49 protein-coding genes (2 of these 49 cut by a window edge) are annotated in these 56,429 nt (G+C 74.9%); 23 read left to right on the top strand and 26 right to left on the bottom strand.

From position 1 onward, the window contains the following. The 5 genes in view from nirB to NFS20_RS12600 are tightly spaced (at most 41 nt apart) and all read left to right on the top strand, a layout consistent with a single transcriptional unit that may run on beyond the window. Window positions 1–262, top strand: partial view of a nitrite reductase large subunit NirB gene (gene nirB, locus NFS20_RS12580; RefSeq protein ID WP_251152285.1) — the 3' portion only. The gene continues 2,411 nt to the left of window position 1, outside the view; 262 of the gene's 2,673 nt are visible here — the last part of the coding sequence; its start codon lies off the left edge, out of view; it ends in the stop codon at window positions 260–262. Further along, window positions 259–663: a nitrite reductase small subunit NirD gene (gene nirD, locus NFS20_RS12585; protein ID WP_251152126.1), complete on the top strand. Its 405-nt coding sequence runs from the start codon at window positions 259–261 to the stop codon at window positions 661–663. Before nirB ends, nirD begins: the two co-directional genes overlap by 4 nt. Next, a complete protein-coding gene (gene cobA / locus NFS20_RS12590; RefSeq protein WP_251152127.1) occupies window positions 660–1,991 on the top strand; it encodes a uroporphyrinogen-III C-methyltransferase in 1,332 nt (443 codons plus the stop codon). The genes nirD and cobA overlap by 4 nt, the downstream gene beginning before the upstream one ends. 41 nt (window positions 1,992–2,032) lie before the next feature. Continuing rightward, window positions 2,033–3,124 (top strand): uroporphyrinogen-III synthase, encoded by a 1,092-nt coding sequence (locus NFS20_RS12595; protein WP_251152286.1) that lies wholly within the window; start codon window positions 2,033–2,035, stop codon window positions 3,122–3,124. Next, window positions 3,121–3,969, top strand: coding sequence for a sirohydrochlorin chelatase (locus NFS20_RS12600; protein ID WP_251152128.1), 849 nt, complete (start codon window positions 3,121–3,123; stop codon window positions 3,967–3,969). The genes NFS20_RS12595 and NFS20_RS12600 overlap by 4 nt, the downstream gene beginning before the upstream one ends. An 87-nt stretch (window positions 3,970–4,056) precedes the next feature. Here NFS20_RS12600 and NFS20_RS12605 read toward each other — a convergent pair whose 3' ends face one another. Continuing rightward, on the bottom strand, window positions 4,057–4,941 hold the full coding sequence (locus NFS20_RS12605; protein WP_251152129.1) for an alpha/beta fold hydrolase: 885 nt from the start codon (window positions 4,939–4,941) through the stop codon (window positions 4,057–4,059). 57 nt (window positions 4,942–4,998) lie between these two features. On the opposite strand from NFS20_RS12605, the gene NFS20_RS12610 reads away from it, so the two are divergent. Further along, window positions 4,999–5,553 carry a TetR/AcrR family transcriptional regulator gene (locus NFS20_RS12610; RefSeq protein WP_251152130.1) on the top strand — a complete coding sequence of 185 codons (555 nt, stop codon included), beginning with the start codon at window positions 4,999–5,001 and terminating at the stop codon, window positions 5,551–5,553. Between the two features lie 83 nt (window positions 5,554–5,636). Here the strand turns inward: NFS20_RS12610 and NFS20_RS12615 are convergent, their stop codons facing one another. Further along, window positions 5,637–7,157 (bottom strand): MFS transporter, encoded by a 1,521-nt coding sequence (locus tag NFS20_RS12615; RefSeq protein WP_251152131.1) that lies wholly within the window; start codon window positions 7,155–7,157, stop codon window positions 5,637–5,639. Then, window positions 7,154–8,305 carry an alcohol dehydrogenase catalytic domain-containing protein gene (locus NFS20_RS12620; RefSeq protein WP_251152132.1) on the bottom strand — a complete coding sequence of 384 codons (1,152 nt, stop codon included), beginning with the start codon at window positions 8,303–8,305 and terminating at the stop codon, window positions 7,154–7,156. The genes NFS20_RS12615 and NFS20_RS12620 overlap by 4 nt, the downstream gene beginning before the upstream one ends. A 68-nt stretch (window positions 8,306–8,373) precedes the next feature. Between NFS20_RS12620 and soxR the strand changes: the two genes are divergently transcribed. Then, the gene (gene soxR / locus NFS20_RS12625) at window positions 8,374–8,889 is read left to right on the top strand and encodes a redox-sensitive transcriptional activator SoxR (RefSeq protein WP_463103778.1); all 516 of its coding nucleotides are present in this window, start codon (window positions 8,374–8,376) and stop codon (window positions 8,887–8,889) included. Between the two features lie 31 nt (window positions 8,890–8,920). Here soxR and NFS20_RS12630 read toward each other — a convergent pair whose 3' ends face one another. Genes NFS20_RS12630 through NFS20_RS12655 form a run of 6 tightly spaced genes read right to left on the bottom strand, consistent with a single transcriptional unit; the run spans window position 8,921 to window position 14,595 of the window. Beyond that, window positions 8,921–10,015, bottom strand: coding sequence for a hypothetical protein (locus tag NFS20_RS12630; protein ID WP_251152134.1), 1,095 nt, complete (start codon window positions 10,013–10,015; stop codon window positions 8,921–8,923). Beyond that, window positions 10,012–11,088 (bottom strand): vWA domain-containing protein, encoded by a 1,077-nt coding sequence (locus tag NFS20_RS12635; RefSeq protein ID WP_251152135.1) that lies wholly within the window; start codon window positions 11,086–11,088, stop codon window positions 10,012–10,014. The genes NFS20_RS12630 and NFS20_RS12635 overlap by 4 nt, the downstream gene beginning before the upstream one ends. 28 nt (window positions 11,089–11,116) lie before the next feature. After that, window positions 11,117–12,178, bottom strand: coding sequence for a vWA domain-containing protein (locus tag NFS20_RS12640; protein ID WP_251152136.1), 1,062 nt, complete (start codon window positions 12,176–12,178; stop codon window positions 11,117–11,119). Next, window positions 12,175–12,678, bottom strand: a complete 504-nt coding sequence (locus NFS20_RS12645; protein WP_251152137.1) for a hypothetical protein — start codon at window positions 12,676–12,678, stop codon at window positions 12,175–12,177. The genes NFS20_RS12640 and NFS20_RS12645 overlap by 4 nt, the downstream gene beginning before the upstream one ends. Next, window positions 12,665–13,567 carry a DUF58 domain-containing protein gene (locus NFS20_RS12650; RefSeq protein ID WP_251152138.1) on the bottom strand — a complete coding sequence of 301 codons (903 nt, stop codon included), beginning with the start codon at window positions 13,565–13,567 and terminating at the stop codon, window positions 12,665–12,667. Before NFS20_RS12650 ends, NFS20_RS12645 begins: the two co-directional genes overlap by 14 nt. 29 nt (window positions 13,568–13,596) lie before the next feature. Next, complete coding sequence (locus NFS20_RS12655) at window positions 13,597–14,595, bottom strand: AAA family ATPase (RefSeq protein ID WP_251152139.1); 999 nt, start codon at window positions 14,593–14,595, stop codon at window positions 13,597–13,599. A 253-nt stretch (window positions 14,596–14,848) separates the two neighbouring features. On the opposite strand from NFS20_RS12655, the gene NFS20_RS12660 reads away from it, so the two are divergent. Together NFS20_RS12660 and NFS20_RS12665 are read left to right on the top strand one after the other, a co-directional pair. Next, a complete protein-coding gene (locus tag NFS20_RS12660) occupies window positions 14,849–15,313 on the top strand; it encodes a PPOX class F420-dependent oxidoreductase (RefSeq protein WP_251152140.1) in 465 nt (154 codons plus the stop codon). A 90-nt stretch (window positions 15,314–15,403) separates the two neighbouring features. Continuing rightward, complete coding sequence (locus tag NFS20_RS12665) at window positions 15,404–17,575, top strand: bifunctional copper resistance protein CopD/cytochrome c oxidase assembly protein (RefSeq protein ID WP_251152141.1); 2,172 nt, start codon at window positions 15,404–15,406, stop codon at window positions 17,573–17,575. Between the two features lie 34 nt (window positions 17,576–17,609). Here NFS20_RS12665 and NFS20_RS12670 read toward each other — a convergent pair whose 3' ends face one another. Continuing rightward, complete coding sequence (locus NFS20_RS12670) at window positions 17,610–18,617, bottom strand: putative endonuclease domain-containing protein (RefSeq protein WP_251152142.1); 1,008 nt, start codon at window positions 18,615–18,617, stop codon at window positions 17,610–17,612. A gap of 315 nt (window positions 18,618–18,932) precedes the next feature. Between NFS20_RS12670 and NFS20_RS12675 the strand changes: the two genes are divergently transcribed. Further along, the gene (locus NFS20_RS12675) at window positions 18,933–21,287 is read left to right on the top strand and encodes a S9 family peptidase (RefSeq protein ID WP_502800816.1); all 2,355 of its coding nucleotides are present in this window, start codon (window positions 18,933–18,935) and stop codon (window positions 21,285–21,287) included. 158 nt (window positions 21,288–21,445) lie between these two features. Here the strand turns inward: NFS20_RS12675 and NFS20_RS12680 are convergent, their stop codons facing one another. Together NFS20_RS12680 and NFS20_RS12685 are read right to left on the bottom strand one after the other, a co-directional pair. Next, window positions 21,446–21,652: a hypothetical protein gene (locus NFS20_RS12680; protein WP_251152143.1), complete on the bottom strand. Its 207-nt coding sequence runs from the start codon at window positions 21,650–21,652 to the stop codon at window positions 21,446–21,448. Between the two features lie 104 nt (window positions 21,653–21,756). Further along, window positions 21,757–22,533 carry an alpha/beta fold hydrolase gene (locus tag NFS20_RS12685; RefSeq protein WP_251152144.1) on the bottom strand — a complete coding sequence of 259 codons (777 nt, stop codon included), beginning with the start codon at window positions 22,531–22,533 and terminating at the stop codon, window positions 21,757–21,759. 81 nt (window positions 22,534–22,614) lie between these two features. Between NFS20_RS12685 and NFS20_RS12690 the strand changes: the two genes are divergently transcribed. Next, the gene (locus NFS20_RS12690; protein ID WP_251152145.1) at window positions 22,615–23,457 is read left to right on the top strand and encodes a helix-turn-helix transcriptional regulator; all 843 of its coding nucleotides are present in this window, start codon (window positions 22,615–22,617) and stop codon (window positions 23,455–23,457) included. On the opposite strand, the gene NFS20_RS12695 is transcribed toward NFS20_RS12690, so the two are convergent. The 4 genes from NFS20_RS12695 to NFS20_RS12710 form a co-directional block, all read right to left on the bottom strand. Next, window positions 23,376–24,677 (bottom strand): MFS transporter, encoded by a 1,302-nt coding sequence (locus NFS20_RS12695; protein WP_251152146.1) that lies wholly within the window; start codon window positions 24,675–24,677, stop codon window positions 23,376–23,378. The two genes, NFS20_RS12690 and NFS20_RS12695, sit on opposite strands and share 82 nt — an antisense overlap. After that, window positions 24,665–25,708 (bottom strand): glycosyltransferase family 2 protein, encoded by a 1,044-nt coding sequence (locus tag NFS20_RS12700; RefSeq protein ID WP_251152147.1) that lies wholly within the window; start codon window positions 25,706–25,708, stop codon window positions 24,665–24,667. Before NFS20_RS12700 ends, NFS20_RS12695 begins: the two co-directional genes overlap by 13 nt. Further along, window positions 25,705–26,934 carry a glycosyltransferase gene (locus NFS20_RS12705; protein ID WP_251152148.1) on the bottom strand — a complete coding sequence of 410 codons (1,230 nt, stop codon included), beginning with the start codon at window positions 26,932–26,934 and terminating at the stop codon, window positions 25,705–25,707. Before NFS20_RS12705 ends, NFS20_RS12700 begins: the two co-directional genes overlap by 4 nt. A 67-nt stretch (window positions 26,935–27,001) precedes the next feature. After that, window positions 27,002–28,090, bottom strand: a complete 1,089-nt coding sequence (locus NFS20_RS12710; protein ID WP_251152149.1) for a hypothetical protein — start codon at window positions 28,088–28,090, stop codon at window positions 27,002–27,004. Window positions 28,091–28,301: 211 nt separating this feature from the next. Here NFS20_RS12710 and NFS20_RS12715 point away from each other — a divergent pair, with 211 nt between their 5' ends. From NFS20_RS12715 to NFS20_RS12730, 4 genes are all read left to right on the top strand, one after another. Beyond that, the gene (locus NFS20_RS12715) at window positions 28,302–31,214 is read left to right on the top strand and encodes an MMPL family transporter (RefSeq protein WP_251152150.1); all 2,913 of its coding nucleotides are present in this window, start codon (window positions 28,302–28,304) and stop codon (window positions 31,212–31,214) included. Then, window positions 31,211–33,340 (top strand): YhgE/Pip family protein, encoded by a 2,130-nt coding sequence (locus tag NFS20_RS12720; protein ID WP_251152151.1) that lies wholly within the window; start codon window positions 31,211–31,213, stop codon window positions 33,338–33,340. The genes NFS20_RS12715 and NFS20_RS12720 overlap by 4 nt, the downstream gene beginning before the upstream one ends. A 77-nt stretch (window positions 33,341–33,417) precedes the next feature. Beyond that, window positions 33,418–34,476, top strand: a complete 1,059-nt coding sequence (locus NFS20_RS12725) for a chymotrypsin family serine protease (protein ID WP_251152152.1) — start codon at window positions 33,418–33,420, stop codon at window positions 34,474–34,476. 78 nt (window positions 34,477–34,554) lie between these two features. Continuing rightward, window positions 34,555–34,821, top strand: a complete 267-nt coding sequence (locus tag NFS20_RS12730) for a hypothetical protein (RefSeq protein WP_251152153.1) — start codon at window positions 34,555–34,557, stop codon at window positions 34,819–34,821. A gap of 20 nt (window positions 34,822–34,841) precedes the next feature. On the opposite strand, the gene NFS20_RS12735 is transcribed toward NFS20_RS12730, so the two are convergent. Further along, window positions 34,842–36,068, bottom strand: coding sequence for an alpha/beta hydrolase family protein (locus NFS20_RS12735; RefSeq protein WP_251152154.1), 1,227 nt, complete (start codon window positions 36,066–36,068; stop codon window positions 34,842–34,844). A 78-nt stretch (window positions 36,069–36,146) separates the two neighbouring features. Between NFS20_RS12735 and NFS20_RS12740 the strand changes: the two genes are divergently transcribed. Then, the gene (locus NFS20_RS12740; protein WP_251152155.1) at window positions 36,147–38,336 is read left to right on the top strand and encodes an NHL domain-containing thioredoxin family protein; all 2,190 of its coding nucleotides are present in this window, start codon (window positions 36,147–36,149) and stop codon (window positions 38,334–38,336) included. Here NFS20_RS12740 and NFS20_RS12745 read toward each other — a convergent pair. After that, window positions 38,314–40,863: a DUF6493 family protein gene (locus NFS20_RS12745; RefSeq protein WP_285821133.1), complete on the bottom strand. Its 2,550-nt coding sequence runs from the start codon at window positions 40,861–40,863 to the stop codon at window positions 38,314–38,316. The genes NFS20_RS12740 and NFS20_RS12745 overlap by 23 nt on opposite strands. 143 nt (window positions 40,864–41,006) lie before the next feature. Between NFS20_RS12745 and NFS20_RS12750 the strand changes: the two genes are divergently transcribed. Together NFS20_RS12750 and NFS20_RS12755 are read left to right on the top strand one after the other, a co-directional pair. Further along, window positions 41,007–42,395: an SWIM zinc finger family protein gene (locus NFS20_RS12750; RefSeq protein WP_251152157.1), complete on the top strand. Its 1,389-nt coding sequence runs from the start codon at window positions 41,007–41,009 to the stop codon at window positions 42,393–42,395. Continuing rightward, a complete protein-coding gene (locus tag NFS20_RS12755) occupies window positions 42,392–44,905 on the top strand; it encodes a DUF6493 family protein (protein ID WP_251152158.1) in 2,514 nt (837 codons plus the stop codon). Before NFS20_RS12750 ends, NFS20_RS12755 begins: the two co-directional genes overlap by 4 nt. On the opposite strand, the gene NFS20_RS12760 is transcribed toward NFS20_RS12755, so the two are convergent. The 4 genes from NFS20_RS12760 to NFS20_RS12775 all read right to left on the bottom strand — a co-directional run bounded on the left by NFS20_RS12760 (window position 44,892) and on the right by NFS20_RS12775 (window position 46,737). Beyond that, window positions 44,892–45,356, bottom strand: a complete 465-nt coding sequence (locus tag NFS20_RS12760) for a PTS sugar transporter subunit IIA (RefSeq protein WP_251152159.1) — start codon at window positions 45,354–45,356, stop codon at window positions 44,892–44,894. The genes NFS20_RS12755 and NFS20_RS12760 overlap by 14 nt on opposite strands. Beyond that, window positions 45,356–45,586 carry a PTS sugar transporter subunit IIB gene (locus NFS20_RS12765; protein ID WP_251152160.1) on the bottom strand — a complete coding sequence of 77 codons (231 nt, stop codon included), beginning with the start codon at window positions 45,584–45,586 and terminating at the stop codon, window positions 45,356–45,358. The genes NFS20_RS12760 and NFS20_RS12765 overlap by 1 nt, the downstream gene beginning before the upstream one ends. 77 nt (window positions 45,587–45,663) lie before the next feature. Then, window positions 45,664–45,909 (bottom strand): PTS sugar transporter subunit IIB, encoded by a 246-nt coding sequence (locus NFS20_RS12770; RefSeq protein WP_251152161.1) that lies wholly within the window; start codon window positions 45,907–45,909, stop codon window positions 45,664–45,666. 12 nt (window positions 45,910–45,921) lie between these two features. Further along, window positions 45,922–46,737 (bottom strand): GntR family transcriptional regulator, encoded by an 816-nt coding sequence (locus NFS20_RS12775; RefSeq protein WP_251152162.1) that lies wholly within the window; start codon window positions 46,735–46,737, stop codon window positions 45,922–45,924. Window positions 46,738–47,004: 267 nt separating this feature from the next. Here NFS20_RS12775 and NFS20_RS12780 point away from each other — a divergent pair, with 267 nt between their 5' ends. Both NFS20_RS12780 and ptsP read left to right on the top strand, forming a co-directional pair. Beyond that, on the top strand, window positions 47,005–48,438 hold the full coding sequence (locus NFS20_RS12780; protein ID WP_251152163.1) for a PTS transporter subunit EIIC: 1,434 nt from the start codon (window positions 47,005–47,007) through the stop codon (window positions 48,436–48,438). Continuing rightward, the gene (gene ptsP / locus NFS20_RS12785; protein WP_285821132.1) at window positions 48,435–50,141 is read left to right on the top strand and encodes a phosphoenolpyruvate--protein phosphotransferase; all 1,707 of its coding nucleotides are present in this window, start codon (window positions 48,435–48,437) and stop codon (window positions 50,139–50,141) included. The genes NFS20_RS12780 and ptsP overlap by 4 nt, the downstream gene beginning before the upstream one ends. A 1-nt stretch (window position 50,142) precedes the next feature. On the opposite strand, the gene NFS20_RS12790 is transcribed toward ptsP, so the two are convergent. Further along, a complete protein-coding gene (locus tag NFS20_RS12790; protein ID WP_251152164.1) occupies window positions 50,143–50,412 on the bottom strand; it encodes an HPr family phosphocarrier protein in 270 nt (89 codons plus the stop codon). A 111-nt stretch (window positions 50,413–50,523) separates the two neighbouring features. On the opposite strand from NFS20_RS12790, the gene NFS20_RS12795 reads away from it, so the two are divergent. Beyond that, complete coding sequence (locus tag NFS20_RS12795) at window positions 50,524–51,408, top strand: sugar phosphate isomerase/epimerase family protein (RefSeq protein WP_251152165.1); 885 nt, start codon at window positions 50,524–50,526, stop codon at window positions 51,406–51,408. A 130-nt stretch (window positions 51,409–51,538) separates the two neighbouring features. On the opposite strand, the gene NFS20_RS12800 is transcribed toward NFS20_RS12795, so the two are convergent. Continuing rightward, a complete protein-coding gene (locus NFS20_RS12800) occupies window positions 51,539–53,005 on the bottom strand; it encodes a ThuA domain-containing protein (protein WP_251152166.1) in 1,467 nt (488 codons plus the stop codon). A gap of 193 nt (window positions 53,006–53,198) precedes the next feature. Next, window positions 53,199–53,921 carry a class I SAM-dependent methyltransferase gene (locus tag NFS20_RS12805; RefSeq protein WP_251152167.1) on the bottom strand — a complete coding sequence of 241 codons (723 nt, stop codon included), beginning with the start codon at window positions 53,919–53,921 and terminating at the stop codon, window positions 53,199–53,201. 74 nt (window positions 53,922–53,995) lie between these two features. Between NFS20_RS12805 and NFS20_RS12810 the strand changes: the two genes are divergently transcribed. Beyond that, the gene (locus tag NFS20_RS12810) at window positions 53,996–55,396 is read left to right on the top strand and encodes an MFS transporter (RefSeq protein WP_251152168.1); all 1,401 of its coding nucleotides are present in this window, start codon (window positions 53,996–53,998) and stop codon (window positions 55,394–55,396) included. 53 nt (window positions 55,397–55,449) lie between these two features. On the opposite strand, the gene NFS20_RS12815 is transcribed toward NFS20_RS12810, so the two are convergent. Continuing rightward, window positions 55,450–55,860 (bottom strand): winged helix-turn-helix transcriptional regulator, encoded by a 411-nt coding sequence (locus tag NFS20_RS12815; RefSeq protein ID WP_251152169.1) that lies wholly within the window; start codon window positions 55,858–55,860, stop codon window positions 55,450–55,452. Window positions 55,861–56,085: 225 nt separating this feature from the next. Between NFS20_RS12815 and NFS20_RS12820 the strand changes: the two genes are divergently transcribed. Then, on the top strand, window positions 56,086–56,429 hold the 5' portion of the coding sequence (locus NFS20_RS12820) for an NAD(P)-dependent oxidoreductase (protein ID WP_251152170.1). Its footprint extends 598 nt past the window's final position; only the first 344 of its 942 coding nucleotides appear in the window; it begins with the start codon at window positions 56,086–56,088; its stop codon lies beyond the right edge, outside the window.

Consider the following 56,429-nt stretch of genomic DNA (forward strand, 5'->3'; position numbering starts at 1 on the left):
GCACGTCGGGGACTACGAGGACGAGTGGCGGGCGGTCCTGGAGGACCCGGAGAAGCTGCGCCGCTTCGGCTCGTTCGTCAACGCGCCCGCCGAGCCCGACCCGGACCTCGCCTACGTCACCGAGCGCGGCCAGATCCGCCCCGCGACGGCCGCCGAGCGCGCCGCCGCCCTGGAGGCCGCCCGCGCCGCGGGCGACACCGACCCCGCAGTCCTGACCGGCCCCGTCGTGATCGCCGGCGCCACCCTGGAGGTCCGTCGATGAGCGTCGTCTCGCAGCCCGTCCCCGCCCCGGCCGAGGTCTCCGCCGAGCCCGGCGCCTGGGAGCGCGTGTGCCTCGTGCGCGACCTGCTCGTCGAGCGCGGCGCGGCCGCCCTCGTCAGCGGGGTCCAGGTGGCCCTGTTCCGCCTCCCGGACGACACGGTCCGGGCCGTCCAGCAGCGCGACCCGTTCTCCGGCGCGAACGTCATGTCGCGCGGGATCGTCGGGACGCGCGGCGGCGTACCGACCGTTGCCGGCCCGATGTACAAGCAGGTGTTCGACCTCGCGACCGGCCGCTGCCTCGACAAGGTCGGCTTCGAGCCGGTCGACGGCCTCGCCGAGGACCTGGTGACCTGGCCGGTCGACGTGCGCGACGGCGTCGTCCTCGTGGGGACCCGGCCGTGACCACGCTGCTCGGCCTCGACGTCACGGGGCGCACCGTGCTCGTGGCGGGCGGCGGGCCGGTCGCGGCCCGCCGCGCCCGCGCGCTGGCCGACGACGGCGCGCACGTCCGCGTCGTCGCGCCGCAGGTCTGCGAGGACCTCCGCGACCTCGTCGTCGCCTCGCTGAGCGCAGGGCACGTGTCGTCGATCCGACCCGACGACGACCCGTCTCCCGTGCTCGGCGTGCAGGTCGGGACGGTCACCTGGGTCCCGCGCGAGGTGCGCGAGAGCGACCTCGACGACACGTGGCTCGTGCTCACCGCGACCGACGACTCCGCGGTCAACCGCGCGGTCGCGGAGTGGGCCTCGCAGCGCCGCACGTGGTGCGTCAACGCGGGTGCGGCGCACGAGGGGAGCGCGCGCACGCCCGCGACGACCCGCAGCGGCGACGTGCTCGTCGGCGTCGTGAGCGACGTGACCTCCCCCCTGGTCGCGGGGACGACGGGAGGGCCCCGCGCCGCCGACCCACGACGGGTCCGCGCCGTCCGCGACGCGGTCGCCGAGCACCTGCGGGCCGGCGGCGCCGACCAGCGCCGGCACCGCCCCGCTCCGGGCGGGCTCGGCCGGGTCACTCTCGTGGGCGGTGGGCCGGGCGCCGTCGACCTGCTGACGGTGCGCGGGCGCCGCGCGCTCGCCGAGGCGGACGTCGTCGTCGCGGACCGGCTCGGCCCGGTCGACGTGCTCGAGGAGCTCGCGCCGGGCGTCGAGGTGATCGACGTCGGCAAGACCCCCGGGCACCACCCGGTCCCGCAGCACGAGATCAACGCGATCCTCGTCGAGCAGGCGCAGCGCGGGCGCGTCGTCGTCCGTCTCAAGGGCGGCGACCCGTTCGTCTACGGGCGGGGCGGCGAGGAGGTCGTGGCGTGCCGGGAGGCCGGTGTGCCCGTCGAGGTGGTCCCCGGGATCTCGAGCGCGCTGAGCGTGCCGGCGCTCGCCGGCATCCCCGTGACGCACCGCGGTACGGTCGCCGCGTTCCACGTCGTGAGCGGTCACGAGGGCCTCGACGAGGCCTCGCTCGTCTGTGTCCGCGACCGCGCGGCTACGCTGGTGGTCCTCATGGGTGTCTCGCAGCTCTCCCGCATCACGGCCCAGGCGCTCGACGCCGGGGCCGACCCGGGCCTGCCCGTCGCGATCGTCGAGAACGGCTCGACGCCGCGCCAGCGCGTCACGCGCGCGGCGCTGGGCGACGTCGTGGAGCGCGCCGCCCAGGTCGGGGTCCGGGCCCCGGCGATCATCGTGGTCGGGGACGTGGCCGCCGAGGGACGGCTCGACCCGGCGACGGTCGCGTGAGCGGCGAGGTCCTCCCGGCCGAGCGCGCCCTCGGGCAGGTCATGGCCGGCTGCACGGTGCTGGTCACGGCCGACCGCCGCAAGAGCGAGCTCGCGGCCGCGCTCCAGCGCCGCGGCGCCGAGGTGCGCCACGCGCCGGCGCTGAGCATGATCCCGCACGTCGACGACGAGCAGCTCCTCGCCGGGACGCGCGCCCTCATCGAGAGACCTCCGGACGCCGTCGTCGTGACCACGGGCATCGGCTTCCGCTCGTGGGTCGAGGCCGCCGACGCGCACGGCCTCGCCGACCGGCTGCTCGAGGTGCTCGCCGACGCGCGTCTCGTCGCACGCGGCCCCAAGGCCCGGGGCGCGATCCAGGCCGCCGGGCTGACCGCCGACTGGGTCGCGGAGTCCGAGACGTCCGCGGAGATCGCCGACGTGCTGCTCGGCGAGGGCGTCGCGGGGCTGCGCATCGCCGTCCAGCACCACGGTGCGGGCGCCGACGGGCTCGACGTCGTGTTCGCCGAGGCCGGTGCCGAGGTCGCGAGCCTCGTCGTGTACCGGTGGGGCCCGTCGCCCGACCCGGAGGCCGTGCGCGCGTCCGTCGAGGCCGCGGCCGTCGGCGAGATCGACGCCGTCGTCTTCACGTCGGCACCGGGCGCCGAGGCCTGGCTGAGCGCCGCGGAGGAGCACGGCGTCGGCAGGCTCGTCGTGTCGCGGTTCCGCGACGGGTCGATGGTGGCGGCCGCCGTCGGGCCCGTCACGGCGAAGCCGCTCGAGCACCGCGGCGTCAGCCCGCTCCAGCCCGAGCGGGGGCGCCTCGGCGCACTCGTGCGCACCCTCGTCGCGCACTACGAGCACGCCGAGACCCTCGCCCTCACGACCGTCGCGGGCGTCCTGCAGATCCGCTCGCGCGTCGCGGTGCTCGACGGCGAGGTGCTGCCGCTGTCGCCCAGCACGCTCGAGGTGCTGCGCCTCCTCGCGTCGCGTCGCGGGGAGGTCGTCACGCGCGACGACGTGCTCGACGTGCTGCCCGGCGACTCGCGCGACCCCCACGCCGCCGAGGTCGCCGTCGCGCGGCTGCGCGAGGCCACCGGCCGTCGCGACCTCGTGAAGACCGTCGTCAAGCGCGGATACCGATTGGAGCTCGCATGAGCGTGGAGATCCTGGCCTTTCCCTCCGGTGCGTCGGCGGAGCGTTCCGCGCCCGGTGGCGCCGGCGGGCCGGGGGACCGGGTGCTGCCGGTGCTCGTCGGGTGCTCGCACGGGACGAGCGACCTCACCGGCCGCGAGGTGGTCCGGGCGCTGCTCGACGACGTCCGTGCAGCCCGCCCCGACCTCGACGTGCGCGAGGCGTTCGTCGACGTGCAGCAGCCGGAGGTCGCGGACGTCGTGACGTCGGTCGTCGCGCCGGAGCACGACCTCCCGCGCGACGCGGTGGTGGTGCCGCTGCTGCTCTCGGGCGGGTTCCACGTGGGCGTCGACATCGCCGAGTCGGTCGCTGACCGGGGCCCCGGGGCCGGTCACGCCGCGGCGGGGACGCCGCTCGGCCCGGACGAGCGGCTCGTGGACCTGCTGGCCGACCGGCTCGCCGAGGCCGGGGTGCGCTCGGACGACGCGGTCGTGATCGCCGCGGCGGGGTCGAGCCGGCCGGGGGCTGCCCGCGACGTCGAGCAGCTCGCCGCGGGCCTCCGGGAGCGGCACGCCGGCCCGGTGACCGTCGGCTACGGCGCGATGGCGACGCCGTCGGTCCCCGACGCGGTCGCCGCCGCGCACGCGTCCCTCGCCGTGAGCGCGGGAGCGCCCGAGGCGTCGGGCGCGGGGCCGGAGGAGGCGCCGCGCGTCGTCGTCGCGGCATACCTCCTGGCGCCGGGCTTCTTCTACGACCGCGTGCTCGAGGCAGGTGCGGACGTCGTGACGGCACCGCTCGCGCCCGACGCCCGGCTCACCGAGATCGTCCTCGACCGCTACGCCGAGGCCGCCGCGACCCTGGCGAGGTAGTACGCGGGTAGCGCGAGGTAGCACCCCGGTAGCGCGAGGTAGTACGCGGGTAGCGCGAGGTGGTACCCCCGGTCGACGACGCGGCGTCTACCTCGCGGCCCGGTCGAACCAGTCGAGCGAGAGATCGGCGACCGCGGCCGGGGCGTCATCGGTGATGAAGTGCGCCGCGTCGTCCACGTAGGCGAACTCGACGTGGTCGGCGTACCGCTCGGGGTCGCGGCAGATGCGCCCCATGAGCTCCTCGGTCGTGGGGTGGTCGCGGCGGCCGAACACGACGAGGGTCGGCACGGTGAGCCTGCGACTGCGGTAGGCGCCACGCATGATGCGCAGGGCCTCGGGCAGGACCATGCCACGGGCGAGCGGACGCACTGCGGCGTCGACCTCGGGCCGCTGCATCGGGGCGAGATGGGCCTCGATGGTCGCCTCCGACATCGGGCGGGCCACGTACCGCTCGGAGAAGTCTCCGCGCAACGGGGCGCCCGGGCGGTGCCAGACGTACTTGGGCAGGTGCTGGAAGGCCGGGACCAGCCTCGGGTGGAACCTCACGAAGCCCGGCCACACGGCGAGCTGGACGGCGGTCCGAACGCGTTCGGGGTGGTCGTAGGTGAGCTGCATCGCGGTGATGACGCCCATGTCGTGGGAGAGGAGGTGGGCGCGCTCGACGTCGAGGGCATCGAGGAGGGCGAGCAGGTCGCGGAGCCGGGTCTCCCGTCCGATCCGCGGATCGTCGGCCACGGTCCAGCCGGCCCCGCGCAGGTCGGGGCAGTAGACGCGGTATCCGTGTGCGGCGATCACCGGAGCGATGGCGTGCCACTGCCACCAGTGCTGGGGGCATCCGTGCAGCAGCACGACCGGGTCGCCCTCGCCGATCGTGGCGAGGTGCGACCGCAGGCCGGGCGTCTCGACGACGAGATGCTCGAAGCCCGGGGCCTCGGGGAGCGGCGGTGCCCAGGTCGAGGCGAGCGTGGCCATGGTGGCCTCCTTGGGGAACTACTATGTTCATAGTAAACCTGCTCGAAGGGGGTGTCCATGCCGGTGACCACCCGAGTGCGTGCACTCGAGGCGGCGGTGGAGCTGCTCGGCGCGCAAGGGGTGCGCGCGTTGAGCCACGCGCGGGTCGACGCCCGGGCAGGTCTGCCCGCCGGATCGACGTCGAACTGGTTCCGCACGCGCCGGGCGCTGCTCGCCGGCGTGGTGGACTGGATCGCCGAGAGCGAGCGGGCCGATCTCGATCCAGCCGCGCTGCCGGCGGTCACGCGGGTCGACGAGCTGATCGAGGGCCTGTGCGCCATGGTCGAGCTCCAGGCCGGGCCGTTCGCGGCGCGGACCCGCGCACGGTACGCGCTCTTCCTCGAGCTCGCGGGCGACCCGGAGCTGGGCGAGCCGTTGCGGCGGCAGCGCCTCGAGTTCGAGCGGTGGACCGAGCGGATCGTGATCGCCGTCGGCATCGCCGACCCCGTGCCGGCGACCCGGGCCCTCATGGCGTGCTGCGACGGCCTGCTCCTGCACCGGCTCACCGTCGACCCCGCTCTCGACGTGCGCCCCGCCGTCGAGCGCGAGGTGCGTGCCCTCGCACGGCCGTGACCGTTGCTCGGCCTCGGCGAGAGAGGCCGCGACGGCGGCGTCAGCGACAGCGACAGCGAGCGATCGGCGGCGAGCGTGGAGCGCTACCGCGCGCCGACGTGCGGGCGGGTGCGCGGGGCGAGCAGCGCGACGCCGACGGCGAGCAGCACCGTCACGCCGAAGCACACGACGTACGCCGCGAGACCGAGCGTCGGGTGGAGCGCCCACAGCAGCGACCCGGTGACGGCGAGCGCGGTGGCCGCGGCGACGGCGTCGGACACCTGCAGCGCGGAGCTGTTCGCACCCTGCTCCGCGACGGGCGACAGCTCGAGCGTCAGCACCGACAGGGTCGGGTGGGTCATGCCCATGCCCAGGCCGGCGAGGGTCCACGCGACCATGCCGACGACGGGCGGGACCGCCGTCCAGGCGAGCAGCGCCGCGCCCCCGATCCCGAGCGCGACGAGCGTCCCGCCGAGCCGCACGTACCCCGCGTGCGCGAGCCCCCACGTCGCGCGTCCGCGCAGCCACGACCCGGTCGACCAGCCGACCGCGCCGAACGTGAGGACCGCACCCGCGAGCGACGGCGAGAGCCCGCGCTCGTGCGACAGCAGGAGCGGGAGGAGCACCTCGGCACCCATGAACGCAGCGGCGACGAGCCCGCGGATCGCGACGACGCTCGGCAGGCCACGGGCGGCGCGTGTCGTGCCGCGCGGGAGGAGGCGCGGCACGGCGACGACCACGGCCGCGAGGGACAGCGCGAGCAGCACTCCGAGCCCGACGCCGCGGAGCTGGCCCGCGTAGTTGAGCGCCCCGATCCCGACGGCCGCGACGACCGCCCACCCGAGCGACGCCTGGCGCGCGGTGCGGTCGAGCGGCGACTCGGCGTCGACGGCAGCGTCCGAGGGTGAGCCGCCCGCGGAGGGCGCCGGCGCCTCGTCGGGCAGGTCGTCGGGTGCGCTGCTCGCGGGCGACGAGGCCCGGGCGACCCTCATCCCGGGGCGCATGAGGATCAGTGCCGGGACCGCGAGCACGGGGACGGCGAGGAACACCCAGCGCCACCCGACGTGCTCGACGACGAGCCCCGCGATGGCCGGCCCGACGATCGACGGGACGACCCACGCCGCGGCGAACGCCGCGAAGACCCGTGGCCGGCTCTCGGCGGGGAACACCCGGGCCACGAGCACGTAGAGCGCGACGATGTACAGGCCGGTGCCCACGCCCTGCAGCACGCGGCCCGTGACGAGCACGAGCATGTCCTGCGCGAGCCCCGCGACGAGCAATCCGGCGAGGAACAGGCCGATGCCCGTCCACAGCGGGGTCACCGGGCCGGCGCGGTCGCTCCACCGGCCGGACGCGACCATCCCCACGACGCTCGACGCGAGGGATGCCGCGAAGGCGAGCGTGTAGAGGGTGAGACCGTCGAGCTCGACGGCGACGGTCGGCATCGCGGTCGCGACGGCGAGCGCCTCGAACGCCCCGAGGAACACGAACGCGACCATGCCGAACAGCACGGTGCGCTGGGTCGCGGGCGTCAGCGGCTCGGGCGCACGAACGGTCGTCCGAGGCGTCCCGCCCGCGGTCGTACCGGGCCGTGCGTCGGGCCGCGTGCGCGGTTCCGCGGTCATACGAGAACTACCTTTCCGGTCGTCGCGCGCTCCTCGAGCTCGCGGTGGGCGCGCGCCGCCTCCGCGAGGGGTACCTGGTGGGTGATGACGCGCCACGTCCCGTCCGCCGCGAGCGCGAGGGCACGCTCCTGCAGGGCGAACAGGTCTCCCCAGGGTCGGGCCAGGGGTCCCACGGCCCACCGTACGTCGTGGGTCGACGCCGGTCCGCCGGATTTCCGGTGGTCGCGGCCGACGTCCTCGCCGGCACCGCCGTCGTCCGGGCGCTCTGCCGCGCGGTTCGCCGCGCCCGAGGACCATCCGAAGAGGACCAGGCGGCCGCCGTCGCGCACGAGCGACGCCGCGTCCGTCCCGGCGTCGCCGCCGACGCCGTCGAGCAGCACCGTTGCACCGCTCGGCCCGACGGCGGTGCGTGCCGCGTCGAGCCACCCGTCGGCGCGGTAGTCGATCGCGGTGAGCGTGCCGCGCTCGCTGTCAGGGTGAGAAGTCACCCCAGTGCTCGGTGGCCCTGACAGGACCCGTGCCCCGTCCGCGGTGTCAGGGCGAGCGGTCACCCGGGTGACCTGGGGCCCTGACACCTCGGCGAGGGAGCGGACGAGCGCGGCCTTGACCGGTCCGCCGGCGAGCCCGACGACGCGTGCTCCCGTCGCCGCGGCCGCCTGCACGAGGAGCGTGCCGAGGCCGCCCGCTGCGGCGGTGACGACCACGACGTCCTCCGCCGTGAGCTCCGCGAGGTCGAGGATGCCGACGGCGGTGCGGCCCGTCCCGATCATCGCGAGCGCGTCCGGCGCGGTGACGTGGGCCGGGACGCGGTGCAGCGCCTCGACGGGCACGACGGCGAGGCGGGCGTACCCGCCGCCGTCGGGCCGCGCGCCGAGGTGGGCGGCGACGCGCCGACCGCGCCACGCGGCGTCGACCCCCGGGCCGACGGCGTCCACGACCCCGGCGATCTCGCGGCCGGGAATCGTGGGGAGGTCGGGGAGGGGGAGCGGGCCGCCGGCCTCGCCGCGGCGCAAGGTCGTGTCGAGCAGGTGGACGCCGTGCGCGCGCACGGCGACGCGCACCTCGTTCGGCCCGGGGACGGGGTCGGGGACCTGGTCGAGGGCGAGGTTCTCGGGTGGTCCGAACGCGTGCAGGCGGATGGCGTCCACGGGGCTCCTCCAGGGGCTTCCGGCGCGACCGGACGGTCGCGCGCCCTGCTAGTCTCGAACCTCAACAAATGTTGAGGTCAAGCCCGGTGTCCGCCGGGAGGAAGAGGTCCCCTGTGCCCGACGACGTGCCCGGGCCGGGGGACGAGCTCACCGTCGGACAGCTCGCTGCCCGCAGCGGCGTCGCCGTCTCCGCGCTGCACTTCTACGAGCGCGAAGGCCTCCTCACGAGCCGACGCACGCCGGGCAACCAGCGGCGCTACCCGCGCGAGACGCTGCGCCGCGTGGCGTTCGTCCGGGCCTCGCAGCGGGTCGGCATCCCGCTCGCCCGCATCCGCGCCGCGCTCGCGACCCTCCCCGACGACCGCACGCCGACCGCGAAGGACTGGCACCGGCTCTCCGTCGCGTGGCACGCCGACCTCGACGCCCGGATCGAGCAGCTCACGAGGCTGCGCGACCACCTCACCGACTGCATCGGCTGCGGGTGCCTGTCGCTGCGCCGCTGCGTTCTCGTCAACCCGCACGACGAGCTGGGCGAGGAGGGGCCGGGTCCCCGGACCCTGCTCGTCGAGGGGCTGGACGACTGACGGCTCCCGGCTCCCGACGACGGACGACGGCTCACCAGTTCTTGGTGCTGCCGCTCCCGCCGTCGCCGCCGTCGGACCCGCCGCCCGGCTCGTCGCCGTACAGGTCGCGGTACTCCTGCTCCTCACGGTCCGCCTCGCCGCGCGCCTCGGAGTTCTGCTCCTCGAGGCGCTCCTGGCGCTGCTGCTCCTCGCGCTCCGCCTCGCTCTGCTGGTCGCCCTCGGAGCCCTCGCCCTCGGACCCCTCGCCCCCGGACGCCTCGCTCTGCTCGTCGCCCTCGGAGCCCTCGCCCCCGGACGCCTCGCTCTGCTCGTCGCCCTCGGAGCCCTCGCCCTCCTGCGGGTCGCCGGTGCCCTGGTTCTCCGGCTGGGAGTCCTGGGCCTGCTGCTGCTTCTCCTGGAGCCGCTGCTGCGCGGCCTCGGCCTGCTCCTGCTGCTCGGGCGTCTGCTCGGACTCCCCGCAGTCGGGCCAGCCGCGGATCTGCTCGGCCGTCGCGTACGACTGCTCGGCGTACTCGTACCAGTCCTGGACGTCCTGGCGCAGCACGTCCGGGTCCGGCTCGGTGCCGTCGCCGTACGGGTCGAGGACGTCCTCGTCGTAGGGGAGGCCGGCGTCGCGTGCGGCGATCGCCTCCTCGACCACGGCCAGCTCGGCCGCCTTGCCGTCGCCGTAGGCCATGTCGTCGTCGCCCGAGATCTCGTACGTGAGCGAGAGGTTGGTCTGGATCATGCAGCGTTCCTCGGGCGTCTCGTCCTCCGCGAGGTCGTAGGACCTCTGCAGCGACGTGATCGCGTCGTACGTCGCCCACGAGTCGCCCGCGCGGGCGTTCGCCGTGCCCGTGTTGAAGTGCGCCTTCCACGGCTCGACGAGGTTCATGGTCCGCTGCGACCCGTAGGTCCCGGCGGCGTCGAGGTGCGCGCCGTCGTCGTAGTCGCCCTTCGCGAACGACGCGATCGGGGCGAGGAACGTCAGCTTGAACCCGAGCACGAGCAGCGCGACCACGACCGGCAGCGTCCCGATCAGCCACCACGTGCGCCGGCGCAGACGTGCCCGCCGCATCGCCGCGGCGGGGTGCACGGCGGGTCGGCGGCCCGGGCCGGGCGGCGTCGGGGGCGGCGTCCAGCTCATCGGCGCACCCCCGTGCCCGACGGCGCTCGCTCGCCGGGTCGCACGAGCGACCGGGATGCCGACCGCGCCCAGAACCAGGCCTCGACGCCGAGCAGGACGACGAGCGCGAGCGCGAGCGGCCAGACGACGGGTCGGTAGGACGTGACGTCACGACGGCCGTCCGCGGCGACCTGCTCGGGGTCGATCCCCGCGACGAGCGACGCGGTCTCCGTCGGCTCGGTGCGGTGGACGTACGGGACGCCGAGCTGCTCGGCGAGAGTGCCGAGCGTCTCCTCGTCGATCGTCGAGAGCGCCGCCACGGGCTCACCGTCCTCGCTGGGCTGCGACCAGTCGACGATGTACTCCGCGTCGGCGGGGTCGACGTCCGGGTCGTACTCCTTCATGCGCCCTCCCTCGGGCGTGCCGTACCCGAGCACGGCGCCGCCGTCGACCAACGGTGCGAGGTCCGCGAACGACCGCGGCTCGCCGTCGGCGGTCTGCTCGCCGTCGGAGAGGAAGAACACGAGGCGCGTGTTCGCCGGGTGCAGCTCGGCGGAGCCCTCGAGGGCCGACCTCAGCTCGTCGAGCGGCCGGTCGGTGAGCGACCCCCGCGAGTAGCGCGTGATCTCGCGACGGAACGTGTCCGCCCACGACGTGATGGCCCGCGCGTCCGTGGTGAGCGGGAGCTGGCGCGAGGCCTGCGAGTCGAACGAGATGACCGAGTAGCGCGCGCCGGGGATCGCCTCGGTGAGGCTCACGACGTCGTGCCGGACGCCGTCGAGCCGCTCCTGCTCCTGGGCGGGCCCGTAGTCCTCGGCGGCCATCGAGCCCGTGCGGTCGACGACGAAGAACATGTCGACGTTCGTCACCGACGTGTCGCGGTCGGTCGAGGCGACGGACGGACCGAGCCCGATCAGCGCGAGCAGCACGACCGCCCCGGTGCGGCGCAGCCAGGCCGCGCGCGGCGCACCCGGTCGGACCGCGCCGTCGGGCCCGCGCCGGCCGGCGACGACGGCCTGCCAGACCGTCAACGCGAGCAGCGGCACGACGACGAGCGCGAGCGCCCACACGGGGACGAGCGGCTGGAGGCTCACCGGTCCCTCACCTCCCTCGACCGCGCGTTCACTGGCGCACCCGCCAGGCCAGGACGAGCAGCAGCCCGACACCCGCGACGGCCACGAGGAACCAGCCCGTCGGGCGGTCGGTGACGACGACCTCGGGCGACGCGTCGAGCTCGACCGCCTGCTGCGCCACGACGTCGTCGACCATGCCCTGCACCGCGGCGGGGTCGTCGGCGAGGAAGTACAGACCTCCGTCGGCCTCGACCGTCTCCCGGTACTCCGTCTCCTCCGGCGTCCCCTCGTAGCGCTGGGACCCGCCGAAGATGCCGTGCAGCGTGATGTCGCGCGACGCGACGAGGTCGGCGGCCTGCGGCAGCGTGTAGATCGGCTCTCCCGACACGTAGTTGTCCGTCGCGAGGATGATCGAGCGCGAGCGCTCGGAGTCCCCGGCGTCGAACTGCAGCGCGCAGGTCGCGAGCCCGTCGCCGATGAGGCTCGCGCCGGCGAGGTTCGCCGTCGTGCCCGCCGTGAACTCCGCGAACTCGAGGATCTCGGCGTCGTCCGAGCCGCCCGTGTAGTCGAAGTCGGCCGGGTCCTTGTCGAGCGCGTCGATGCCGCGCTGCAGCTCCTCCTGGACGAGCGTGTAGTCGTTCGTCAGCGGGAAGACCGTGCGCGACGACGAGTTGAAGATCGACAGCGCGATCCGTTCGCCCTCGAAGCTGTCGACGAGCTCCTGGAAGACCTTGAGCACCGCGCCGTCGTACTCGATCATCGAGCCCGACACGTCGAGGCACAGGACGATGTCGCGCGTGCCGAGCCGGTCGACGACGACGTCGGTCTCCACGGGCCGCGCCGCGACGGCGCCCGCCCCGACGACCGCGACGAGGAGCCCGAGGGCCGTCGCGCCCTGGAGGAGCCGGTACCGGCGCACCCACGCCGCGAACGCCGGGACGCGCGCCAGGTACTCGGAGTTCGCGACCCACAGGACGTCGCGGTCCCGGTCGCGCGCCCCACGGCGGCGCGCGAGCCACCACGCCGCGGCGCCGGCCGCCACGACGAGGACCACGGCGAGCGCCCACAGCCACGGCCAGAGGATCGACGTCCCCTGGGGTCCCGGCGTCACCAGGACCTCACCACGGTGCGGGCGCGCGCGATCGAGTCCTCGGCGTCCGTGGTGCGGGCCTTCGGGTCGTTCTCGTGGTCCGCGAACGACGGCCGGTAGTAGCGCGTGATGAGCCGCGTGAGCTCGTCCGCGCCCGAGAGCTGCTGGATCTCCGACAGCGTCATGGACGACGCGTCCTGCCCGAGCCGGCCCGTCGCGAACCCGCGCACCTCGGCCGAGAGCGCGAGGTGCAGCGTGCGCTCGTCGAGCTCGCCCGCGTGGAAGCGCTGCGCGACGGCGTCGAGCCGCCGCTCGTACTCGGAGCGCAGGGCTCCGTACGGGTCGAGCGGCCCGGCGGGCGACGGGGGCGGCGGCACGGACGCGGCCTTCTCCGCGGCGCGCGCACGGGTGAGCCAGAGGACCAGGAACACGATCGCCGCCGCGACGAGCAGCACGACGATGCCCACGACCGTCCACCACCCCGGGTAGCCCACGGGGTCCACCAGCTCATCGGCGGGCACGCTTCTGCCTCCCCAGGAGCTCGACGAAACGCTGCACCACGTCGCCCGTGCCGTCCACGAGCACCGCCTCGACCTGGACCTGGCGCAGCCGGTCGGCGACCTCCGCGCGGCGCTGCGCCCGCGCCGTGGCCGCAGCCTCGGCGAGCCCTGCCCGGCCGCGCAGGAACGCGGGGAGCCGCAGCGCGCCGTCGACGTCCTCGACCTCGCGATGGCTCGCGGCCGGGCCCCCCACCGCGACAGGGGAGAGGTCCGCGACCTGCACGACCATCACCTCGTGGCGCACGCGGAGCGACCGCAGGAGCTGGTCGTGCTCGGCGGCGGGACGCGCCTCGTCCGTCACGACGACCACGAGCGAGCGGCGCCGGAACGCCGTGAGCACGCGGTCGAGCGGACGGGCGAGGTCGCTGGGCGGGGCGTCCGGGCGCCACATCCCCTCGACCGTGCTGAGCAGCACCTCGAGGTCCTGCGTGCTCGCGCGCGGCGGCAGCTGCACCAGGCGCCGGGCGTCGCCCGCAACGAGCGCGACCCGGTCGCCACGGTCCCGCGCGAGGTAGGCGACGAGCGCACAGCAGAAGCTCGCGACCTCGGCCTTCGTCTCCCCGCTCGGGGCGGTCGCCCCCATCGGGCGCCCGGTGTCGACGACGAGCACCAGGTTGAGGTTCGACTCGCGGACGAACCGCCGGACGACGGGGATCCCCGCGCGCGCCGACGACTTCCAGTCGATGTCGCCGACGTCCTCGCCCGGCGCGTACAGGTGCAGGTCGTCGAAGTCCTGCCCGTGCCCCTTGAAGACCGACCGGTGCCGCCCCTCGAGCAGGCCGGAGGCCCGGCGCGCGACCGGCAGGTCGAGCCGGGCACGCACCTGGGCGAGGCGGGAGACGTCGGGCACGGGTGATCTCTCGGGTGGTGCGGGAACGGTCAGGGGGTGGGGACGGCGTCGAACACGGCGTCCACGAGCTGCTCCGGCGGGACGTTGTTCGCGAGCGCGTCGAACGTGCGCACGAGGCGGTGGCGCAGCACGGAGTACCGCACGGCCTTGATGTCGTCGGGCACGACGAACGCGCGCCCCGCGAGGATCGCGAGCGCCTGACCCACGCGCATGAGCGCGATCCCGCCGCGTGGCGACGCGCCGACGCGCACGTGCCGGTCGAAGCCGGGGATCGGGCGCGGGCCGGAGAAGCGCGTCGTGTTGATGAGGTCGACGACGTAGCGCTTCACCGAGTCGTCCACGTACACGTCGTCGACGAGGCCCCGCAGGAAGCGGACGTCGTCGAGCGAGACCGGCTGGGCGGTGATCGGCTCGCTCATCTGCCCGGTCGCGACGCGCTGCAGGATCTCGAGCTCCTGCTGCGGCGTCGGGTACGTCAGCACCTCCTTCATGAGGAAGCGGTCCATCTGGGCCTCGGGCAGCACGTACGTGCCCTCCTCCTCGATGGGGTTCTGCGTCGCGAGCACCATGAACGGGTCCGGGAGCGGGTAGTTCTCGCCGCCGATCGAGGTCTGCTTCTCCTGCATCGCCTCGAGCATCGCCGACTGCGTCTTCGCGGACGAGCGGTTGATCTCGTCGAGCAGCACGACGTTCGCGTGCACCGGGCCGAGCTGGGTCGTGAACTGGCCGGTCGCGTAGTTGTAGATCTGCGTGCCGACGATGTCGTTCGGCATGAGGTCCGGCGTGCACTGGATGCGGTGGAAGCGGCCGTCGATCGCCGCGGCGAGCGTCTGCGCGGCGGTCGTCTTGGCGAGGCCGGGCACCGACTCGAGGAGGATGTGGCCGCCCGCGAGGAGCGAGCTCACGAGGGCCGTGCGCAGCGCCTCCTGCCCGACGACGCGCTGGTCGAACACCTGACCCATGCGCTTGAGGAGGTGGCTCGCGCGGTCGAGGTCCGCCGTCGAGATGCTGCCGTGCCCTGCGGCCATGTGGGTCGCCCTCCGGGTGGGTGTCGGTGCTGGGTGCGGCTCGCGAGCCGTACGAGGACGTGCGCCCGGGACGTCGCGACCCCCCGGCGAACCCGGCCCAGTATGCCAGCGGGACCTGTCGCCCGGCGGGTGTCGTCCACAGCCCCGGGTGGGGAGGACTCCCCGTCCCGGGTGCGCGTCGTCGGCCCGCCGGGACGTCCGCGGCGGACCGCCGCGCGGGAATGCGGGCCGCGCGCCGCGCGGTTGGACGGGCATGAGCACCGACACCCGGGCGGCCCTCGACGCCGATCCCGCCCTCCTCGCCCTGCTCGCCGCGCGCCACCAGGGGGTCCTCACGACGCTCAAGCGCGACGGCCGGCCGCAGCTGTCCAACGTGCTGTACGCGTGGGACCCGGACGACGGCGTCGCGCGCGTGTCCGTCACCGCGGACCGGGCCAAGACCCGCAACGCGGCCAGGGACCCGCGCGTCTCGCTGCACGTGAGCGCCGAGGACTTCTGGAGCTACGCCGTCGTGGAGGGCGACGCGGAGCTGAGCCCGGTCGCCGCCGACCCGCACGACGCCGCGGTCGACGAGCTCGTCGAGACCTTCCGCGCGGCGGCCGGTGCCGAGCACCCGGACTGGGACGACTTCCGGCGCGCGATGGTCGCCGAGCGGCGCCAGGTGCTGCGCGTGCGGGCGACACGCGTCTACGGGATGGCGCGCCTGCCCCGCCCGTGAGGCGCCGCGCCGTCGGTCCGGCGGAGTGACGTCGGTCGCGCGGGGCACCGCGGTTCCCGCCCGACGCCGTGGCGCGCCTACCCTGGTCGCGTGACCTCGACCGCCGTGCGCCGTGCGCCGACCGACGCGCGCCCCGCGAACCCGTGGTGGCTCGTCCTCGCGGGGCCGTTCGCCGTGGTCGTCGCGGTCCTCGCCGTGCTCGCCGCAGGCGGCTTCTCGGGGGCGTTCGCCGCGATCCCCGGCTTCAGCGACCCCGGCGCGCTGGTGCGCTACGGGACGCCCGTCGTCACCGTGCTCACGGAGCTCTCCGTCGCGCTGACGCTCGGCTCGCTCGTGCTCGCGGCGGTCGCGCTGCCCGCGGGCGAGGCGGTGCGTCGCGCGCTCGGCCTCTCCGGCGTGGCGGCGGCGACCTGGGCCGTCCTCTCCGTGCTTCAGGTGGTCCTGCGGTACTCGTCGATCTCCGGCACCCCCGTCACGGCCGAGACGTTCGGCGACCAGCTCGGCCTGTTCGTCTCGCAGGTGAGCCTCGGGCGCAACTACCTCGCGGTGGTCGTCGTCGCGGCGGTCACCTCGGCGCTCGCGCTCGCCGTGCGCAGCGCGACCGGGGCGCTGTGGACGGCCCTCGTCGCGCTCCTCGCCATCGCGCTGCAGGCCAACACGGGGCACGCCGCGGGCGCCGCGTCCCACGAGCTCGCGGTGTCGTCGATGTTCCTCCACCTCGCCGGTGCCGCGCTGTGGGTCGGCGGGCTGGGGACGCTCGCCGTCGTGCGGGTGCGCGGCGGGCTCGGGCGCCAGGACTTCGCCGCCGCGGTCTCGCGGTACTCCGCGATCGCGCTGTGGTGCTACGTCGCCGTCGCCGTCTCGGGCGTCGCGAACGCGACCATCCGCGTCGACACGCTCGCCGGGCTGACCACCGACTACGGCATCCTCCTGCTCACCAAGGTCGCGCTCATCGTCGTGCTCGGCGTCGTCGGGTTCGCGCACCGCGAGCTCGTCGTGCGCCGTCTCGCCGGCCCGACGACGCCCGCTCGCCCGGGCGGTCGAGGCGGCGGTCCCGGCACTGCGGCGGGCAGCACGGACCGGGCCGCGGGAGCGGCGAGCGACGGCGCGAAGGCCGCGGGCGTCGTCGGGCAGCGCGGGGCGACGGGCGGGCAGCGGGGCGCGGACGCGACCCGCTGGCTGTTCTGGCGGCTCGTCGCGGTCGAGCTCGCGATCATGGGCGCGGTCTCCGGCGTCGCGGTCGCGCTCGGCTCGACGGCGCCGCCCGTCCCGCAGACGGAGTTCGTCGACCCGACGGCCGCCGAGATCGTCACCGGCCACCCGTTGCCCCCGGAACCGACGTTCGCGCTGTGGTTCACCGAGTGGCGCTGGGACCTGCTGCCGGCGTTCGCGTGCGGCGCGGCGCTCGTCGTCTACCTCGGCTGGGTGCGCCGGCTCGCGCGGCGCGGCGACCGCTGGCCCGTGGGGCGCACGGTCTCGTGGTGCGTCGGGATCGTCGTCCTCTTCTGGGTGACGTCGGGCGGGCCGGCCATGTACGGCCACGTGCTGTTCAGCGCGCACATGGTGCAGCACATGGTCCTCGCGATGGTCGTGCCGATCTTCCTCGTGCTCGCCGCCCCCGTGACGCTGCTCCTCCGCGCGGTGCCGCCGCGCAAGGACGGGTCGCGCGGCCCGCGCGAGTGGGTGCTCGGGATCGTCACGTCGCGCGTCGGGCAGTTCTTCGCGAACCCGATCGTCGCCGCCGTGAACTTCGCCGGGTCGATGATCGTCTTCTACTACACGCCCGCGTTCGAGTACGCGCTCACGACGTACGCCGGGCACCTCGCGATGCTGCTGCACTTCACGCTCGCGGGGTACCTGTTCGCGAACGCGCTCGTCGGCATCGACCCGGGCCCCCACCGACCGCCGTACCCGCAGCGGCTGCTCCTGCTGTTCGCGACCATGGCGTTCCACGCCTTCTTCGGTGTCGCGCTGACGTCCGGCGAGATCCTCTTCGTGCCGGAGTGGTTCGGGCTGCTCGGCCGCGAGTGGGGCCCGAGCGCGATCGAGGACCAGCAGCGCGGCGGGGGCGTCGCGTGGGGCATCGGCGAGCTGCCGACCCTGATCCTCGCGATCGTCGTGGCCGTGATGTGGACGAAGTCCGACGAGCGCGAGGCGAGGCGTCGCGACCGCCAGGCCGACCGCGACGGCGACGCGGAGCTCCAGGAGTACAACGCGAGGCTCGCCGAGATGGCCGAGCGCGACGAGCGCACCCCCCGCTGACCCGCCGAACACGACCTGAAGGTCGTTCTGGGGCTCATTCCGTCCTCCAGGTCGTGCTCGACGGCGAGTGGTGGCGTGCTCGGCGCAGGTGGCGGCGGACGTCGGCGACGAGCCGACCCGGCCGGGACGCACCGGGCGGCGTCACGTCCCGCCCGGTGAACCGCAGCAGGTCGACGGCGCCGCTCCCGACGAGGTCGTTCTGCCGCGTGCGGTCACGGAGCAGCGCAGCGGGCTCCGAGTGCACGTCCCTCCCGTCGAGCTCGGCGATCAGCCATCGGCCACCGGGCAGCCGCCACCCGACGTCACCGCGACCGAGGAGCCGACCCTCGTCGTACACCTCGACCTGGAGCTCGTCGGGGGCGATGCCGGCATCGGTGCAGTCGAGCCGGGCGAACGTCTCGAGCGGGGACTCGGCGCGCGCGTCCGACTCGGCCCACCACGAGTGCGTGCGGGCGACACCCCGCCGACCTCGCGCGAGGTCGTGCGCCCGCTCGAGACCCGCCGCCGACACGAGCCCGAGCCGGCGCGCGCTGTCCATCGCCGCGACGGCCCGCCTCCGCCCCATCTCCGGCACGGCCTGGGCCAGCGCCCAGTCCGGCGTCGCGACCCACCGGCCCTCGACGTTCGTGACGGTCATGCCGTCGTCGAACTGGCGGAGGTGCATCCCGTCGCGTGAACGTGCCGCCCGTGCGCCCGGAAGGGTCGCCTCGGGGACCGGATCGACCCGGACCCCCTCGACACCGAGCAGCACCAGCGCGCACGGCCCGACGGCGATCGCGTCGCGACCGTAGGCGAGCAGCCCGAGCCACGCGGCGCGGCGTCGTCGGTGGTCGTGGGCGCCCGTGCCGGTCCGGCGTGGGACGGGCGTCACGACGGTGTCGAACACCGCGTGCGTGACCCGGCACCACCGCCCCTTCTCGACGAGGCGCGCCCGGCGATGGGACCCGACGCCGTGCTCGTCGCACTGGCTCGCGGAGAGCAGCCCTTCCTGGGCCTCGGCGACGACGAGCAGCTCGGCGGGGACGGCGGTCGGCGTGCGCATGGGACGGATCGGAGCAGACCGCGTCGCCCCGCCGCGACAGCCCGGGGCCCGCCTGTGGACGAGCCTGTTCGGATCTGGGCCTGTGGACGACCAGGGCGACCGCTGCCTGCGCTGGTCTCCTCGACCGGCGACGGCCTCGCCGTCGACACGCGCGACCTGACGACGACCATCCGCCTCCGTCGCCGAGAACGTCTCCACTCGCCGTCGAGCACGACCTGGAGGACGGAATGAGCCCCAGAACGACCTTCAGGTCGTGTTCGGCGGGGAGGGTGAGGTGGGCGGCGGGCGAAGGAGGGGGCGTGATAGGACGTACTCGTGAGTAACGACGCCGCCGCCGCGCCCGAGCCCGACCGTCCCACGACCGCCGACGCCACCGCGTCGACACCGTTCCACGACCTCGACCAGTACGTCGCGATCCCGCGCACGAGCGGGCTCGCGCTGTCGCGCGACGGGAGCCGACTCGTCACCACCGTCCAGACGCTCGACGCGAAGCGCACGGCGTACCGCACGGCGCTGTGGGAGGTCGACCCGACCGGCCAGGACCCCGCTCGTCGCCTCACGCGCTCCGCCAAGGGCGAGTCGAGCGCGACGTTCACCGCCGCGGGCGACGTGCTGTTCACGTCGGCCCGGCCGGATCCCGACGCGACGTCCGACGACGACCCGAAGGCCGCCCTCTGGCTGCTCCCTGCCGGCGGCGGCGAGGCGCGCGTCGTCGCGACGGCGCCAGCGGGCGTGGGCGGACCGCTCGCCGCGGCCGACGCGCCGGTGATCTCGGTCGCGGCCGACGTCCTCCCGAGCGCGCGCGACCTCGCGCACGACGCCGAGCTCCGGAAGGCGCGCAAGGACGGCAAGGTCGCGGCGATCCTCCACACCGGGTACCCCGTCCGGCACTGGGACCACGACCTCGGCCCCGGTCAGGCGCACCGGTTCGTCGCCGACCTCACGACCCTCGCCGACGAGCCGGCCCGGCCCCTCCCGGCGCCCACCGGTTCGACCGACGACGCCGCGACCGGCGCTCTGAGCGACGGCGCACCGTCCGACACGTCCGAGGACGCACCGCACGACCCGAGGCTCCTCGACCTGCGCGACGTGAGCCGCGGCGTCGGGCACGGGGGCGCAGCGCCGGGCCGCGCGCTGTGGGAGCACTCGGCGGACCTGTCCGCCGACGGCACGACCCTCGTCACGACGTGGCAGGTCCCCGGGCCGGGCGCGTCGACGCGCAGCACGCTCGTCGCGATCGACACGGGCACGGGGGAGCGCCGCACGCTCGTCGACGAGCCGGGCGCCCAGGTGCACGGCCCGCGCATCTCGCCCGACGGCGCGTTCGTCGCCTTCGTCCGCGAGACCCTCACGACGCCGCAGCAGGCGCCCGAGGAGACGCTCGCCGTCGTCCCGCTCCACGCACCCGACGGCCCCGCCGGTGCGGACGGGTCGCACGACGACGGCCCGACGACCCGCGCCGAGAACCACGCGACGCCGCGGACGCTCGCGCCGCACTGGGACCGCTGGCCGACGTCGCTGCGCTGGCTCCCGGACGGCTCGGGGCTTCTCGTCACGGCCGACGACGACGGCCGCGGCCCGGTCTTCCTCGTCGCCTTCGCGCCGGACTCGAAGGGCGAGCACGGCACGGCCGAACGGATCACGAGCGACGACGCCGTCTTCACGGACGTGCAGGTCGCGCCCGACGGCCGCAGCGCCTACGCGCTGCGCACGAGCTACCTCGAGCCGTCGGCGCCGGTTCGCCTCGACCTCGGTGCGTTCCTCGACAGCGGTGAGCCGGGCGCCCGGACCCCTGTGCCCGCGACGCCGCTGCGGGGTCCGGTCGCGGCCCCCGACCTTCCCGGCACGCTCGTCGAGGTCGAGACCGCGGCGTCGGACGACGTGCGCGTGCGCGGCTGGCTCGCGCTCCCGCACGGCGCGAGCGCGGAGGACCCGGCGCCGCTCCTGCTGTGGATCCACGGCGGGCCGCTCGGCTCGTGGAACGCGTGGAGCTGGCGCTGGAACCCGTGGCTGATGGTCGCGCAGGGCTATGCGGTGCTGCTCCCGGACCCTGCGCTGTCGACCGGGTACGGGCAGGACTTCGTCCAGCGCGGCTGGGGTCGCTGGGGCCAGGCGCCGTACACGGACCTCCTCGCGATCACCGACCACGTCGAGACGCTGCCCGAGGTGGACGCGACCCGGACGGCCGCGATGGGCGGCTCGTTCGGTGGGTACATGGCGAACTGGGTCGCGGGCCACACCGACCGCTTCCGCGCGGTCGTCACGCACGCGAGCCTGTGGGCGCTGGACCAGTTCGGCCCGACGACCGACCACTCCTACTACTGGCAGCGCGAGATGACGCCGGAGATGGCGCTCGAGAACAGCCCGCACCGGTTCGTCGGCGACATCGTCACGCCGATGCTCGTCGTCCACGGCGACAAGGACTACCGCGTACCGATCGGGGAGGGGCTGCGCCTCTGGTACGAGCTGCTCTCCGCGTCGGGTCTGCCGGCGAGCCCCGACGGGGAGACGGTCCACCGGTTCCTCTACTTCCCGGACGAGAACCACTGGATCCTCACACCGCAGCACGCGAAGGTCTGGTACCAGGTGGTCCTCGCGTTCCTCGCCGAGCACGTGCTCGGCGCCACGCCGGGCGAGGGCGACGCGGCCCTGCCGACGACGCTCGGCTGAAGGCGGCGAGCCCGGCCGGACGACCGAGCCCCTCGGGCACTGGCCGCCGAGCACGTCGTCGCTCGCTGCCGAGCACGACCTCGGGGTCGCTATGAGCTCCATAGCGACCCTGAGGTCGTGTTCGGCGTCAGGGCGTCTCGGCGTCGCGGGTCAGGGCGTCAGCCGACAGGGAGCGGAACCAGGGCGGTCGCGACGCGCCAGCGCCGGACGAGCCGTCGGTCGGCGGCGCCACGAGCCGCGTCCCAGGCGCAGTGCTGAGTGCTCTCTCGGTGCTCGAGCAGGGCGACCCGGTCGTTCTCGAGCGCCCACAGGAGGGCAGCCCGGACGTCGCGGCGTGCGGGGGCGGAAGGCAGGGTGTCGTGCATGGTCCTTCTCGTCGTCGTCGGTGGTCGTCGCGCGGCCTGTCGGCCGCTTCCACCGAAGGAGACGGAGAAGATCGCCGTCCGTGACGTGGCTTCTGTGACTTTTCTCAGGAGTTGCGCCGCGAGGCGGCCACGATCGCCTCCGCGAGGTCGCGCGGGCGCGAGAACATCGGCCAGTGGCCGGTGGGCACGTCGACATAGGTGACGTCGTGGATCTCCCCGAGCTCGGTGTGCAGGGGCGGGCCGGGGTTCGCGAGCTGGGCCAGCACCTCGGACGGGATGGAGGAGCAGACCACCGTGGCGGGGACGCCGAGCCGGTCGGGGTTCGACACCCGGACCGGGCCGCGCGCGACGGGTCCGGGCGTCGGCACCGCGCGCTCGCGGAACCGGGCCAGCGCGGCGTCGTCGAGGCCGTCGACGCTCGACCCCTGCTCCGCGAGCTCGTCCCAGGACGGCAGCGGGACCTCCGCGGCGTCGTCCGGCAGGGCCGAGTTCAGGGCGGCCCCGTCGACGAGCGGCCCCGCGTCCACGTAGACGACGCGCCGGAAACGCGCCGGGTCGCGGTCGACGACCTGCTGGACGACGGGGCCGCCCCCGCTGTGCCCGACGAGCACGACCGGGCCGTCGAGCCCGGTGACGAGCCCGGCGACCGCCTCGACGTGGTCGTCGCGGGTGATCGCGGCCCGGTCCTGCGGGGTCGACGCCGGGTCCAGGCCAGGAAGCGTCACGGCGTGCGGGACGAGGCCGGCGGCCTCGAGGTGGGGGACGACGTCGTCCCACGCCCAGGCGCCCAGCCAGAAGCCGGGGACGAGGACGACGTGGACCTGCTCCGTGGTCGCCTCAGCGGTCTCGGACGAGTTCTTCTCCTGCTGCGTCTCGGTCATGGGACGACTCTCGCACCACCCTGGTGACACCTGTCTGTCACCATTGTCTCCACAGGTCGGCGCTGCCCGGGAGGTCGAGTCGTGAACAGGACCGAGCGGCTCTACGCGATCGCCGAGGAGCTGCGCCGCGCGGGCCCGACGGGCACCACCGGGCCGCGTCTCGCCTCGGCGCTCGAGGTCAGCGAGCGGACGATCAAGCGCGACGTCGCGGCGCTGCAGCAGGCAGGACTGACGATCTGGGCACAGGCGGGCCCGGGCGGGGGCTACGTGCTCGACCCGAGCGCGACGCTGCCGCCCGTGAACTTCACGCCCGGGCAGGCCGTCGCCGTCGCCGTCGCGCTCGCGACGCTCCCGCCGGCGAGCCCGTTCGCCGTCGACGCCGCCGCCGCGCGCGGCAAGGTGTGGGACGCGCTCGGTGCGGGTGACCGGGAACGCGCCGAGGCGCTCGCGGCGCGCGTCTGGGTGCGCCGGCCGTCCCCCGGCGAGGCCCTCGACGCGGCGCGCGACCCCTCCGCGCCCGACGCCGCGCCGGCCGCTCCCGACGCCGTGCCGGCCGCGCCCGACGCCACCGCGCGCGACGGGCGGTCCGGCGGGGACGTCGTCGAGCGGGCGCGGACGCACCTCGGGGTGCTGCGCGCCGTCGAGCAGTCGCTCGGCGCGTCGCGCGTCCTCGCGATCCGTTACCGCGACGGGCGCGGAGGGGAGACCGCGCGCCGCGTGGAGCCGGTGATCCTCGCGCACACCGACGGCCGGTGGTATCTCGTGGCGTGGTGCCGTCTCCGCGAAGGGATCCGCTGGTTCCGGCTGTCGCGCGTCGTGCGCGCGGACGTGACCGCCGAGACCTACGCGCCGCGACCGGTCGCGGACGTGGGCGAGCCGCCCGCCGACGCCGTCGCGGTCTCCCGGGCGGGCTCGTCGAGCTGACGCAGGGCGACGAGCAGGACGGCGGCGACCACGCAGGGCACGGTCGCCAGCCAGAACACCGCGGCACCGTACCCGGGCACGAGGAGAGGGGCGAGCACGCCCACGAGCGCACCCACCTGGAGGACGGCGCCGAACACGCCGACGCCACCGGCGAGCCCGCTCGGCAGCCAGCGCCCGAGCAGGACCGGGCCGAGCGCCTGGAAGAGCGCCGCGAAGCCCGCGTACCCGACCTGGGAGAGCACGAGCGCGACGGCACCGCCGCGGGCGGCGCCGTCGCCCCAGGCGGCCGACGCCGCGAACGAGGCGGCGGCGACGAGGGCGGCGACGACGAGCACGTGCCGCGCACGGCCGCTCGGCACCGACATCGCGACACGGCGCAGGACGAGGAGCTCGGTCACCGCCGTGACGACGAACAGCGCGCTGACCCACGACTCCGCGTGACCCCCGGCCACCACGTGCAGAGGGAGGTAGACGAGCCGCAGGCTGTCGGCGCTCTTGAGCAGCACCAGCGCGAGACCGACGGCGGCCAGGCCCAGCGCGACGGCGTGCCCGTCGGCACCGCGGGGACCCGTCGGACCGTGCCGCGTCGCCGCCTCGTCCCCCGCGCTGTCGGCCGGCGTCGGGGCGGGCGCAGCCGCACCGGCCTGCGCCGGAGCGGGCGCGCCGGTCCCGGTCGGCCCGCCGACCGACCACGTGAGCACGGCGGCGGTCACCGTGGCCAGGGCGCCGAGGAGCACCGGGTCGAGCGGTCCGGGCAGCGCGACCGCGACGCCGTAGAGCGCGACCCCGAGCACATAGCCCAGCACGGAGAGCGAGCGGACCTGGGCGGAGAGCGCGGCGTCGTCGGTGGACGCCGCCAGACCGCCCGTCTGGATGGCGCGGACCGTCACCGGCATCGCCGCGACGAAGAGCATGGACAGGACTCCCCCGACGTGGATCGCGGGGAGCGATGCGCCGGTGGCGGCGAGCACGAGCCCGCCGGCCGACCCGAGGAGGAGGGCCGGGAGCACGCCGCGACGACCGGTCCGTCCGAGGTGCCGGACGGCCAGGACGGAGAAGGCGAACGCCGCGAGCGAGTTCACCGCGAAGAAGACGGCGATCTGCACCTTCGACAGTCCGGCGGCGTGCAGCGCGAGCGGGTACCCGGGCGTGATGACGCCGGTCATCACCGCGACGAGCAGCCACGCCAGGCCGGGGCGGGACCGGATCAGGAGCGCCATGCGTCCCCCTGCGGTCCGAGCGGGACGTACTCGACCGCCGACCCCGCACGGAAGGCCTCGACGTCGAGCCCCGAGCCGGCGACCGCGTCGACGACGCGCACCGCAGACCCGCGCGCGATCTCCGCGCGGGCGTGCTCGGCGTCGGCGGCGTCGAGCACCGTGAGCGTGGTCCGGGGGGACGCGAGCGGTACGGCCTCCCGCAGCGCGCGGACGTGCCGGTCCATCGCGAGGAACGAGTCCAGCCACGCGTGGCCCCGCGGGACGTCGGTGCGCTGCGGGTAGTTCTCGACGAGCCGGACCGCCTGCGCCTCCGGCTCCGGGTGCTTGACGAGGAAGACGGCGCGGTTGCGCTGCCACTCGCGCACCCGGTCGGGGTCGAACCGGACCACGTGGTGGTGGTCCCAGGTCCAGGCGCGCGTGCTGTGCGCGATCGCGAGGCCGGCCCGGTGGGCGCGGTAGCCGAGGTCGGTGTCCTCCAGGCCCCACCCCCGGTAGTCGTCGTCGAAGCCTCCGAGCGCCCGGTACGCGTCCACCGGCAGGGAGAGGTTGCAGCTGAACTGCAGGTACCACGCGGCGGCGATGCGGGCGTAGTTGTGGGAGTAGACCGCCGTGACGCGTTCGCGGACCTCGGGACGCCATGCGGTGCCGTCGGCGGGGGAGCGGTGGCGCCGGTGGCCGTTGAGCAGGATCCCGGGGGCGGCCCGGTGCCAGCGCACGTGGTCCTGGAGCCAGCCCGGCGGCGCCTCCTGGTCGGCGTCGACGAGGACGAGGAGGTCTCCGCTCGCGACGGCGGCCCCCGCGTTGCGTGCGGCCGCCCGGTTGCCGTCGCCCTCGCGGCGCACGACGTGGACCTCCGCGGGCCCGCCGAGGTCGCGCAGGACGTCCGCGACGGGCTCGTCCGAGCCGTCGTCGACGACGACGATCTCGACCGGCACGTCGACGACCTGCTCCTGGACGGACCGCACGAGTCGCCGCGCGTCGCGGATCCCGTCGCGGCAGATGGTCACGACCGACACCGACGCCGGGCTCATGCGCGGGGTCCGAGCGCCGCGAGCCGGGCCGAGGTGAGGACGTGCTCGGCGAGGTCGCGTGCGCCGTCGTGCGCGGCGAGGACCGCGCCGACGGCCTCGGCACGACGCCGCAGCGCGTCGTCGGCGAGGAGACGTCGGACGGTCGGGACGAAGCGCGGTGCGACGTCGGCCGGGTCGAGGACCTCGCCCGTCCCGAGGCCGACGGCACGCCCCGCGTTCCACCGCTGCTCGTCCTGCCCCGGGAGCGCGAGCAGCGGGCGGCCGAGCGCGAGCGCCTCCATGACGCTCGTGTGCCCGCCGTGGGTGACGACGAGGTCGGCGGCGCGCGTCCACAGCATCGACTCGTCGGTGAGCTGCAGGAGGCGGTCCGCCCGGTGGTCGGCGAGCAGCGCCGGGTCGACGTTCGGTCCGGTGACGAGGACGGTGTGCGCGGGCACGTCGTCGAGCAGCCCGGCGACGGTGCGCAGGGTGGCGAACCCCTGCGCGGTGCCGCCGAGCGACACGAGGACGACGGGAGCGTGCGGGTCCAGACCCAGAAGCGTGCGGGCCTGTGCCCGGTCGGGGACCGTGAGCGGGTCGGACGCGAGGACCGGGCCGACGTGCCGGATCTCGTCGACCGTCCGCAGCGCCGCGACCGACAGCGGGTCCCGGACGTCGGCGAGCGGCTCGAACGCCGAGCGGTCCGGCACGTAGACCACGTCGCCGAGCAGCCGGCCGGCGACGTCGCGGGGGACGCCGAGGCGGTGCAGCGCCGGGGTCACGTCGCGCACCACGTCCGGGAACGGGAAGGAGAAGAAGCCGGTGTTGACGACCGTGGCCGACCGCACCCCCTCGAGCCGCGCCGAGACCGGTCCTGTCACGCGGAAGTCGGCGAGCACGACGTCGGCCCCGACCGCGCGGACCAGCGCCCGCTCCTCCTCGAGCGCGACGCGGAGGTACTCCTCGTCCGCGAGCCGCAGGCGGGGCGCAGGGCGGTGCCCGGGTGACGCCGCGCCGTCGGGTGAGGACGTGACGTCGGGCGACCCCGCGTCGTCGGGCACGGGTGGCAGCGGTGGCAGCTCGGTGAGCGTCGCGGTCGGGACGCCGCGCGCCTCGGGCCAGCGCCGGGCGTCGGCGGCCACCCCGACGACGACCTCGGCGCCCCGCGCCATGAGCTCGGTGGCGATGCGCGTGGAGCGCACCACGTGCCCGAGGCCGTGGTAGAAGGGCAGGATCACGACGCGCACGGACGCTCCTTCGCGGCTCGGTCCGACCGGCGGTGGCTCCGCGCGGCCGGGTGCGGTGGACGGTCGGTCAGGCGAGCACGCCGCCCCTGAACCAGGCGGTCGCGCCCCGGTCGATGAGGACGGTCCCGCGCGGCCCGGCCGCGGTGACGGCGTTCACCCACAGCTCCTCGAGCCGTGCGCGGGCCGCGGCGACGCCCTCGTCGTGGGCGAGGAGCGCGAGCAGCTTCGTGGTGCCGGAGACGGTGTACGCGCCGAGCTCGACCTGCGCCGCCCGGCCGAGGAAGCCCGGCACGTCGGCGCGGACGCGGCGGACCGCCGCGAGGAGGTCGGGATCCTGCTCGACGAGGCGCGTGGTCGCGGGGTCGTCGAGGAACCGGGCGAGGGCGTCCGCCGAGTCGAGCAGGCGGCGGGTCTCGACGACGACGTGGAAGTTCTCCACGGGCTTGGTCACCGGGACGTCGGTGCCGGCGTCGATGTCGAGAACCGTCCACAGGAGCATGTCGCGCAGGTTGCCCGGCCAGATCTTCTGGTTGGTCGTGGGGTGCGTGCTCGACCCGGCATACGCGGTGCTCGTCTCGCTGTTGGTGGAGAACGAGTACACCCGGAGGCCGTCCTGCGCGACGGCGCGCGTCACCTCGACCTCCCGCGCGACCCGGCCGAGGGTGACGATCCCCGTGCCGCCGGAACGGTGCACGACGGCCGCGAGGTCGTGCAGCAGGTCCAGCGTGGCGCCGCCGTCGGGCTGTCCGTCGGCGCTCAGACCCCACTGGCCCGCGCGGTCGAGCGCGATGCTGAACGGGTCGACGACGAGCTCGAGCCCGCGGTCCCGGGCCGCGGTGGCGAGCCCCGCCACGGTGCCCACCCACGTCTCGCGTCGCCGCGCCCAGGCACCGAGGTGCGGGACGGTGTCGTCGAGGAGGCGGACCACGACCCCCCGCAGACCCAGGGCGGCGACCTCCGCGAGGCGCGCCGCCGCCGCCGCCGTGCCGAGCCGCTCGTAGCCCGGGATGCTCCGGCTCGGCAGCGCGGAGCGCGCGTCGAGCCGCAGGTCCACGTCCAGCGGCTGCAGGAACGTACCCGGGTCGATCGTCACGTCGCGCGCTTCCGTCAGCCGTCGCGACATGCCCGCGGCCCGCATCGTGGCAGACGCCTTCATCTGTCCTCCCCCCAGAGGAGCGTCACGCTAGGGGGAACGGTGGGAGCGCTGCCACATCTGCCCGGATGGTGGACACATCGGTGTCCAGGACGCTCCCTGCGCTCGCCCGGTGCGGGTGGGTCCGAGGGCGCGGGGCCGACGTCGCCCGCTCCCTCCGGAGAGCAGCGGCGTATCGTCAGAGCTCTCCCGTCGACACGGTCCGGAGGCCGCGGTGTCCTCAGCGCTCTACTCCCTCGGCCGCTGGGCCGTCCACGCCCGCCGTCTCGTGCTGCTGGCATGGATCGGGATCCTCGTGGTCGTCGGCGGGTTCGCCGGCCTCGTCCAGCAGGGCCTCGACGACGCCGTCACCATCCCCGGCACCGAGTCGCAGGCGGCGCTCGACCGGCTCGCCGCGACGTTTCCCCAGGTCAGCGGGGCGAGCGCACAGGTGATCGTGGTCGCGCCCGACGGCTCGACCATCGAGGACGACGCCGTGCAAGGACCCGTCGAGGACGCCGTCGACGCGCTCGGCGACGTCGACCACGTCGCCGGGGTCACGTCGCCCTACGACGACACCGTGCCCGCGTCCGTCAGCGACGACGGGACCGCGGCGCTCCTGACGGTCCAGCTCGACCAGGGCGAGAGCGAGGTCGCCGACGCGACGAAGGACGCGCTCGGCAGCGCGGTCGACGACCTCGAGGCCGCTCTTCCCGACGGCGCGCAGGCGTCGCTCGGCGGTCAGCTCTTCAGCACCGAGTTCCCCACGCTCACGGTGACCGAGGCGCTCGGCCTGCTCGTCGCGCTCGTGGTGCTCGTCATCACGTTCGGCTCGTTCGTCGCCGCCGGCCTGCCGCTGCTCAACGCCGCGATGGGAGTCGGCGTCACCATGGGCCTGCTGTTCGCCGCGACCGCGGTCGCCCAGATCAACTCGACCACCCCGATGCTGGCCGTGATGCTCGGGCTCGCCGTCGGCATCGACTACGCGCTGTTCATCGTCTCGCGCCACCGCGACGAGCTGGCCACCGGCCTCCCGGTCGACGAGGCGGCCGCGCGGTCCGTCGCGACGGGCGGCTCCGCCGTCATCTTCGCCGGCCTCACGGTGATGATCGCGCTCGTCGGCCTCGGGGTCGCCGGCATCCCGTTCCTCACCGTCATGGGTGTCGCCGCTGCCGTCGGCGTCGGTCTCGCCGTCCTCGTCTCGGTCACGCTCCTGCCCGCGATGCTCGGCTTCGCCGGCGAACGGCTCCGGCCGAAGGCTCCCCGAGCGCGTCGCCGCGGACGCCGTCGGGCGGGAAGGGCGCCCCGGGCCCGGTCGGTGAGGCAGGACGCGTCCGCGTCGGACGCCGACGACGCGAGGGTCGACGGTGCGCCCGCCCCGGACGCGAGCGCGCCCACGACGTCGACCGCGTCGACCGGCGTCCAGCACCACAACCGGTTCTTCGCGGGCTGGGTGCGGACCGTGACGCGGGTGCCGCTGCTGACGATCCTCATCGTGCTGGCGGGCCTCGTGCTGCTGACGCTCCCCGCGAAGGACCTGCGGCTCGCGCTGCCCGACGCGGGGACCCTGCCCGAGGACAACCAGGCGCGCGTCACGTACGACCTCGTCTCGGAGCACTTCGGGCCGGGCTTCAACGGGCCGCTCATCGTGACCGGCACGATCGTCACGTCGACGGACCCGGTCGGCCTGATGGACGACCTGGCCGACGAGATCGGCGACCTGCCCGGCGTCGCCGACGTGCCGCTCGCGACGCCGAACCCCAGCGCGGACACGGGCATCGTCCAGGTGATCCCGACGGGCGCTCCCGACTCCGAGGAGACGAAGGACCTCGTCACGCAGATCCGCTCGCAGCACGACCACTTCCTCGACGAGTACGGCGTCGACCTGTCGGTCACGGGGTTCACGGCCGTCGGGATCGACGTGTCGGACAAGCTCGGGGCGGCGCTCCTGCCGTTCGCGCTCGTCGTGGTCGGGCTGTCGCTCGTGCTGCTGACGATGGTGTTCCGCTCGATCGCGGTCCCGATCAAGGCGACGGTGGGCTACCTCTTCTCCGTCGGCGCGGCGTTCGGCGTGGTGACGCTCGTGTTCGAGCAGGGCGTCATGGCGGACGCGCTCAACGTCACGCGCCTGGGCCCGGTGATCAGCTTCATGCCGATCGTCCTCATGGGCGTCCTGTTCGGCCTCGCCATGGACTACGAGGTGTTCCTCGTCTCGCGCATCCGGGAGGACTACGTCCGCTCCGGCGACGCGCGACGGTCGATCTCGACGGGGTTCCAGGCATCCGCGAAGGTCGTCACCGCGGCGGCGATCATCATGTTCGCGGTCTTCATCGCGTTCGTGCCCGAGGGCGACATGAGCCTCAAGCCGATCGCGCTCGGGCTCGCGGTCGGCGTGCTCGTCGACGCGTTCCTCGTGCGCATGACCCTCGTCCCCGCGGTGCTCGCCCTGCTCGGCGACCGCGCGTGGTGGATGCCGCGCCGGCTCGACCGTGTCCTGCCGTCGTTCGACGTCGAGGGCGAAGGGCTCGCACGCGAGCTCGAGCTGCGCGACTGGCCGGAGCCCGGCGCGACGGACCCCGTCGTCGCGCACGGCCTGGAGGTCGCGGGTCCGCGGGGCCCGCTCGCCGCGCCCGTCACGGTCCGCGTGCCCGACGGCGGCACGCTCGTCGTGCACGGCGCGTCGGCCGCCGCGGTGACCGGGGTGGCGCTCGCGCTCGCCGGGCGCCTCAAGCCGTCGGCCGGGGCGCTCAAGGTCACGGGCCTCGTGCTGCCCGAGCGCGCGTCGAGCGTGCGGCGTCGGGTCGCCGTCGTCGACCTCGCCGCGGACGCCGCTGCGCTGCCCGGCGACGCCCCGGCCCCGGCGGCGCACCGCACGCACCCGGCCGCCGCCGTCGGGGCCGTGCTGGCGGAGCACCCGCGCGTCGTCGTGGTGCTCGGGACCGACGCGGTCTCCGCGCCGGACGAGCGCGCCGAGCTCGCGGTGGCCGTCGGCCGGGGGACCGACGCCGGGACGGCGGTCGTCCTCGGGTCGGTCGGGGCCTTCCCGTCCGACCTGGCCCCTCCCGGATCGCAGGTGCTCGACCTGCAACCTCCCGAGCCCGCCACGGCGGAGCAGCCGACGACCGATCTCGAGGAGGTGCGCGCATGAGCGCAGCCGTCCCGGGCCCCGGCCCGCGCGCCGTCCGCGGTCGCCGGGCCTGGACCGTCGCCGCCGCCGTCGCGCTGCCGCTCGTCGTGCTCGGTCTGCTCCTGTGGGCCCTGTGGGACCCGCAGGAGCGGCTCGACACCGTGCAGGCGGCGATCGTCAACCACGACGAGCCCGTCGAGATCCACGGGCAGACCGTGCCCCTCGGGCGCCAGCTCACCGCGGGTCTCGTGAGCGGCGGGGCCGCGTCGACCGACACGGGACCGGTCGCGGTCCAGCCGGCGGCCGGCACGACCAACTACGACTGGGTCGTCACCGACTCTGCGGACGCGTCGGCGGGCCTCGCCGACGGTACGTACGCCGCGGTCGTGACCATCCCGGAGAACTTCTCGGCTGCGGCCACGTCGTTCAGCGGGGACGACCCGTCGGCCGCGACGCAGGCCACGCTCTCGGTCGAGACCGCGCCCGGCGGACGTGTCGTGGACGAGGCGCTCGCGCGCATCGTCACGACCACGGCGTCGACGGTCCTCGGGCAGACCCTCACGGAGAACTACGTCGACGGCGTGCTGGTCGGCTTCACGACCCTGAACGAGCAGCTCGGCGAGGCCGCCGACGGCGCGACGCAGCTCGCGGACGGCGCGTCCGACGCGAACGACGGCGCTGCGCAGCTCGCCGACGGCGCCGGCCAGGTCGCGACGGGCGCGGTCGAGCTGGCCTCGGGGGTGGGCGAGCTCGCCGCGGGGGCGGACGAGCTCGCGGCCGGGACGTCGCAGAGCGCCGACGGCGCGGCGGCGCTCGCCGAAGGTGCCGGCGCTCTGTCCAGCGGGGTCCAGGGCGTCGCCGGCGGAGCCGCGCAGCTCTCCTCGGGCGTCGCCGACCTCGGGGCGGGGGTCGCGCCCCTGCCCGCGCAGGCCACGGAGCTCGCCGACGGTGCGCAGCAGGTGTCGGACGGCGTCGGGCGGCTCGTGCAGGAGAACGTCGTGGGCCTCGACGCCGCGAAGCGCGCCGCCGGCTGCGCCGACGACCCGACGTCGGACGTGTGCCAGCGGCTCGACGCCCAGATCGCCCAGCTCCAGCAGCTCGCCGGCGCGGCGCAGCAGGTCGCCGACGGGAACGCCGCGCTCGCGGGCGACCCGGCGTCGTCCACGGGCCTGTACGGTCTCGCGGCGGGCGTCCAGCAGCTCGTCGGGGCCTCGCAGCAGCTCTCCGACGGCGCGGCCCAGGCGGCGACCGGGGCGTCCGGTCTCGCGACCGGCGCGGACGACCTCGCCGCCGGGCTCGACCAGCTCGACGCGGGCGCGTCCGGGCTCGCGGCGGGCGTAGGCGAGCTCTCGACGGGGGCGGACCAGCTCGCCACCGGGACCGAGGGGCTGGCGACGGGCGCGACCGACCTGGCCGGCGGCGTCGGGCAGCTCGCCGACGGCTCGTCCGACCTCGCGGACGGTCTGGGGGAGGCGGTCGGCCAGGTGCCCTCGTACACCGACGACGAGGCCACGCACCTGGCGTCGGTCGTGGCGAACCCGGTCGAGGCGCCCGGGACGGACGGCCTCGGCACCGGCTCGACCGGGCCGCTGTTCGCGGTGCTCGCGCTGTGGCTCGGGGCGCTCGCGGTGTTCGTCGCCTTCCCGCCCGTGCCGGCGCAGCTCCTCGGGTCGACGCGCGGTGCCGGTCGCCTCGCGCTCCGGGCCCTCGCCCTGCCTGCCGCGATCGGTGTCGCGACGGGTCTCGTCGTCGGCGGCGTGCTGGCCGCCGTCGAGGACGCGAACCTCGGCGGGTGGCTCGGGCTGCTCGCCCTCGGCGCACTCTCGTCGGTCGTCTTCGTCGCGCTCAACCAGGCGCTCGCCGCGCTGCTCGGCAACGTGGGACGCGCGCTGAGCCTGCTCGTCGCCGTCCTCCTCGTCGCGACGGGGATCGTCGCGACGGTCCCCGCGGCGCTCACCGGTCTGCGCGACCTGCTGCCCGTCGGGTCCGCGCTCGGCGCGCTCACCGCGGTCGTCGACCCCGGCGCCACCGGAGGAGCGGGCGACGTGGTGTCGCTGGTGATCTGGGCGCTCGTGTCGGTCGCGGTGACGACCCTCGTCGTCGCCCGGCGCCGGACCGTGCGCGTGGAGCAGCTCCTGCGCGCCTGACACCGGCGCGTCGCGGCCGCCGTGTGGGCGGCGGACGCCAGACTCTCTCGGGCAGGCGGCGAGAGGGACGGTGCGACATGGACCAGCAGAAGGCACGAGAGATCAAGACGCAGCTCGCGGACTACGCGCGCGAGCTCGCCGAGCGCAGCGGCGCGGTCATCGAGGCGAGCGGGGTGCCCGACGGCGCGGTGGACGCCGTGCGCGCCCCGACGCTCGCGCTCGGGCTCGCCCCGCGCGACGGCGGCGGGTACGCCATCGCGGTCCGGTACCGGCTCGGCGTGCCCGCGGCACGCAGCATCGCGCGAAAGGTCGCGTCGGAGGCCGGGGACACGGTCGACGTGCGCCGCACCGGGCGGATCCGCCCGCTCGCGGCACCGGACGCGGCGGACCCCTCGGCACCGGGCCTGCGCCCGCCCGTCGTGACGGCGCAGGCGTCGGGCGAGACCGGTCGTGCGCGGCCGCTTCGTCCCGGTGTGTCGATCGCGAACGTCGACGTCACCGCCGGGACGCTCGGCGCGTTCGTCCGGTCGACGACGCCGGTCGAGGGCGCTGCCGCGGACGCCGTCTACGCGCTCTCGAACTGGCACGTCCTGGCGGGCTCGACGACGGCGGAGGTCGGGGACGTCGTCGTGCAGCCCGGCCCGGCCGACGGCGGCGGGCCGCGCGACCGGGTGGGCACGCTCGCTCGGCTCGTGCCGCTCGTGGCGGGCGAGACGCAGACCGTCGACGCGGCGATCGCGCTGCTCGACGAGCCGGAGGTGGACCTCGAGTACCCCGTCGGCCGCATCACGACGACGGCGCGGGCCGAGGGCGGGGAGGCGGTCGGCAAGATCGGTCGCACCACGTCCGTCACGAGCGGCCGCGTCACGGCGATCGAGCTCGACGACGTCGTCGTCGGCTACGGCGACGAGCTCGGCGCGCTGCGCTTCGACGACCAGATCGAGGTCGAGTCCACGGGCAGCGGCCCGTTCTCGCGCGGCGGCGACTCGGGGTCGCTCGTGTACCGCGAGGACGGTGTGGCGCTCGGGCTGCTCTTCGCCGGGTCGGAGACGGGCGGGACGAACGGGACCGGCCTCACGTACTGCAACGCGATCGACACGGTGCTCGAGCGGCTGGGCGTGTCGCTGCTGGGGTGACGGCCGGGGCCGTCAGGACCTCCGTCCCGTGACCTCGCGGCCCGCAGGGTCCACAATGGTTCGAGGAGGTGGTGCCTCGTGGCGACCCTCGAACGAGCACGCGACGCCAAGACGATGCTGCGCGACGAGATCGCGGGCACGGACGGCGTGACCGGCGTCGGGCTGACCCGCTCGGCCGCGCAACCCGCACGGCAGCATGCCGACGCGGTCCGGCAGGGCGGAGACGACTGGGTCCTGCGGGTCAACGTGACGTCGCGCGACGTCGTCGTCCCGCAGTCCGTGGACGGCGTGGACGTCGAGGTCCGCGTCGTCGGCGCGGTGACGCCGAGCGCGCCGACGGGCTGAGCGTGCCGGGAGGCTGAGCCTCAGCCGCCGAGGCGCTCGTCGAGCCAGTCGAACATGCGCTGCTCGGTGAGGGCTCGCGCGAGCGGCTGGCAGTGGTAGTTCGCGCCCTCGGCCGCCGTGAACCGCACGACCGTCGAGACGTCCGGGGAGAGCCGCGCGAGCTCCTGGGACTGGCCCGGCCAGAACTGCTCGTCCTCCGGGTCGGTGAGGAGGAGCGGCGTGGTGATGCGTGCGGCGACGTCCCGGGCGTCGTACCTGCGCACCTCGCGCATCGTCGCGGCGTAGCCCTCGACGCCGTACGGGCGGGCACGGAACCGCCACGTGCGGGCCGTCGCCCTGGACAGCCGCATCCCGAGCTCCATGTCGCGGTCGAACGCGTGGTCGTCGCCCTTGTCGAGGAGCTTGAGCAGGCTCTTGGGCACCTGCGTCTCCCACGAGGCGGCGACGTCGACGACGCCCGGGTCGAGGACCGCCGCCGCGGGCCGGTGCTCGAACGCGAGGGCGCGCGCCACCCAGTAGCCCGCCTGGCTGATGCCGTACACGGCGATCCGCTCCGGGTCGACGTCGGGACGACCGGCGAGCGCGTCGACCACCGGCGTGAGGACGGCCTCGAAGTCGGGGCGGAACGGGACGCCGTGCTCGAACAGCATCGACTGCTGCCCGGGGCCGTCGAACACCAGCGCGTGGTAGCCGCGGGCCAGCGCGCCGTGCACGCACGCGCTCCACAGCGACGGCAGCGAACCGTCCGAGCCGTTGACGGCGACGACCACCGGCCTCGGGCCGTCGGTCCCGGACCCCGCTGCCGCGCGGAACAGGTAGCCCGGCAGGGTCCTGCCCTCGTAGGGGATCGCGACGCGCTCGACGTCGAGGCCGGACGTGTCGACCCACCGATCCCACTGCGCGCGGTGCTTGCGGAACGTCGGGAGCAGCGCGTCGTCGGACTCCAGCGCCGCCACCGCGTTCACGGCGACGGCGTAGTACGTGGCCGCGCGCAGCGACGCCGCGGCGGCGCTCGTGCGGTGGCCGGCCCGTGCCGCGTCGTCGACCTGGCCCGCGGTGCGGTCCCCCAGGTCGGACCACGCGGCAAACCACGCGTCGTGGTCCTTCTCCTTGACGCCCCCGACGGCGGCGAGCACCTCTCCGACGTCGGACGCACCGGAGAACGCATGGCCCAGGACCGTGCGGATCTCGTAGTCGAGGTCGTGGCTGCCGGAGAACCCGGCCGTGAACGGGTCGTGACCGGACATGATGCCCCCTCGCCGACGGGTCGGACGTCTCCCAGGGTGCTCCTCCCCGGGAGATCCGACCAGCGGGGACAATGAGGCGTGACATCTCGCGCTCCCCGGTCGACCACCACCCGTCTGCCCCGTGTCCGGGCCTCCGAGCTGCGCGGTCGCGGCTGGCTCAACACCGGCGGCAAGGACGTGGCCCTCGCCGACCTGCGCGGCAAGGTCGTGATCCTCGACTTCTGGACCTTCTGCTGCGTCAACTGTCTCCACGTCCTCGACGAGCTGCGCGAGCTCGAGGAGGCGCACCGCGACGAGCTCGTGATCATCGGCGTGCACTCGCCGAAGTTCGAGCACGAGGCCGACCCCGACGCCCTGGCTGCTGCCGTCGAGCGGTACGAGGTGCACCACCCCGTGCTCGACGACCCCGAGCTCGTGACATGGTCCGCGTACACCGCGCGCGCCTGGCCGACGCTCGTCGTCATCGACCCCGAGGGGTACGTCGTCGCGCAGATGGCAGGGGAGGGCCACGCCTCGGCGATCGCGGTGCTCGTCGACGAGCTCGTCGCGGAGCACGAGGCCCGCGGCACCCTGCACCGTGGCTCAGGCCCCTACGTACCGCCGGCCCCGACGTCCGGCACGCTGCGGTTCCCCGCCAAGGCGATCACGCTGCCGGGCGGCAACCTGCTCGTCGCGGACGCCGGTCACCACTCGCTCGCCGAGCTCGCGCCTGACACCGAGACGCTCGTCCGCCGCATCGGCACCGGCGAGCGCGGGCTCGTCGACGGCACGCCCGACGTCGCGCGGTTCAGCGAGCCGAACGGCCTGTGCCTCGTGCCGGACGGTCTGCGGGCGTCGCTCGGGTACGACGTGCTCGTCACCGACACGGTGAACCATGCGTTGCGGGGCGTGCGGTTGTCGGACGGCGTCGTGACGACCGTCGCCGGGACGGGCGAGCAGTTCATGGTCGGTGGGGTCGAGAACGTCGTCTTCTCGTCGGGCATCGCGTCGGGTGCTGTGGTCGGGGCGGCCGGGGACGGTGGTGGTGGCGGGTCTACCATCCGGTCGCTCGTTCCTCGCGACCTCCCGCCAGACCCGCCACGACCCGCCACCACCACCGTCCCCGCCCTGTCCTCCGAGCGTCGCCTCGGTCCCTTCGATCCCCGTGCCACGTACGAGCCGCTCGAAGTGAAGCTGTCGTCGCCGTGGGACGTGGCGTGGTCCGGCGAGCTGGGCGGTTTCGTCGTCGCGATGGCCGGGAACCACACCCTGTGGGCGTTCGACGGGGGGTGGAAGATCGGGCTGCTCGCCGGGACGATGAACGAAGGGCTCGAGGACGGGCGCGGCGAGGATGCGTGGTTCGCGCAGCCGTCCGGGTTGGCCGTGGCTGCCGACGGGGCCGTCTGGGTCGCGGACGCGGAGACGTCGGCGCTGCGCCGTGTCGACGGGCTACGTGGCGGCGTCGCGGTCGTGCCGGACGGAGTGTCGGTGCGGACGGCCGTCGGGCAGGGGCTGTTCGACTTCGGGCACCGGGACGGGCCGACCGACCAGGCGCTGTTCCAGCACCCGCTGGGGGTCGCGGTGCTGCCCGACGGGAGCGTCGTCGTCGCCGACACGTACGACGGCGCGATCCGTCGCGTCGTGCTCGACGGCGCGGCGTCGGGCGCCGACGTCGGGGACGACGCCGCCGGGACGCGGCTCGCGGGCGAGGTCACGACGCTGGCGACCGGGCTCGCCGAGCCGAGCGACGTCGTCGTGCAGGTGGTCGAGGATGCCGACGGGCCGGCGCAGGTCCACCTGCTCGTCGTCGAGTCGACGGCGCACCGGATCACGCGCGTCGCGCTGCCCGCCGACCTCGCGGGAGAGGTGCTCGACGGCGGCGCGCACCGCACGCAGCGACCCGTCACCGAGATCGCGGCCGGGGCGCTGCGGCTCGACGTGCCGTTCGTGCCCGCGCCCGGTCAGAAGCTCGACGACCGGTTCGGGCCGTCGACCGAGCTCCGCGTGAGCGCGACGCCGCCGGAGCTGCTGCTCGCCGGCGCGGGCACGGGCACGGAGCTCGGCCGCGACCTGGCGATCGACCCCGCCGTGACCGAGGGGGTGCTGCACGTGACGGCTCGGGCTGCGTCGTGCGACGTCGTGCCGCTCGGACCCGACGGCCGGCCGGACCCGGACGTCTTCCCTGCGTGCCACCTCGCGCAGCAGGACTGGGGCGTCCCGGTGCGCGTCGTCGCCGGGGACGGCACGCCGGGAGCCGTCCCGGAGCTCACGCTCCCGCTGCGCGGCTGACGAGGCGGCGCGCCGTCTTGGCGGCGCGCGACGCCCCGGTGAACCCCCCTGCCCACTCCCGGAAGTCGAGGTCCTCGACGTCCCCGTGGCCGCCCCGCGCGGACTCCTCCTCGAGGCGGTCGAGCAGCGACGACAGCCCGCGGGTGCTGCGGTCGACTCGCGGGAGCAGACGCACCAGGACGTCCACCACCGCGTCGCGAGCACCCGGGGCCGCGTCGGCCGCGTCGCCGAGCGCAGGCCCCCAGCGCGACACCGTCGCGGCCGGCGCGAGCAGGGCCATCGCGTCTGCCACCTCTGCCGCGCTGACGCGCCCAGGTACGACGAGTGCCGCGAACACGTCCGCAGCGCGCACCCTGTCGGAGTGCTCGCTCGCCGCGAGCCCCGCCGCGATCGTCGCCGCACTGAGCGATCCCGTGCGCCCGGGGTGCGTGAGCAGCGCGTCGAGCACGATGGGGACGTCCGGCTCGCGGGTCGACCAGGTCAGGGACGCGTCGAGCACGGAGCGGACGCCGGCGACCAGGAAGTGCTCGGCGTCGTGCGGGAACGTCGTGGCTGTCCAGGCGTGCCAGTCGTTGAGGTGCTCGGCGTCGTAGTGCCGGACGGTGCGGCTCGTGACGGCAGGGGGCTCGCGGTACGTCGTGGCGTGCGGTGACACACGGTCGACGGCGACGGTGAACCTCCAGACGTGTCGGCCGTACGACAGCTCCACGCGGGGCCTGACGTTCGCCGCGATCGGCAGTCCACGCCCAGTGGTCCCGAGACCCGCGTCCACCAGCGCCGGGTCCGCGCAGAGCGGGTCGCGCGTGCGCGACGCCGCCACCCACCACGCGGCCGTGCCGCGGTCGACGTCGTGGCGCACGATGTCGGCGGACGCAGCGGGCCCTCCCAGAGCGTGCACGACCACCCGGGACAGGGTGGGGTCCAGAGGCACCCCCGCCGTGCGCCAGGCGCTGAGCGCGGCCGGTCGTCCGTCGGGATGAAGCCGCAGCAGCGCGGCGGCGAGGTCGTTCGTCCTCGGCGTGCCAGGCGTGCCAGGCGTGCCGAGCAGGTCGAGCAGACGCCGGACGAACGCCTCGGGGTCGATCCACGGGCCGTTCGTCGGCGTGGCGAGGAGCGGCGTACGAGGTGCAGCACCGGACAGCCCTGCCCCCACCTCGGCGAGGCGCTCGCGCAGGAAGCCGGTCTCGGCGGGCCTCGGTGAGGCGTGCGGGCCCGGTGGTACCGGGGTGCCGCACGCGTCGAGAACCATGTCGGCGATCGCTGCAGAGACCGGGGATCCCCACTCCATGCCGTCGCGTTCCCGCTGGGCGACGGTACGTGCGCGACGGGCGAGCGGTGCGAGCGCGAAAGGGTCGGGCAGGACCGCGAGTGCTGCCAGCACCTGCTCCACCTCGAGCGGGTCGGAAGCATCCTCGAGGAGGGCCGCCGTGCGTTCCAGGGCCTCGCCGGCGGACACCGGCGGGGGTAGCCGCAGCGCGGGTGGTGACCATTTCGTCGAATCGGCTTGTGCGGGTGTCTCCGTGGAGTCGGCAGCAGGTCGTGCGACCCGGGCGGAGAGCGTCGGATGGACCGGCGTGTCGACGGCACGGTGGAGAGCGCCGGCTCGTTCCAGGACGTCGAGGGCACGGGACTGCACGTCGACGTGCGGGTGGTCGAGAGCGCGTACGGCGCTCTCCAGCACGGTCGGGTCCGCGGGGAGGCGCCTGGCGACGACGTCGAGCAGGCGCACCGCCTTCAGGGCGGTGCCCTTCCCGGCCGTCGCGAACACGACGCCCAGGCCAGGTCCGACGGTCGCGTCGTCGAGGAGACCGGACTTCTCGACCGTGCAGAGACGGTCGACGGCGAAGGTCACCGAGGCGGGGACGCTCGACCGCACGACGGCGAGGAACGCGGGCTGCCTGCGCGCGAGCTCGGCCGGAGTCGGGTCCAGCGCTGTGAAGGTCCGCGCGAACCATCCCGCCTGATAGGCCCCCAGGTCGCTCACGAGCGCACCGAGACAGGCGTCGAGCGCTCGGTCGCGGTCCACGGTGCCGTCCGCAGCGAGCTCGACCACCGTCTGGGTCCACGACCCTCCGCCGTACCTGCCGTACCTGTCGGCGTTCGTCAGGCTCACCTCCCCGCCGCCCTCGGTCGAGAACATCGGCCAGAAGCAGCGGTCCACGAGCTCGGGGTCCTCACGGATCACGTACGCCGAGGTCGCGTCGTCGCTCCGGCGGGTGCACAGCCCGCTGACGAACGCGAGCACGTAGTCCCGGTCCGGGTCGAGAGCGACCGCCCCGAGACGCTCCAACGTCCGGATCGTGACGAACTCCGGACGGAAGAGAAGGGTCTCCGACATGTTCTCCACCTCCCTTCTCACGGTGTCCGGTAGCCACCGCGGCGGGGTGTCGGAGGAACGGAGCGGGCGCTCACCGTCGGCGAGGGCCTCGAGCGCCGAGCAGACAGCACGCCAGGTGATCAGGTGACGCTCCCAGTCACGCACGCCCGGGTCCGCGGCACGCGCGGCATCGCCCCGCTCCTGGAGCATGCCGAACACGTCGGCGCGAGGGACTCCGCGGAGCCGCGAGAACGGTACTGAGGGGTACACGGGTAGGAGGATCGCACCTTCCGCCGACAGGGACGCCACCGGGCACCTCCCGTTCTGTCGGTCCGGGCACCTACGCTGCCGCCATGTCCACGACGACGGAGCAGACGCTCCGCTACGCGCGGCCCTCGCTGATGAGCCCCGGCTCGCGGGGGAACGAGCTCATGCTGTCGACGAGCGGCGGGGTGTCGACGTCGGGAGAGACGGACCACCCCCGCTTCTTCGACGACTTCCTCGGGCACGCCGAGCAGAACGCGGCGGCGCTGCTCGCCGTCTCTCGCGTGGCGCGCACGCGCTTCTACACGCCACCCGGCATGCTCGCGGCCGCACTCCGCGCCGCTGACCCCGTGGTCACGAGCAACGGCGACCGCCTGCGGTTCGAGAGCTTCTCCGCGTGCTGCGGCGTCTATGCCCGTCTCGACCTCCTCCCTGGGAGCCTGGAGGCACCCGCGCTCGCGAGCGGGACCACCAACGTCGACTTCAACCCGCCCGTCCGTGAGGCCCTCGCCCGTGTCGGTGGCCGTGACCCCCTCCACCTCCGGGTCGGGGAGGACGTGGTCGTCACCACGCTCGACGGTTCCGTCACCGAGAAGAAGGTGCCCCTTCCGGAACGGTGGTTGCGCGGTTTCGCGGAGGCGCAGGTCGCCGCGGCAGGGATGGAGCCGGTCATCGACGTCGCCGCCGTGGAGGCGCGGCGCTTCCTGCGCTCGCTCCCGCGGACCCCGTCCCGCGGCAGCCTGTGGGTCACGTCGACGACCTCTGGGCTGCGGCTGGCGAGCCGACCGTCGGGACCCAGCGTCGGGCTCTCGGGCGTCGAGCGGCTGCGCGTCGCCGAGCCACTGCTCCGGTTCGCCCGCAGGCTGCGGATCTACACGCGAGTGGTCGACGACGGAGCGGTCGCCGCGAGCGTGTGGGAGGTGGAGCTCGACGACGCCCGGTTGGTGCTCGGGATCAGTCCGGAGCGCTCGCGCGGGTTCTCCGGCGAGGGCGGTGTGCTGGTCGATCTCGCGGACGACGCGGCCGTCGACGACGCCGATCTGGTCTCCGCGGTCCTGGCGTTCGAGCCTGTCGTGGACGTCGATCACCTGAGCTGCGAGACGCGTCTGACCACGGAACGGGTTCGTCGGGCCCTGACGCGTCTCGGTGCCGCGGGTCGGGTCGGGTTCGACGTCGCGGAGCGAGCGTACTTCCACCGCGAGCTGCCCTACGACCGCGAGTCCATCGACCGGATGCACCCCCGCCTCGCCGGTGCCCGCGCCCTGGTCGCCGACGGCGCCGTCCGGTTCGTCCGCCTGGGTCCGGCGGGTGGGGGCGACGACTGGCGCACCGCGCACGTGCGCAGCGGCGACGTGGAGCACGTGGTCCGGCTCGGGCCGCAGGGCGACCGGTGCACGTGCCCCTGGTTCGCGAGGCACCGGGACTTGCGGGGACCGTGCAAGCACGTGCTGGCCGCTCGCGCGGCGAGCACCTCGTGACGGCAGGCCCGGCGGCAGGAGTCCGGTACGAGGACCTCTGTGCGCGCCTGACCGGCCGGACGCCGCTCGACGAGGTCGTCGCGTTCCTCGCGCCCCTGTCGGAGCCGGAACGGCGCGCTCTGGGTCGAGGACTGTCGGCCGCCATCGAGCGCAACGAGGTGGAGCGCGCGGCGCTGGAGCACCGCGCGACCTTCCTCGCACTGCTCGGTTGCGCGACGAACCCACGCGGGGTCTCGTCGCACCTCTGGCGGTTGCGGGTCGACCGGGCAGACGTGGACCTCGCGCTGCAGGTGCTGGCCGACCGTTCTCCGCTCTGGCTCGGGCAGCTCGCGCAGGTGCTCGTCGACGCCGGCGACACCGACCGCACATGGGGCCTCGTCCGCGCGCTGGTCCGCGCCGGGATTTGCGCGCGGCCCGAGGGCGACGAGTATCGGAGGGCTCTCGTCAGCGAGGTAGGGACGGGGGCGCCGGGTGGCGCCATCGGTCTCCTGCGCTCCGACCCTCGACTCGTCGAGGACGAGCTGTGGGAAGTGCTCGGGACCGAGCGGATGGGCCGGCAGCTCGCCCAGGTCGACTCGTGGGCCACCCACCCCGAGCGCACGTGGCAGCACGCGCTCGTCGTCCTCCAGAGCGCGGAGGGCGAGCCTCGGCTCGACCGCGCTCGGCTCCTCGACGTGACGGTGGACGCGCTCGTCGCCGATCGTGCGGCGGTGGACGTGCGGTGGTTCGTGAACCTGCACGACGCGCTCGACGTGACGCCGCAGGAGACCGTCGACCGCCAGGACCGCTACCTCGTCGGACTCGCCAACGAGGTGAGCACGGTGGTGCGGCTCTGCCAACGTCAGCTCGGTCGGATCGCCGGACGTGGTCTCGACGTGGAGGCTCTCCTCGACGCGAGCCCCGTCGTCCTGGAGCACCGGACGAAGGGTGTCGTCCAGGCGCACAGGGCGCTGCTCTCGACCGTGTCTCGCAGCATGCCGGAGGTCGCTCCGCGGGTGGCCGAGGTGATCGTGGAGCGGAGTGCACCTGCGGCGACGCTCCTGCCCGACCCGGCCCCGCTGGCGCCCGCGCTGCCGATCCGGCCGGTGGACGACACCGACGAGCTGGTGGAGCTCGCAGCGCGCGTGCTCGAGGAGCCGTGCGAGATCCCCAGCGTTGAACGGTTGCTCGACGGCATCGCGCGGTGGCCGGACGGTGCGCGGCTCGTCGGGGCGAGAGCGCTCGCCGCGCGCGCCGAGCAGGTCCTCGAGATGTCGTGGGTCGGGCCGTGGCAGGGAGCGCACCCCGGGGCCGACGTCGCAGCGCTCTTGCTGGCCTGGCTCCTCGGAGTCCGGCCACCGCGAGCAACGCGCTATCGCGGCTGGTTCAGCATGCCCTCGTCGTTGCGTCCAGATCCGGACGGAGCGCTCCCGCTGCTTCGTCCCGCGGACTCGCTCGGCGTGTGGTGGTCCCTGCGCGTCCGGGAGGTCGCCGAGCACGCCGCCCGCGGTGCGGACGGAAGGCCGCTGCTCGCGCTGCCCACGACGGACGACGGCGTCGTCGACCGTGCGGCCGTGACGGAGCGGCTGGTTCGCGTCCCGGCCGGTGCTCCACCTCTCCGCTTCGACGTCGCGCTCGCGGCGCTCCGGCTGCCCGTGGACGCCGCACCGAGACTCCCGGCGAAGAACCGTACGGCGGCCACCCTCGGCCGGGACCTCGGGCGTCGGGCGGCATCGTCCCCTCGATGGGAGCAGGTCGTGGCCGACGTGCCGGCGGACGACCATGTGCTCGAGGGGCCCACCGTCCCCGTCGCGAGCTGGCGCGACGCGGGCGCACCACGATCCCGTCGCGCCGGCGACGACCCGATCGATGCCCTCTTGAGAGGCCCGGATGCCCTCGTCCGCTTCCCGGGCGACATCGAGACGCTCTGCACGCACCCGTGGCCGCTCATGTTCCCCCACCATCCCGATCTCTTGGCTGCTTACGCCCACGGCGCGCTGATCCGGTCCGTCAGGGCATCGCGCTGTCCGACTCCCGTGCTCGCAGGGCTCGGCCGAGCAGCCGGCGCGAGCTCGGTCACCGCCTCGGCCCTGGTGCTGGGCCTGTCGGCGAAGGACCCGGTCGGCCGGGTCGCTGCCGCCGATGCCCTCGCGGACCTCGCGGGTCGGGGAGTGCTGGACGGTGCCGATCTGGGGCGCGAGATCGGTCGCCTCGTTGCGGCAGGCGCCGTCGTCGGGAGCCGCGTCGCCCGGTCGATGCAGGACGCCGGCCGCTCCCACACGCCGGCGGCCGCCCTCGTCGCGGTCGCCGTGACGACGTTGCTGCCGGTCCTCGGCCGACGACCAGACGCGCACCTGTTCGTCGCCGCGTTGGCCGACGCAGCGACGGCGACCGGCCAGGAGGTCACGCTGCCCTCCGATCTCGAGGCACTCGCCGCGAGCCGCTCGCGGACAGTCCTCGCCGTGGAGTGCCGGCGCGTACCGCGGCGAGGAGCTACGGGAACGGCCACGCCGGCGGTCACTCCCAGGTGAGCAGCTCCTCGCCGTGGGAGGCCCACGCGCCGGTCTCGGCGAGGGGCGTCACGGCGTCGGGCTTCGCCTCCAGCGCGACGACCGGGCACACGGCGGAACGGCCGCCCGCCCGGACGGCCGCGGGGTCCCACGAGACGAGCACGGTCCCGCGCTCGACGTGGGCGCCCTGCGCGACGTGCGTCGTGAAGCCCTCGCCGCCGAGCTTCACCGTGTCGATGCCGAGGTGCACGAGGACGGCACGGCCGTCGTCGTGCTGGACGACGAACGCGTGCGGGTGCAGCTTGACGACCGTCCCGGTGATCGGCGCGACGGCGACGCCGCCCTGCGCGTCGTCGGGCTCGACCGCGAGCCCCGGGCCGACGAGACCGGCGGAGAAGACGGGGTCGTCGACCTCGCTCACGTCGACGACCGTGCCGGTCACGGGCACCAGGACCGTCAGCGGAGCGCCCATCAGCGGAGGTCCTCGATGTCGCTGGCCAAGGTGTCCGCCTCGGGCCCCACGATGACCTGGATCGCGTCGCCCGAGCGCACGACGGCGATCGCGCCGGCTGCGGTGAGTGCCGCGTCGTCGACGAGCGCCGGGTCGTCGACCTCGACCCGCAGCCGCGTGATGCACGGTTCGAGGTCGAGGACGTTCGCGTCGCCGCCGAGGGCGCGGAGGATCTGTTCTGCCTTGCTCACGGGGTGCTCCTCGTGGTCCGGTCCGGCCACGGCCGGTGTGCGGGTCCCGGCGGGCCGGGCTGGGTGGTGGGGCGTCGTCACATGAGGTCGGCCAGGTCGGACGCGATCGTGTCGACCTGGGGGCCGACCACGACCTGCACGACACGGCCGTTGACCATGACGCCGAAGGCGCCGGCGCGGCGCAGCGCCGCCTGGTCGACGAGGGACGGGTCCTTGACGAGCGATCTCAGGCGGGTGGTGCACGGGTCGATCTCGTCGACGTTCTCCACGCCGCCGAGTCCGGCGAGGATGGTCGCGGCGCGCTCGGCGTCGGACAGGGTCATCGGTCCTTCCCTTCAGTCGGCACGGCCGGCGTCGGCCGGCGTCGGCACGGTGGCGAGCGGGACGTCGTCGTCCAGCGGTACGGGTCGGGGTCGCGGCACCAGCATGGGTCGCGCCTCGCGGAGGGGGACGACCACGCTGTAGCGGTCACCGCGATAGCAGGATCGCGAGTACATGAGGGGCTGGTCGCCGGCGAACGTCCGGCGCACGGTGCGCAGGACGGCCCGGGTCCCGCGCATCTCCAGCAGCGCCTGCTCCTGCGTGGTCGCCTCGGACGCGGAGATGGTGTCCTCGCCCCACGTCGGCGCGAGGCCGCGCTCGCGCAGCGCCCCGTACATGCTCGGGGGCACGCCGTCGTCGAGGAGGTCGGGGGCGAGGTCGCACGGGATCCAGACCTCTTCGACGCTCATCGGGGAGCCGTCCGCGGACCGCAGCCGCACCACGTGGTGCATCGGCGAGCCCTGGGGGCGGCCGAGCGCCTCGGCGACGGACGACGGCGCGGGCGCGGCGCCGGTCTCCAGCACCCGGGTGCCGGGTTCCATGCCGCGCCGTCGGGCCTCCTCGCCGAACGTCGTCAGCCGCATCTCGAAGTCCGCCCGCGGCGGGGCGACGAACGTCCCCCGCCCCTGCGCGCGCTCCAGGACGCCCTCGTTCACGAGCGCGTCGACGGCCTGCCGGACGGTCATGCGCGAGACGTTGAAGGTCTCCGTGAGCGTGCGCTCGGACGGGATGGCGTCGCCGACGTCGAGCTCGGTCGTCACGAGGTCGGCGAGGTACGCACGCACCGCGAGGTACTTGTGCTCACCGCCCTGTGCCCGTGACCTGCTCATCGTCGCGCGTCGTCCTCGTCCGTCGGTCGTCTGCTCGTGCACCCGCGCATTGTCCCGCCGGCCGCAGGAGACCCTGCGGAGGTGACGGACGCCGCCCGTGTGGCCCCCGTCACTCCCGGGGGTTGACACATCATGAGGTCTAGACCACTCTTCCTGCAAGTGGTCCAGACAACTGGACCGGCAACGACGCCCGCACCAGTCGCGCCACCGCCGCCGCTCGACGCCTGCCCGGCCTGACTCCAGGCCGCGACCCCAGAGGAGAACCACATGACCACCGTCGCGGAACCGACGAGGACGAAGAGGGGGATCCCCGGCTTCGCCCAGCTCCAGCGCATCGGGCGCTCCCTCATGCTGCCCATCGCGTCCCTGCCCGCAGCCGCCCTGCTGTTGCGGCTCGGCCAGCCCGACATGCTCGGCGCCGACGGCGTCGCGGGCACCTTCGCCTGGATGCAGCCGGTCGCGGACGTGCTCGGCGCAGCCGGGAACGCGCTCTTCGGCAACCTGCCGATCATCTTCGCGCTCGGTGTCGCGGTCGGGTACGCGAAGAAGGCCGACGGGACGACGGGCCTCGCCGCGCTCATCGGCTACCTGGTGTTCTCGGGGGTCAGCGACTCGCTCTCGCCGTACGTCCTCGGCGAGGCGCCGGAGGGGGAGACGCAGGAGCTCATCAACTACGGCGTGCTCGGGGGCATCGTCATCGGGCTCACCGCCGCGCTGCTCTACCAGAAGTACTACCGGATCAAGCTGCCCCCGTACCTCGCGTTCTTCGGCGGCCGGCGCTTCGTCCCCATCGTCACCGCGGGCGCGGCCGTGCTCATCGCGGTCGTCGGCGCGCTGATCTACCCGGCGTTCGACTGGCTCATCAACGACACGATCGGCGGCTTCGTCACCGGGTCCACGATCCTCGGCGCGTTCGTCTTCGGCACCCTCAACCGGCTGCTCGTCCCGCTCGGCCTGCACCACCTGCTCAACTCGCTGCCGTGGTTCCAGTTCGGCAGCTACGAGACCGCCGACGGCACCGTGGCGAACGGCGACATCTTCCGCTTCCTCGCGGGCGACCCCACGGCAGGCACGTTCCTCACCGGCTTCTTTCCGATCATGATGTTCGCGCTGCCCGCCGCGGCGCTCGCGATCGTCCACACCGCCAAGCCGAAGAACCGCAAGGTCATCGCCGGGATCATGGGCTCCGCGGCGCTCGTCTCGTTCGTCACGGGCGTGACCGAGCCGCTCGAGTTCGCGTTCCTCTACGTCGCGTACCCGCTCTACGTCATCCACGCCGTCCTCACGGGCACGTCCCTCGCGCTCGTCAACGCGCTCGGCATCCGTGACGGCTTCGGCTTCTCCGCGGGCGTCATCGACTACCTGCTGAACTTCCGGATCGCCGAGATGCCGCTGCTCCTCATCCCCATCGGCCTGGGGTACGCGGTGATCTACTACTTCCTGTTCCGGTTCGTCATCACGCGCTGGAACCTGCGCACGCCGGGCCGCGAGGACGACGACGAGCCGGGCCTCGCGACGCCGGACGCCACGACCGACGCACCCGCCGACGTCGTCGCTCCCCCCGCCGGCGCGTCCTCCGACGCCGCGACGTCCGACGCCGCCTCGACCGACCAGGGACGTCGGGGCCGAGGCACGGACCCGGAGCGGACGGGCGCCGCTGCGGGCGCGGCGTCCGACGCCCGCGGCGGAGGCGCGGCGTGACGGTCGCCGACGCTGCCCGGGTGGCCGACGCGGCCTCGGGGCTGACGGGGGTGCCCGTCAGCCCCGGCCGGGTGGTCGGCGTCGTCGTGACGATGCCGGCCCCCGTGCCGGAGCCGGACAGCGCACGGCTCCCCGAGGACGCCGACGTCGAGCTCTCGGTGACCCAGGTCCTGGCCGCGGTCACCGCGGTCCAGGAGGACCTCACCGCGCGGTCCGCGCGCGCCGAGGGCACGGCCGCCGAGGTGCTCGCCGTGACCGCGGCGATGGCCGCGGACCCCGCCCTCGCCCGGGACGCTGTCGGCCGCGTCCAGGAGGGGCGCACGGCCCCGGCGCGCGCGGTGTGGGAGGCAGGGTCCGACGCCGCGTCGCGGCTCGAGGCGGTCGGCGGTCTCCTCGGCGAGCGGGCCCGCGACGTGCGAGACGTGCGCGACCGGATCGTCGCCGCGCTGCTCGGGCTCCCCGTGCCGGGAGTCCCTGACCCCGGGAGCCCTTTCGTGCTCGTCGCCGACGACCTCGCGCCCGCCGACACCGCGCAGCTCGACCCCGAGCGGGTCCTGGCGGTCGTCACGCGCGGCGGTGGCCCGACGTCGCACACCGCCATCCTCGCGCGGGCCCTCGGCATCCCGGCCGTCGTCGCGGTGGACGGCGCGCTCGACCTGCGCGACGGCGAGACCGTGCTCGTCGACGGCGCGGCGGGAACCGTCGGGCGCGACCCGTCGGCCGCCGCGGTCGCCGCCGTCGCGTCCGGTCGACGTGAGCGGCGCACGTTCGACGGCGCGGGCCGGACCGCCGACGGCCGTCGTGTCGAGCTCCTGGCGAACGTGGCCTCCGGGGAGGACGCCCGTGCGGCGGCCGCGGCCGGGGCGGAGGGCGTCGGGCTGTTCCGCACCGAGTTCTGCTTCCTGGGACGGGCCGTCGAGCCGGGCGTCGACGAGCAGGTCGAGGCCTACCGCGCGGTGCTCGCGGCGTTCGGAGGCCGCAAGGTCGTCGTGCGCACGCTCGACGCGGGCGCCGACAAGCCGCTGCCGTTCGTCACCGCGGAGTCCGAGCCGAACCCGGCCCTCGGCGTCCGGGGCCTGCGGACGTCGCGGCGACACCCCGAGGTCCTCGACCGGCAGCTCGACGCCATCGCGCGGGCAGCCGCGGCGGAGGACGCCGACGTGTGGGTCATGGCGCCCATGATCGCGACCCCCGACGAGGCCGACGCTTTCGTGGAGCTGTGCGCGACGCACGGCCTCGACCGCGCGGGCGTGATGATCGAGGTGCCGTCGGCCGCCCTCGGTGCACGCTGGGCGCTCGCTCGCGCGACCTTCGCGAGCATCGGGACGAACGACCTCACGCAGTACACGATGGCGGCCGACCGCGAGGTCTCCGACCTCGCGCGCCTCGCGACGGCGTGGCAGCCGGCGGTGCTCGCGCTCGTCGGTGCCGCGTGCTCGGGCGCGGCGCTCAATGACCGCCCGATCGGGGTCTGTGGTGAGGCGGCGGCCGACCCCGTGCTCGCACCCGTGCTCGTGGGGCTCGGCGTCACCTCGCTGTCGATGACGCCCGTCGCGCTCGCGGACGTCGCGGCGGTGCTCGCCGCGACGTCGTCGGAGCTGTGCGAGGAGCTCGCGTTCCTCGCGCTGCAGCAGCCCACGGCCGAGGCCGCGCGCGCGGCCGTGCGCGCGCGGCTCCCCGTGCTCGACGAGCTGGGTCTCTAGGTCAGGAGACCGCGGTCTGCTCGAGGAACGCCGCGAGCGCGTCGAGCGACGCGGTCGCGCCGTCGCCGTCGTCCGCCGTGGCCAGGACGACCTCGTCGCCCGCGTCGACGCCGAGGGTCATGACGCCGAGGATGCTCGCCGCCTCGACGGGCTCGCCACCTCGCTTGGCGATCGTCACAGGGGTCGGCTGCGCCGCGGCCTCCTTGACGAAGAGCGCGGCGGGGCGGGCGTGCAGGCCCTCCGCGAGGGCGACGACGACGGGACGTTCCACGGGGCTCTCCAACCGACAGGTGGTATGGACCACCTCATCGTAGGGGTCGGGGTGCGCGAGGGGAAGGGTTCGCTGGTGTGGGTCGCGGAGGACGGGTCTAGGGTGGCCCGCATGTCAGACGCGACGACGCCGCGGCCTCCCGCCGAGCCGGGAGAGCCGCGCATCCACGTCACGCTCTCCACCGCCAGCGTCTACCCGCGTCGCGCGGGCTACGCCTTCGAGGCGGCCGCCGACCTGGGGTACGACGGCATGGAGGTCATGGTGTGGTCCGACGAGACCACCCAGGACGCCGCGGCGCTCAACCGGCTCTCCGCCGACCACGGCATGCCGATCCGCAGCATCCACGCGCCGACGCTCCTCGTGAGCCAGCGCGTGTGGGGGCGCCCGCCGGGGCCCAAGCTGCGGCGCAGCGTCGAGCTCGCGCAGGAGGTCGGGGCGAGCACGGTCGTCGTGCACCCGCCGTTCCGGTGGCAGTACAAGTACGCGCGCGAGTTCGAGGAGCTGGTCCGCGAGCTCGACGAGACCGAGGGCGTGACGATCGCCGTCGAGAACATGTACCCCTGGCGCGGGCGCAAGCGGGAGATGCAGGCGTACCTGCCCGGCTGGGACCCGTCCGAGCACGGCTACGACCACGTCACGCTCGACCTGTCGCACGCGGCCGTCGCCCAGCAGGACGCCCTCATGCTGCTCGACGTGTTCGACGGCCGGCTCGCGCACGTCCACCTGGCCGACGGGTCGGCGTCGATCAAGGACGAGCACCTCGTCCCGGGCCGGGGTGACCAGCCGTGCGACAAGGTGCTCGCCGAGCTCGTGCGGCGCGGGTGGTCGGGCGACGTCGTCGTGGAGATCGCGACACGTCGCGCGCGGACGGCGGCCGAGCGCAAGGAGGACCTCGCGGCGTCGCTGTTCTTCGCGCGCACGTACCTCACGCCGGACCCGCACCCGACCTACGAGCCGCCGCCGGGCCACGCGCACCGCCACCTCGACGCCTGGTGACGCGCGCACCGACCGCGTGCGCGGCGTCGGGCAGGCGATACCGGGCCGGTGCGGCCCGGGCGGGCGCGGCCTGGCCCGCGCTGCCGGGCTCGCCCGTCGGACGAGGCGAGCCCGGCCCTGAGCGTCCGGGTCAGTCCGAGCCGTAGGCGACGACGGCCTCCTCCGAGACCTGCTCGCCGTCGCGCTCCGCGGTGACGGTCACGGTCGCCTCGCCGGCGGGGGCGTCGGCGACCCGCGTGGCGAACGACTGGTAGGCCGACGCGCCGGGTGCGACGTCCTCGAACGTCCGCGTGCCGTACGGCGTGCTGACGGTGACGTCGACCGCCGTCTGCTCGTCGTTGACGACCCGCACCGCGACGTAGTCCCTGCTGCCGAGGGTGCGCAGCTGCGCCTCGGCGGAGAAGGCGAGGTCGGCGTCACCGCCGACCAGCGCGGACTGCCAGTCCGTGAGGTCCGCGAGCTTCGTGGCGAGCAGCGCCGTGTCGCCGGCGTCGTCGGAGAGGCTGTCGACGAGCTCCTGGGCAGCAGCGATCGCGGTCAGCGCCGCGGCGTGGTCGCCGGCGTCCGCGGCGGCCTCCGCGTCGTCGAGGTGCGCGGTGATGCCCGCGACGGCCTCGGCGTCACCGTGGCTCGTGGTGTCGAGCTCCTCGACGATGCCGTCGACCTCGCCGAAGGTCACGCAGTTGCCGCCGCCCTCGACGACGCCCGCGGTCCACTCGACGCCCTTGAGGACGTGCTCGCGGAACAGCGGGTCGGTCCACGACTGGTCGGTGTGACCGGCGCCCTCGTACCAGGAGCGTCCGCCCTCGAAGTTGTGGCACCACGCGAGCGGGTGGTCCTCGCCCATCGCATTGTTGCCCGGCGAGTAGGTCGACTCGTCGAGCGTGATGAGGACGTGGACGTCCTCGCGGGGGTTGGTCGTGTAGTTGTACCACTCGTCGAACCGCTCCCAGGCGGCGGGGAGGTGCTCCGTCGACGGGTGCGCCGGGCTCTCGACGCGCATGGTCGCGGTCTGCTGCGCCGGGTGGCTCGCGAAGCGCGCGCCGCCGCCGGTGAGCTCGCTGTACCAGGGCACGGTGTGCATCGTGTCGGTCGCGGCGTGGAGGCCGACGAAGCCGCCGCCGGAGCGGATGTAGCCCTGGAACGCGGCGAGCTCGGCGTCGTCGAGCAGGCGCGGTGTGGCGGGGTTGAGCGAGTTCGTGTTGTCGACGGGGGAGACGAAGACGATCGTCGCGTACTGCTGCAGGTCCTCGGTGCTCGTGAACGGCGTGCTCGCCATGGTCAGGTCGGGCTGGCCGGGCGAGCCGGGGCCCCACCAGCCGCTCGACGTGTTCGGCGGGTCCCACACGTCGACGGTGAAACCGTTGTCCGCACCGAGCTCGATGAGGGTGCGCGTCGTGTCGTCGATGTGGGAGTGCCGGAACCCGAGCGTCTCGCCGACCACGAGGATCTTGTAGGGCTCGTCGGCGGCGGCGACGGTCGCGACCGGGGTGCTGGACGACGCCGGGGCGGCGAGCGCGACACCCGTGACGGCCAGTGGGACGGCGACGAGTCCTGCCGCCGCCCGATGAATGGTCTTTCCGTTGAACAAATGCATGCGTGCTTCTCCTCGTCTCGCCGGTGAGCAGTGAGAGCCGTGCTGGCCGCACCGCAGCGGAGCGGTGTCGGTACCTGGCCTACTTTTAGCGAGTGTTGTTCAAAAGTCAAGGAAACTGAGCATGACTTCTGCGCGCGATGTGCCGAGGTCGGCCGTGCCGGTCGAGTCCCGGTGGCTGATCGCGTGGTCGGAGTCAGCGCGACGCGACGGCCCAGCGGAACGCGTTGCGCAGCACGTAGCGCCCGTCGTCCTGCCGGAACGGTGCCGCGGCGGTGAGCAGCACGGGCGCGACCTCGGCCCGGTCCTGCGGGTCGGCCCCGGCGGTCAGGGCGTGCACGAGCGACGTCGCGTCGGGGAGCACCATCGGTGTCGCGGTGAGTCGCTCGGCCTGCACCGTGAGGCCGTGCGAGGCGAGGAGGTCGCCCAGGTAGCCGGGCTCGCGGGTCTCGTCGCTCGGCTCGTGGTCGTCGCCCGCGAGCGCGCGCTCGAGGACGGTGAGGTCGTTGTGGTGGTCCCCGGCCCAGCTCGCGACCGCAACCCGGAGACCCACGCGCGCGCACTCGCGCACCGTCTCCTCGACGTCCGTGAACGCGAGCGCGTTCACGAGCGTGACCAGGTCGAACGCGTCGTCGGGCCACGGCAGGTCCTCCCCGCGGGCGACGCGGACGTCGCTGCGCGGGCTCCGCGCGCGGGCGAGGGCGACCATCGCCGCGGAGGGGTCGCAGCCCGCGGTGACGGCGCCCGCGTCGTCGAGCAGGGCGAGGAGCTCGCCCGACCCGCAGCCGACGTCGAGCACGCGCCACCCCGCGGCCAGGCCGGCGGCCGCGAGCAGCGCCCGCTGCGCAGGTTCGGCGACCGGAGCCCAGTACCGCGCCCAGTCGATCGCGACCGATGACCAGTCGTCGACGTCGTCCATGCCACCATCCTCGCCCGACGCCGTCGCGGGCGGGCGTCACGGTCACGGCCGGGCGCCGCGTAGGCTCGTCGACCGTGGCCCGGGTCAACGGTCTTCTCGCCGACACGACGCCCCTGCGTACCTCCGCGCCGTTCCGACGCCTGTGGTGGGGGCTCGGGATCTCCAACCTCGGCTCGCAGCTCACGGTCGTCGCCGTGGGCCTGCAGGTCTACGCGCTCACCGGGTCGTCGCTCGCGGTCGGTGTCCTCGGGATCTGCGCGCTCGTGCCGCTCGTCGTGCTCGGGCTGTACGGCGGCGCGCTCGTCGACGCGTACGACCGCCGCAAGGTCGCGCTCGCGGCGTCGGCCGCCCTGTGGGTGGTCACGAGTCTCGTCGCGCTCCAGGCGTGGCTCCACCTCGACTCGGTGGGTGTGCTCTACGCGCTCGTCGCGGCGCAGTCCGCGGCGTTCGCGATCAACAACCCCGCGCGGTCGGCGATCATCCCGCGCCTCGTCGAGCCGCGGCTCCTCCCCGCCGCGAACGCGCTCCAGACGCTCGCGTGGAACGTCGCGCTGACCGTCGGGCCGCTCGGGGGCGCGCTCCTCGTGGCGCTGTGGGGCTACCAGGTCGCGTACACGATCGACGCGGTGCTGTTCACCGCGGCGCTGTGGGCGGTGTGGCGGCTGCCGGACATCCCGCCCCTGTCAGGGCCACAGGTCAGCGCCGTGACCCCTGGCCCTGACACGACGCTCGGGGGTGACGACGTGTCAGGCGCACAGGTCACCCCGGTGACCTCTCGCCCTGACACGGCCCGACGCCGCCGCCGGGGTCGCGCGGTCGGGTGGCGGTCCGTCGTCGACGGGCTGCGCTACCTCGGCACGCAGCCGAACATCCGCACGACGTTCCTCGTGGACCTCGCGGCGATGGTCCTCGCGTCGCCACGCGTGCTGCTGCCCGCCGCAGGGGTCGTCTGGCTCGGCGGGGGAGAGGCCACGACCGGCGTGCTCACCGCGGCCTTCGCGATCGGTGCGGTGCTCGCGAGCGCATTCTCCGGCGGCCTGTCGCGCGTGCGGTGGCAGGGCCGGGTGATCGTCTGGGCGATCACCGCGTACGGGGCGTCGATCGTGCTGTTCGGGCTCGTGCTGCTCGGGGTCGGCGCGACGTCGCCCTCGACCGTCCTCGTCGGGTGGGTCGTCGCGGCGTGCGTCGCGCTCGCGCTCGCCGGGGCGTCGGACGCCGTGAGCTCCGTGTTCCGCCAGACCATCCTCCAGACCGCGGCTCCCGACGAGATGCGCGGACGCCTCCAGGGCGTGTTCATCGTGGTCGTCGCGGGCGGACCGCGGCTCGGCGAGCTCGTGCTCGGCGCGCAGTCGACGTGGACCGGCGAGGCGTGGGCGGCGGTCCTCGGCGGGATCGCGTGCGTCGTCGCGCTGTGGCTGGTCGTCCGCGCGCAGCGCCGGTTCTGGCGCTACGACGCGCTGCACCCCGAGCCCTGACGGACGCCGAGACGCGGGCCTCCGCCCCGGACCGTCCGGGTCAGGGGCGGGGCTCACGTCGCGGCGGGGACGGCGCCCACCACCTGCCCGCCGAGCCGCTCGAGACGACCCCGCCCCCAGTCGCCGAGCGACTCGAGCGCCGTGTTGAGCGCGCTGCCGTGCTCCGTGAGCGAGTACTCGACCCGCGGCGGGACCTCGGGGAACACCTCCCGCCGGAGCAGGCCGTCGGCCTCCATCTCGCGGAGCTGTTGCGCGAGCACCTTGTCGCTCACGCCCGGCAGACCGCGCTTGAGCGCGGCGTACCGGCGCACGCCGTGGTCCTCGAGCTCCCAGAGGATCAGCGACTTCCACTTGCCGCTCACCACGTCCATCGCGGCGTCGAGGCCGCACACGTAGGGGCCGCGGCGCGGGGGCAGGGCCGGCTGCCCGTCGTGCAGCACGGTCGCGGAGGGTGTCGTCGTCATCGCTCGCTCCTTCGTCTCCGGTCGGCGGGTGCGTGCCCTCCGACGGGCGTCGCCCGCAGGAGTCCCGAAGGCTCTGCCCCCGTGACCTGCACGCTCACCTGGAGGTGAGAACCCCACCTCGAAGTGCGTTCTTCCCGGACGACCGGACGACGGCGAGGGTGGACGACGAAGGGCACGCCGCGTCGTCGGACGTCGCCCGGTCTTCCCACCCGACCCGGAGGAACGATGCCAGACCAGTCAGCCGCCACAGCTCCCGCCCTGCCCTCGACACCATCGCCGCTCCCCGTGACCGTCCTCGGCCTCGGGGCGATGGGCAGCGCCCTCGCCGCCGCGACCGCCGAGGCGGGCCACCCGACCACCGTCTGGAACCGCACGGCGGGACGCGCTGACGCGCTCGTCGCCGCCGGAGCGCGCGAGGCGACCTCGGTGCGGGACGCCGTCGGCTCGTCTCCGCTCGTCGTGGCCGTCCTGCTCGACCACGCGTCGGTCCACGAGACGCTCGGCCCCGTCGCGGACGCGCTCGCCGGCCGGACGCTGGTCGACCTCGTCACGACGACGCCCGAGGAGTC

This window comes from Cellulosimicrobium sp. Marseille-Q4280 (assembly GCF_943181405.1).
GTDB lineage: Bacteria > Actinomycetota > Actinomycetes > Actinomycetales > Cellulomonadaceae > Cellulosimicrobium.

What these genes read in the sequence shown, in the direction of transcription:
- NFS20_RS12680 (WP_251152143.1), bottom strand. Translation starts at nt 21,652, where the DNA reads ATGCACGACACCCTGCCTTCCGCCCCCGCACGCCGCGACGTCCGGGCT.
- NFS20_RS12595 (WP_251152286.1), top strand. Translation starts at nt 2,033, where the DNA reads ATGGCCGGCTGCACGGTGCTGGTCACGGCCGACCGCCGCAAGAGCGAG.
- NFS20_RS12615 (WP_251152131.1), bottom strand. Translation starts at nt 7,157, where the DNA reads ATGACCGCGGAACCGCGCACGCGGCCCGACGCACGGCCCGGTACGACC.
- NFS20_RS12630 (WP_251152134.1), bottom strand. Translation starts at nt 10,015, where the DNA reads ATGAGCTGGACGCCGCCCCCGACGCCGCCCGGCCCGGGCCGCCGACCC.
- NFS20_RS12695 (WP_251152146.1), bottom strand. Translation starts at nt 24,677, where the DNA reads ATGGCGCTCCTGATCCGGTCCCGCCCCGGCCTGGCGTGGCTGCTCGTC.
- NFS20_RS12760 (WP_251152159.1), bottom strand. Translation starts at nt 45,356, where the DNA reads ATGGGCGCTCCGCTGACGGTCCTGGTGCCCGTGACCGGCACGGTCGTC.
- NFS20_RS12660 (WP_251152140.1), top strand. Translation starts at nt 14,849, where the DNA reads ATGAGCACCGACACCCGGGCGGCCCTCGACGCCGATCCCGCCCTCCTC.
- NFS20_RS12700 (WP_251152147.1), bottom strand. Translation starts at nt 25,708, where the DNA reads ATGAGCCCGGCGTCGGTGTCGGTCGTGACCATCTGCCGCGACGGGATC.
- NFS20_RS12685 (WP_251152144.1), bottom strand. Translation starts at nt 22,533, where the DNA reads ATGACCGAGACGCAGCAGGAGAAGAACTCGTCCGAGACCGCTGAGGCG.
- NFS20_RS12710 (WP_251152149.1), bottom strand. Translation starts at nt 28,090, where the DNA reads ATGAAGGCGTCTGCCACGATGCGGGCCGCGGGCATGTCGCGACGGCTG.
- NFS20_RS12750 (WP_251152157.1), top strand. Translation starts at nt 41,007, where the DNA reads ATGTCCACGACGACGGAGCAGACGCTCCGCTACGCGCGGCCCTCGCTG.
- NFS20_RS12725 (WP_251152152.1), top strand. Translation starts at nt 33,418, where the DNA reads ATGGACCAGCAGAAGGCACGAGAGATCAAGACGCAGCTCGCGGACTAC.
- NFS20_RS12805 (WP_251152167.1), bottom strand. Translation starts at nt 53,921, where the DNA reads ATGGACGACGTCGACGACTGGTCATCGGTCGCGATCGACTGGGCGCGG.
- NFS20_RS12720 (WP_251152151.1), top strand. Translation starts at nt 31,211, where the DNA reads ATGAGCGCAGCCGTCCCGGGCCCCGGCCCGCGCGCCGTCCGCGGTCGC.
- NFS20_RS12795 (WP_251152165.1), top strand. Translation starts at nt 50,524, where the DNA reads ATGTCAGACGCGACGACGCCGCGGCCTCCCGCCGAGCCGGGAGAGCCG.
- NFS20_RS12745 (WP_285821133.1), bottom strand. Translation starts at nt 40,863, where the DNA reads ATGCTCCAGGAGCGGGGCGATGCCGCGCGTGCCGCGGACCCGGGCGTG.
- NFS20_RS12770 (WP_251152161.1), bottom strand. Translation starts at nt 45,909, where the DNA reads ATGACCCTGTCCGACGCCGAGCGCGCCGCGACCATCCTCGCCGGACTC.
- NFS20_RS12610 (WP_251152130.1), top strand. Translation starts at nt 4,999, where the DNA reads ATGCCGGTGACCACCCGAGTGCGTGCACTCGAGGCGGCGGTGGAGCTG.
- NFS20_RS12775 (WP_251152162.1), bottom strand. Translation starts at nt 46,737, where the DNA reads ATGAGCAGGTCACGGGCACAGGGCGGTGAGCACAAGTACCTCGCGGTG.
- NFS20_RS12815 (WP_251152169.1), bottom strand. Translation starts at nt 55,860, where the DNA reads ATGACGACGACACCCTCCGCGACCGTGCTGCACGACGGGCAGCCGGCC.
- NFS20_RS12780 (WP_251152163.1), top strand. Translation starts at nt 47,005, where the DNA reads ATGACCACCGTCGCGGAACCGACGAGGACGAAGAGGGGGATCCCCGGC.
- soxR (WP_463103778.1), top strand. Translation starts at nt 8,374, where the DNA reads ATGTTGAGGTCAAGCCCGGTGTCCGCCGGGAGGAAGAGGTCCCCTGTG.
- NFS20_RS12600 (WP_251152128.1), top strand. Translation starts at nt 3,121, where the DNA reads ATGAGCGTGGAGATCCTGGCCTTTCCCTCCGGTGCGTCGGCGGAGCGT.
- nirD (WP_251152126.1), top strand. Translation starts at nt 259, where the DNA reads ATGAGCGTCGTCTCGCAGCCCGTCCCCGCCCCGGCCGAGGTCTCCGCC.
- NFS20_RS12670 (WP_251152142.1), bottom strand. Translation starts at nt 18,617, where the DNA reads ATGCGCACGCCGACCGCCGTCCCCGCCGAGCTGCTCGTCGTCGCCGAG.
- NFS20_RS12605 (WP_251152129.1), bottom strand. Translation starts at nt 4,941, where the DNA reads ATGGCCACGCTCGCCTCGACCTGGGCACCGCCGCTCCCCGAGGCCCCG.
- NFS20_RS12655 (WP_251152139.1), bottom strand. Translation starts at nt 14,595, where the DNA reads ATGGCCGCAGGGCACGGCAGCATCTCGACGGCGGACCTCGACCGCGCG.
- NFS20_RS12735 (WP_251152154.1), bottom strand. Translation starts at nt 36,068, where the DNA reads ATGTCCGGTCACGACCCGTTCACGGCCGGGTTCTCCGGCAGCCACGAC.
- NFS20_RS12800 (WP_251152166.1), bottom strand. Translation starts at nt 53,005, where the DNA reads ATGCATTTGTTCAACGGAAAGACCATTCATCGGGCGGCGGCAGGACTC.